This window comes from Methylomonas koyamae, from assembly GCF_001644025.1.
GTDB lineage: Bacteria > Pseudomonadota > Gammaproteobacteria > Methylococcales > Methylomonadaceae > Methylomonas > Methylomonas koyamae_A.
In genome coordinates this window covers 1-50828 of record NZ_LUUK01000016.1, presented here as the reverse complement: position 1 = coordinate 50828, position 50828 = coordinate 1, and the positions used below count along the sequence as shown (strand labels likewise).

Below are 50828 nucleotides of genomic sequence, written 5' to 3'. Positions count from 1 at the left end.
GAGTTTCGGTCGCCGCGACCGCCAAGGCCGCCAAAGCCTCGTCCAATTCGATGCATTCGCAGGTAGCGCCCCGCGCCACGTTGTTCAACCAGGAAATCCCGCGCCGCCGCATGCCGGCTACCGCACGACCGTTGACGACAAAGACCCGAATATCCGAGTAACCCTCGCCGTCGCACTCGATAAAACGTTGCAAATAATAAATGCCGCGACTGCCGGTCAACCACAACAAGTCGGTGGATTTTTCGATGCGGCGAATGCCCTCGCCTTGCGAACCGAACAAGGGCTTGCTGATCAGAAAATGGCCGTCGCGCAACTCCTGTTCCGCAACCGCCAGCGCCTGTTCGCGGTTGCGAGTCACCCAGGTGGTGGCGGTAGGCAGACCGGCCTGTTGTAGTAAAAAGCTGGTCATGCCTTTGTCGACGCTGCGTTCGACCGCCCCGGCGTCGTTGTACACCGGCACGCCGGCAATTTTCAGCGCGTGCAAGATATCCAGGTAAAACACCACTTCTTCCAGCGAACCGCCCGGCACGCCGCGCACGAACACCGCGCGCGGCAAGCGATCAGGGTAGCCGGGCAACGCGATCGGCAGACCCGAGTTGGTCAATTGGAAACTGCATGCCGTGAGTGACACGAAGTCGGCGGAATAGCCCAGACCGGCGAAAGCGTGGGTCAATTGCTTGCCATGCCAGCCGGGGTCGTCAGTGATAATCGCGATTCGATGCAAAATAATTTAAGGACGTAAAAAACGGAAACGCGGCTGGAAGCCGCGTTGTTAGAACGAAAGGAAAAAGGCTTAGAGGCCGAAAGATAGGTCCAACAGCGCGTTATCCAGTTGGCCGGCCCGGAAACTTTTGCCGGAGTCGACCGCCGTGACGATCACGCTGGCCGGACTGAACAACATCGCGTCGATTTTGAAAAAATCGTATTCGTAAGCCTTGAAAATCTCTGCAAACGGTTTGCCATAGTCTTTCGACGTGGAACTGGGCAACTCTTTAGCCAGTTTTTCGGCGGCTTCGTCACTGCCTTTCACGAACAAATGGACTTGACCGGCGAACAAAATCGCATCGTTGGTACGTCCCATCGCCTTGACGAAATTCGGATGCGGCGGGCAAATCGGCGCGCTACCGGAACCGTCGAAGATGTTTTCCAGTGGGAAGTGCAAGGCATGAGCCTTGTGCATCGCCACTTCCAAAACCCGGCCGACAACTTGCACGCCGCCGGCCAGACTACTGGTCGGCGTGACGATGATGGTCAAGGCTGACGGCGCCAGACCGCACGCGGCTGCAACCTTCTCGACGATTTCGAGCGGCGGGACCGCATCGTTTTCGATTACCAGAACCGCGCGCTCGGCGACATCCCGATATTCCAGCTCTTTGTACAGTTCTTCGACCGGTTCGACCACGCCGTCCTTGATCTTGGTGGCCAGCGCCCGCGCCGGGCCGGAGCCCAAAGCATAATATTTGCCGTGCGACAAACTCCACCCGGCATACTGGCTACCCAAACAGGACAATACCGGATTGGTTGCATGGACATTGATCGTCAGCGGCCAATGCGCGGTGTAGGAACTCTGCGAAATCGTCGCGGTACCCATGCCGCCCATGCAAATCTCGGTGATGATTCGCCCGGCTTCCAAACCGCCTGGTACATTGATTCCGGCGTCGATAATCGTGCAACCGTTTTCCAAGCGCTCGACACCCAAGCGCAGCTTGTCGGCGTTATCCAACAATGTTTGAACCAAGGGCTGGGTAAGTTTATTGACGCTTGCCTGATATTGCATGAGATTAACGACCTGTTTCCAATAATGTTCCGAGAATGTGTAACCGGCGGCGCAACTGCAGCATCGCCAGGCCCGAATTTTTACCGGCCGCAATAATACTGCATATCGGCTGGCCCGCGCCAAAAAAAGCGCCGCCTGGCGGCCTATCCACGACCCAGTCCGGCCAAGAAAAACCGTCGGCGACACGGAGATTCCGATCAGCGAACACGGTACGCACCGCCTTGGACACCGGTGCCGATGCGACATTATCCAGCGACAATCCAAGACTTCCGCGCAGATGCGATACCAGCAAATCGTCGCCGTAAAGCTGAGCGCTAGCCGACACGCGGGGATTGAGTTCCAACACCCGAAAACCGTCGGGTACCAACATAAAATCCAAACTGTTCAGGCCGCGCAAACCGTATTCAGCCGTTAATTGGACCACGACTGTTCGCAAGGCTTGCGACACCTCACTCGGTATCGGTACCGAGCCGACGGCACCGGCAAACACAAACGCGAAGTCCGGACCTAAATTCGCGCGCCATTGCCGATTCCATCCCACCACCCGCGCCGACTCGCCATTGGCAACGAACAACGCCGACATCGCGATGCCGTCGACGTAACGTTGCCAATACCCCTCGCCGCTCGCATCCCGCCGCTCCGACTCCATCGATCTGGCGATGCCCAAACCGCCCTCGCCTCGCCAAGGCTTGCGCAACCATTCGCCCGCCTCGGTCGGCGCCTGGAAAACAACCTGAGGATAAGGTATCGCCAGTCGCGTCAGCAACGCAAAAAAATCCCGTTTATCCTGCAACCGGCAAAAAGTATCGGCCTGGTTGCCGAGCAATCGCCAATCCCGCGCCAGCTTCATCAAACTATCCGGATGCGTTTCAAAGCCGCTCCCGTACAAGACGTCGGCAATCCGGAAGCGCCCGCGGGCGTTAATTACCGCGAGCTTGATGTCGTCCCAGGCCAATGAGCGCACCCGATAAGTTTGATTTGCGATTTGCCGGGTATCGTCATCGGCAAAGCAATCGACGGCGACCACCTCGAAGCCGGCCCGGACCGCCAAAGCCGCCAACATCCGCGCCGATTTTGCAATTACCAACAAACACTTAGAAAATTCCGCCACCGCGATTCGAGTCCGTATCGTCATCAAGCCGCAAAAAATACTAGATTTCAAAAAAAACTTCTGGTTAAATACGCGGCTCATGGAGAGCTGGCTGAGCGGTCGAAAGCGGCGGTCTTGAAAACCGTTGAGGGCTTATACCCCTCCTGGGGTTCGAATCCCTAGCTCTCCGCCATAATTCAATGGCTTGCGCTATACTAAACCGGCTTCACCGCCGGTTTTTTTATGCCTGAATGGGGAAATTTTTCCCTATTGATCGCCTTAGTATTCAATTTCCAGCGACTAAAAACGCCTTCCCCGCCGACCAGCGACCACGGTGCCGGCATTTCGTAACCTTTCCCGCGCGCCGCGAAAATGAGCTTGGCGCCGCGCTCACGATATAGTGTCGAATCCGTTGGATAGCAGACTGTATTTGTCAATTTGCGTTGACTACACCGGTCTAGGGGTCGGCACCCCGTCAACGATGAACTCCATTGCCCTGCTTCTCGGTGCCGGCATGGCACGGCGTTGATAAGTCAGCTCGGCACCATTCGCCATTCTCGGCCATTTCTTGGCATTGCGGAACAGACTCGTGCATCTCTGGCAATCTCAATGATGGACAACTGGTCGCGGAAAACCATCCGCCTGATTTTGGCGTAAAAGATCATGATTGCCACCCTCTAAGCACCTGTCTGATGTTTGGACAGGACAGGCTAATAGCCTGTGGCCCATTTTCAGCCGGAATTTACCGATCTACATAGTCAATTTTCAACCGGTGTCAACATATGTTTCCAATTAAAACAAACGAAGTCGAATCGCCGCTCGATAAGATTAACGAAGCGGCTGCTCGCGAGAAATCGATTCGGCATGGGCATCTTAGTAGCACTCACCGGCAGCTAAAAGTAACGCCATTGATTTGAACAGAAAATCGACGATTTAAAGTGAAACCCCGGTTATGGTTCAGACGGCTAACTAGAGTTGGCATTCCGTCGTTATATGCCTGACGCCGAATTTTTAGTTTCAGTCGGGAATGCGGCCGTTCGTCGTTGCTCTATCGATATATTCCAGAATTGAAGCGCCGACTTGGGCGACGGAATCTAGGCGTGCAGCTAAACCCGCTCGTATTTGACCGATCGTCAAAGACTGTCGCGCGGAGTCCCAGCACTCTTTGGACTCGTCAGCTGATTCCATCGACAAAATCGGCCGAACCCAAACCGTTAAGCCCGGCTCGGCCGCGCGCTGAAACCAACCAGCGGCGCTAGTAAAAATGCGGTGGTGATGCCGACCGCCAGGGTCAGGCCAAAGGCGTGGACGATGGCGGTCGAGCTGAGCGCCAGGAGTCCGTAGGCCAGCAAGGTGCTGAAGGCGGACAGGGTGACGGCGAGTCCGGTCGAGTCGCGCCGTTCGCTGCCGGCCAGATGAAAGAACACCGCGTAATCGACGCCGACTTCCAGCACCAGCATCAGCGCGAACAGATTGAACAAGGTAAACAATTCGCCGCGCCAGCCCAATATCGCCAAGGCCGCCGCCATCGCGACGGCCGGCACGGCCATGACCTGCAAACCGCTGCGCCAGCCCAATTTAAAGACCAGCGCGGCCAGCAACAAGCCGCACACGCCTAGCAACAAGCCGGTGACCATCGCGCGGTAACGGGCGAATAGCGCCGACATTTGCCCGGCCTGATCCACCCAGGCCACCCCTGGCAGGTTTTGCAGCGCGGCGAGGCCGGCCAGATCGGCAACGCCGCTCAATGCCACCACGCTACGGCAGGCACCGACATCGCAACCCAGCCACAGGCCGCGCTGACCGGGATCGGCGGCGGCCAGCCAATCAGCCAGCGGCAAGACCCTTGCCTCGGCGGCGACGAATTGGCGGGCTTCCTCGGCGGCGGCTTGGGCGCTGAAGCCCAAGCCCGTCATATAGGTTTTCAATCTCACGTTGTCGTACAGCGTGGTTTGCAGCAAGCGGTAATCGGCGCGCTGCCGCTCCGGATCGGGCCAAGCCGCGCTGATCGCGTCGTAACCCGCCAATCCGCCCTGCCCGCGAATGCCGTTTAAACCAGCCAGCAGTCGATGTTCGTTGGCGAGCCATTCTGTTTGATCGGCGCCACTGACCAGAAAAAACTGACTGTCGTAGCCAATCGCCAGCACTTGCTTGAGTTTGGCGTCGGCGGCCAGCAAACTGGTCGGAGCCGATTGCAACAGGCGCACGTCGTCCTTGGGCTGTAATTGGGTCAAGCCGCCGACCAGCAAGACCGCCAGGCTTAGTGCCAGCGCGACCCGATGGCGGTTAAGCCAACCCGGCCAGACTTGCTGCCAATAACGGGTCAACCGTAACACGGCCGGCCGATGCGGCATGCGAAAGCCGCCCAGCAAGCACGGAAACACCGCGACGACAGTCAACCACGACACAATCAAACCGATGGCCGAAAACGCGGCGATTTCTCGCAAGCCGGGAAACGGCGACCAGCCCAAACCGGCGTAGCCCAGCAAGCTGGTCAACAGGCCGAAGCCGATGCCGGGCAACACATAGGCCAAGCCCTGGCGCGGCGTCCAATCCGGCAAGCCCATGCCGTCGCAAAAAAAATGCAGCGCATAATCGACAACGACCCCGACCAGGCTGGAACCGAACACCAGCGTCAGAATATGCAGCTTGCCGAACAGTTGCAGGCTCAATACCCAAGCCGCGAACAAGCCGGCGGCGACCGCCAGACACGACAGCAGCAAGGGCCGCGGGCCGCGGAACGCCGCCCAGAGCAAGATCAGCAAGCCTAGCGTCGATCCGCCGCCGATCAGCGACATCTCTTGCTGAGCGCTATGCGAGCCATGGGCGGTAAATAGCGGCATGCCGGTCGCCAGCAACTCGCCGCCCTGCTCGGCGATTTGCCCGGTCAGCCGCTGGTTGAGGCTTAGCAGGGTGCCCAGTTTATCCAGTTTCAGGTCGCTATCCGGCCATTCGCCGATCAGCAGGGCCCAGTAGCGGCCGTCGCGCTTGATCAGCGGGACGCCTTGGTGCAGGCTGGCCGCCAACGGCTGCCGGGCCCGCAGATAGCGGTTGAACAGTAGCCAGGGATCGCGTTCCAAGCCGGCGGTCTGCAATTGGCCGACCGGACTGTACAGCCAGGCCAGATTTTCGGCGGCGATTTTGGCAGGATCTTGGCTGAGGGTTTGCCGGGTGGCGTCGTCCAATAACTGATAGCGATAGTCAAACCAACGCCGATAGGCCGGCGCCGCAACGTCCGCCGCGCGTTCCAGCGGCAAACTCGCGAACAAACCGCTGGCCGCCAGCTCGCGGTGGACTTGCCGAATCGCGGCGACGGCTTGATCGGCGCTCGCCGCGCCGGCCAGCCAAATCAGCTTGCCTTGGATTTGCCGATTCCGCGCGGCAATCGCCTCGGCCACGTCCGGGCGTTGTTCCGCGACCGGCAGCAAGGCCATGAAACCGGTTTCCAGCCAATCCCGCGACCAGTCGCGCGCCGCCTGCCAAGCCAGCGCAGTCATCGCCAGACACCAAATCAGCGCATACAGCCTAGGGCGATAAACGTTCAAATTCGGCCGCCTGTGCCGGCGTCAGTTGGGCCGGATGGCTGATGTGTTCGAAGACGGTACTGGAGCGGTTGCCGCCGCTTTCCAGTATATCGAAGCCGCGCAAGTCGCTATCGCCGGACAGTACCAGTTCGGCGACGATCTTGGCGAGTAGCGGGTCCTTGGGTAGGAACTGCAAGCGCCAACTCCGGGCCTGGACGCTGCCTTGAATCTCGAAGTCCGCCCGCAATCGAGCGAAGTCGCCGCCCAACAGTGCCGGTATCAATTGGCCGAAACTGGGCGGCAGGGCTTGCTCGCCCTGCTCGGAAATCATCCGGTCTCCGCCGATCAATACCGTCGAGGCGACCGGGCTGACGGTATTCCAGATCACGCCGCCGCTTTGGGCATAAACGAACTCGCCTTCGGACACCAAAGGTTGTTGCAGAAAGGCCAGTTGCTTGGTTTGCCGAAAATGGCCGACCGCGATCGGTTGAGGTTGCAGCATCGCTCGGACTTGGTCCAACACGTCGTCGGCCCATGCCGGCGGCACGAGCAACATCAGCATTACCAGGCTCAGTCGGAACACGGCGACACCAAGCCCAATTTGGCGAGCAGCACCGGCGGCGATTGCCAACACAGCTCGCCGCTGTTTAAATCGACGGCCACCTGCACGCTATAGCCCTTGGTCAAGCGATCACCGCTGGCCTGGTCGAGGATCAGGTAATCAATTTTCAAGCGGTGCTCCCATTCGCTCAAACGGGCTCTGACCAGCACCCTCTGACCAAAGCGGGCCGGTTTGACGTAGCGGATGCGTATATCCACCAGCGGCCAGGCGAAGCCGGAGTCCCGCATTTGCGGATAGTTGTAGGCTATCTTGTCCAACAGCGCGCAGCGCGCCACTTCGAAATATTTGCAATAGTGGCCGTGCCAGGCCACGGCCATCATGTCGACATCGTGAAACGGGATATCGATGGCGACTTCGGCTTCCAGCACGGACTTAGTCATATAAAGACCAGCGCTGGCTGCGTATCGCGTCGAGACAGGCCCGCAATTCGCCGTCCAAGGCCCGGTCCTCGGTCAGCGGCGCGACCAGACGGCGCAGATCGGCGCAGGTGTCGCTCAACGGCTCGGACAACAGCGCGCCGCCGCGCAATTCCACGGCTTGCACGCTGGCCAGCAATGCCGCCGCCGCCACCTGCTCGGTCAATTCCACGATGCGCAAGCAGTCGCGGGCGGCAATCGTGCCCATGCTGACCTTGTCCTGGTTATGGCATTCGGTGGATCGGGAGAACACGCTGGCCGGCATCGTCAATTTCAAGGCTTCGGCAGTCCAGGCCGACGCGGCGATTTGCACGGCCTTGAAACCGTGGTTGAGCGGCGCCAACTCGCCGACCTCGCCCGCCAGATTGGCCGGCAGGCCATGATTGAATTTGGGATCGACCAGTTGCGCCAATTGCCTGTCCAGCAAATCGGCGATATTGGCGACGGCGGTTTTCAAGGTGTCCATCGCCAACGCGATGTGGCCGCCGTAAAAATGCCCGCCGTGCAACACGTGCTCGTCGTCGGCGTCGATCAACGGATTGTCGTTGGCGCTGTTCAACTCGGTTTCGATCAGTTGCCGCAACCAGGGCAAGGCGTCTTCCAACACCCCAATCACATGCGGCGCACAGCGTAGCGAATAGCGATCCTGCAAGCGGCTGTCGTTGCGCGGCATGTCGGCGTGCCATTGCAAATCGGTGCGAATCCGCGCCGCGACCTTGGCCTGACCGGGATGCGGCTTGAGCTGGAACAATTTGGCGTCGAAATGGTAGGCGTTACCTTGCATTGCGGTGACCGCCAAACTGGTGATGCGCGCGGCCAGCCGGGACAGATATTCGGCGCGGCCGAAGGCCAGACAGGCCAGACCGGTCATCGCCGCCGTGCCATTCATGATCGCCAAGGCTTCCTTGGGCTGGAAGGTCAGCGGTGCAATGCCCAGTTCCGCGTAGACCTCGACGACCGAACGACGCCGGTTTTGGTACAGCACGTCGCGCTCGCCGGCCAGCACGGCGGCCAAATAGGACAGCGGCGTCAGATCGCCGCTGGCGCCGACCGAGCCTTCTCGCGGGATCAACGGCAGAATGTCGCGGCGCAGCAATAAAGTTAGATGTTGCAATAAGCGATAGCGAACGCCGGAGTAGCCGCGCGCCAAACTGGTCAGGCGGGCGACCAAAATGGCGCGGGTTTGTTCCGGATCGAAGTCCTCGCCCAAACCGCAACCGTGAAAGCGGTACAAACGCACCGGCAGTTGTCCGACCAATTCGACCGGCACCGGGACGGTACAGGAGTCGCCGTAGCCGGTGGTGACGCCGTAGACGCAACCTTCCTCGGCCAGCAAGGTATCGACGAAACCGGCGCCGCGATCGATGCGGGCGATAAATTCCGCCGCCTCGCTCAACACCGCGGCGGCCGTGCCGCGCGAGATACCGATCACGGCCTCGATACTCAGCGGCGTGCCGTCGAAAATCACCGCCGCCCGTTTAGTCATCGGCATGCTCTGCCGGATAGCGACTCTGAAAATACTTGGACGCCATTTCGAAACGCCGACAGGCTAGTCGCATCGGAGCGGCTTCCAGTGCGGTTGAAGCCGCTCCCACACCAAAGTTTTTCATGCGCGGGAGCAAGCCGCCAGCTTCATCATCGTTAGGCTTGATGTCGGTAACCATTACATCAACGGCCATATCTGATCGAGAATTTTGCCGTTCGTGGCCAATATCTGCTTGGGAAACACGCCGGGATTGCCCTGAAAATCGGTCAGCGTGCCGCCGGCTTCTAGAACGACCAATGCCCCACCAGCCACGTCGTACAAATTCAATTCCTGTTCCCAGAACGCATCGACCTGACCGTCGGCCACCGTGCATAAATCCAATGCCGCCGAACCCATTCGACGCTGGCCGGTGGTCGCCTGGGCGATGCGGCAGAAGCGAGGCAGGTTGTTGTCCGGCAAATACTGGCGCAAACAGGCGAAGCCGGTCGACACCATGCTGGCGGCCAGACTGGTCTCGTCCGACACCCGGATCGGCTTGCCGTTTTTCCAGGCACCTTGGCCTTTAGCCGCGCAGTAGTAGTCGTCCAGAGCCGGGCCGTACACCGCGCCGACCACCAATTCGCCGGCAATTTCCAAGGCCACGCTGACGCCCCAAAAATACTGGCCTTTCGAAAACGAATGGGTACCGTCGATCGGATCGACGATCCAGCGCTGGTTTTGGTTGGCGGTTTGGCCGCTCTCCTCGCCCCAGAAGCCGTATTCCGGCCATTTTTCGGTCAAGGCCTGTTTCAGATAATGTTCGACCGCGACATCGGCGTCGGTGACCAGATCGCGTGCGCTTTTTTTGCTGACGGCCAATTGGTCCAGATCGTTGAAATAAGTCATCGCAATCGCGCCGGCGGCGCGCACGATGGTTTCCAGTTCGGAAAGTGGGATAGGCATGAATTTCCACTGAGGTTGATGAAAACGGGCGGAGTCGGTCTCCGCCCGCTCGAGCCGGCAAACGCTGGCGTAGTTATAGATTGTGGTAACCGGTTTCTTCGTGCAGCGCGATGTCGAGACCTTCGACTTCTTCGTCTTCGCTGACCCGCAAACCGATGGTTTTGTCGAGCAGCTTCAAGACCAGATAGCTGAACGCGGCGCTCCAAACGATGGTCACCAACACCGCCAGCGCTTGCACGCCGACTTGCTCGGCGATGCTGACACCGTTCAGCCCCAAGCCGCCGAAACTTTCCGCCGCGAACACACCGGTCAAAATGGAGCCGACGCAGCCGCCGACGCCATGCACCGGAAACACGTCCAGCGAATCGTCGATTTTCAGGCCGCGCTTCACGTATTGCGTCGCATAAAAGCAAACGATACCGGCAACAATGCCGATGACCAGACCGCCGATCGGACCGACAAAGCCCGAAGCCGGCGTAATGGTGCCTAAACCGGCCACCATGCCGGTGACGATGCCCAACACACTGGGTTTGCCGAAGCGGCGCCATTCGATGGTCATCCAGGTCAGCGAACCGGCGGCGGCGGCGATATGAGTCACCGCGATCGCCATGCCGGCGCTACCGTCGGCCTTCAGGGCGCTGCCGCCGTTGAAGCCAAACCAGCCGAACCACAGCATGCCGGCGCCGGTGACGACCATGGTCATGTTATGCGGCGGCATGGCCACGGTCGGAAAACCTTTCCGGTTGCCGATGACCAAGGCCGAGACCAGGGACGCCACGCCGGCATTGACGTGAATCACGATCCCACCGGCGAAGTCCTTGGCACCCAGCGCGGCCAGCCAGCCGTTACCCCACATCCAATGGCAAATCGGCATATAGACGACGATCAGCCATAAAGCGCTGAACCAGAGCATCGCCGAAAACTTCATCCGTTCGGCGAACGCGCCGACGATCAAGGCCGGCGTGATAATCGCGAAGGTCATTTGAAACATGAAATACACGGTTTCCGGAATATCGCCGATCAAATTAGCGATACCCATGTCCGGCAGGAACAATTTGCCGGCGCCGCCCAGCCACGGTTGCCAGTCGCCACCGTCGGCGAATACCAGACTGTACACGCCTGCCAACCATAACAACGACACCAGACAAGTAATTGCAAAACACTGCATCAAAACCGATAGCACGTTTTTGCTACGGACCAAGCCGCCGTAAAACAGCGACAAGCCGGGTATCGTCATGAACAACACCAGAGCGGTGGATGTAAGCACCCAGGCGGTGTTAGCTTGATTGATGCCCTCCGCGCACGCGGCGGCGGGCCAGATGAACAACGGTGCTGTGAGTACGAAGACTCTTTTTGTTATTGTCATTTTTGTTGAATTTTTGCTAGGTCAATTTTTGGAGAACCAGAAACGACAAAATCGCCCTGGCCCGCGAATCGTCTTCGCGAACCAGGGCGATTGAAATGTTCGCCCAGCAATAAAACCCGCTGGGGAAATCTAAATCGCGTCTTCCCCGGTTTCTCCGGTTCTGATTCGGATAATTTGTTCGAGACTGCTGACGAAGATCTTGCCGTCGCCGATTTTTCCGGTGTTGGCGGCTTTGACGATCGCCTCGACGGCCCGGTCGACCACATTGTCGGCCACGGCTATCTCCAGCTTCACTTTGGGCAAGAAATCAACCACATATTCGGCACCCCGATAAAGCTCGGTGTGGCCTTTTTGCCGTCCAAAACCTTTGACCTCGGTGGCGGTCACGCCGGCCACGCCGATCTCGGACAAGGCTTCCCTGACGTCGTCCAGTTTGAACGGTTTGATAATCGCTGTAATGAGTTTCATGCTATCCCCAAATTCGAATGAATAATTTGCTGTGTCGGAAGGCTACCGCCAATCATAAATAATTCCAGGCTAACCTACAATTTACCGGCTCAAGCACCGGAAAGGTGCTTTTAATGATAGCAAAAACGGACCGCCCTGACCGACGGTCCGTTTTTTCCTTGTTAATCAGCAATCTCGATAGCTTAAATGTGATAAGCCGTTTCGCCGTGCTCGGTCACGTCCAAACCTTCGCGCTCGGTCGCTTCGTTGACGCGCAGACCCACCGCCACGTCGGCGATTTTGAATGCCACGAACGATGCAATGCCGGACCAGACAATCGCGACACCCACGCCCCAGGCTTGGCTGGTGACTTGCGTCAACATGTCGTATTCCGCTACCGCGTTGGCGACATAATCCCACACGCCGGTACCGCCCAGTGCCGGGCTCGCGACGATGCCGGTCCCCAAGGCGCCGACGATGCCGCCAACACCGTGTACGCCGAAGGCGTCCAACGAGTCGTCATAGTTCAGCGCATGTTTCAAGCGAGTCACCGACCAGAAGCACACCGCGCCGACAACGAAGCCCAGCGCGATCGAACCCATCGGCCCCGCCCAACCGCAAGCCGGGGTGATCGCAACCAGACCGGCCACGGCGCCGGAAGTCGCGCCCAACATGCTGGGCTTGCCGCGCACCAGCCATTCCATGACCATCCAGGACAAGGTCGCGGCTGCGGCAGCCAGTAGCGTGTTAACGAAAACCAATGCAGCCAGACCGTTGGCTTCCAAGTTGGAACCGGCGTTGAAACCGAACCAACCGATCCACAACAACGAAGCGCCGATCATGTTCATCGTTACGCTATGCGGCGCGATGAATTCCTTGCCGTAGCCGATGCGTTTGCCGATCAGCAGACAGCCGACCAAACCGGCCATGCCGGCGTTGATATGCACAACGGTGCCGCCGGCGAAGTCCAGCGCGCCTTTTTGGAACAAGAAACCGGCCGTGGCTCCCGCTGCTTCGGCCGCAGTCGCGTCTGTATATGCGTCCGGACCGGCCCAGTACCAAACCATGTGCGCCATCGGTAAATAACAAATGCTGAACCAGATTACCGTAAACAACAGCACCGCCGAGAACTTCACGCGCTCGGCGAAGGCGCCGATTATTAGCGCCGGAGTAATCGCCGAAAAGGTCAGCTGAAAAGCGACATAAATGTATTCCGGCACGTACACGCCCTTGCTAAAGGTCGCCGCCATCGAATCCGGCGTGATACCGGACAGAAAGGCCTTGCTGAAACCGCCAAAAAACGCGTTGCCTTCGGTAAACGCCACGCTATACCCGTAAACCGCCCACAAAATGGCCGATAACGAAAAGATCACGAACACTTGCATCAGAATCGACAACATGTTTTTGGCTCGCACCATGCCGCCGTAAAACAATGCCAAACCGGGAATGACCATCAACGCGACCAATACCGTGGCAACAATCATCCAGGCAGTATCGCCCTTGTTCACGGTGGCTTGAACGGCCGGTGCCGCCGCTTCTTCCGCGCCGGCGATCCCCGAGAAGCCCAACAGCGCCAACAGCGCCATGCCTGCTACATATCTCATTTGCTTAGTCCCCATGGTCTAGGTTTAAAGTGCTTCTTCGCCGGATTCGCCGGTTCTGATCCGGACGACCTGCTCCAAATTAGTCACGAAAATCTTGCCGTCGCCGATCTTTCCGGTATTGGCGACTTTTACGATGGCTTCCACCGCCTGATCCAGCAACGCGTCGGCCACTGCCACCTCGATTTTGGCCTTGGGCAGAAAATCCACGACGTATTCAGCGCCGCGATACAGTTCGGTGTGGCCTTTTTGCCTGCCGAATCCCTTAACCTCGGTTACCGTCACACCGGAAACGCCGATATCCGATAACGCTTCCCGCACGTCATCGAGCTTGAACGGTTTTACAACCGCTGTTATCAGTTTCATAGTTCAACACCTCGTTGCTTGAGTTAGTAAATTCCCAACTCAGCCAAAGCAGAATATATGCCAGTATTTATATCCATGTTTTTTAAGCATAATTTGCTTAAAACATTAAAATCCCTCAGAGAATCGCACCCAGATGGTGCGAAGGTTCATGTAGCGCACCATTTCCAAACAAATGCTCACTAAAAATGTTAAGCAAACACGCTAAGTGGCGCTAAACTAAGCATTAGCTTGCAGGACCGCTATCGCGACCACCCAAGCACCACGACAGTGCAAACAACGATTTTTGCACCAAATCCACTCAAAAATACCTGGCCAACGCCCGCTATCTCCTTGATTTCCAAAGCATGAGACTTGGCCTAAAAACTGCTTAATAAACTTTCGAGTACCAACTAGAAAAGGGGAATACCATCATGAAACACCACTTCCAATCTCGCCGAACTTACGTTGCTGGCATTTTGGCGCTATGCAGCGCTTCGGCCGGCGCCGAGAGCTGGACGGAAGCCTCCGGCCTGCTCGGAGCCGCGGGCATAGACCCGAATGAAGCTAAATTCATGAAAGATCACAATCTGAAAATCGGCGGTTGGCTGGAAACCAGTGTCGGCGCCAACATGAGCGGCAGCCATGGCGACGGCTTCAACGGTCCGGTCACGTTTAACGACCGTACCGGCGAAGTTCAACTGAATCAACTGTATCTTTATCTGCAAAAAGCAGTCACCGTAAGCGGCGACAGCTTCGATATCGGCGGCAGAGTGGACTTCATGTACGGCACCGATGCCATTTTTACGCAAGCGTACGGCACTGCCGCCGCGGACAACCGCGGCAATTGGGACCTGTATCTCACCGAACGCGGCGAGCGCTTTTATAGCATTGCCCTGCCGCAAGCCTATGCGGAATTGAACCTGCCATTCGGTAACGGCGTTGATGTAAAAATCGGTCACTTTTACACCATCATCGGTTATGAAGTGGTCACATCACCGGACAACTTTTTCGTCACCAAGCCTTACACGATGCAATATGGCGAACCGTTCACCCACACCGGCGTGTTGGCTAGCTATGCCATCAACAGTAATTGGAGCGTATCCGGTGGCGCGGTCACCGGCAGCCAGACCGGTGGCTGGGACGGTAATTTCGATAGAGGACTCGGTAACTGGGCTTGGCTGGGTGGCGTCACTTGGACCAGCGACGACGCAGGCACCTCGCTAGCAGTAACTTCAACAGCCGGCCATCAAGCGGAAAATAACAGCTCGGCGTGGTCCATGTATAGCGTCGTCGGCAAACACAACTTCACCGATAAACTGCACTACATCATCCAGCACGATCACGGCTTCGCCGACAACGTTGCCGCGGCAACCGGACCAGACGCGGAGTGGTACGGCATCAACCAGTATCTGATCTACGACGTAAATGACAAGCTTTCCGGCGGCCTGCGCGCGGAATGGTTCCGCGACCACAACGGTTTCCGGGTTAACGGACCGGGCCGCTGCTACGCCGCTTCAAGCAATTTGGGCTCAGCTAACTTTGCATGCCCGAACGGCCCTTACGCCAACGGCAATTACACCTACGAAGGCAGCGGCTACTACGCAGTTACAGCCGGCCTGAGTTACAAACCCGCCAAATGGTTGAACTTGCGTCCAAACATTCGCTACGACTTCACCGATAAAACAAAGGCCTTCGACAACGGCCAAGGCCGCAATCAGTTGCTTTTCACAGCGGACGTAGTGGTTACGTTCTAATTGCGACCGATTAGATATTAAGATCAGCTTCCGAGACCAACCCTCTCGGAAGCTTTGATTTTTATAGCTCTTACTACCATTTGATGCTATCGTAGCTAGCCTTTTACAACCCAAACAAAATAACTATCCACTAGGAGAATTTGGCCGATGTCAGTAGATCACGTACTCAAATTAATCCAAGAAAACGACGTTAAATTCGTCGATTTCCGTTTTTGCGACACTCGCGGCAAAGAGCAGCACGTCACCTTCCCTGCTCACACCATCGACGAAGACACTTTCGAAGAAGGCAATATGTTTGACGGTTCGTCAATCGCAGGCTGGAAACACATCAACGAATCGGACATGATTCTGATGCCGGACGCCAGCACTGCTAAAATCGACCCCTTCTTCGACGACAAAACCCTGATCTTGCGTTGCGACATCATCGAACCCAAAGACATGCAAGGTTACGCGCGCGATCCGCGCTCGATTGCAAAACGCGCCGAAGCCTATATGCAGTCCACCGGCATCGCAGACACCGCGCTGTTTGGTCCTGAAAACGAATTCTTCATTTTCGACGACGTACGTTGGAGCACCGGCATGGGTGGCTGCTCTTATCAAATCGACTCCGAGGAAGCCGGCTGGAACTCGGCGAAAGTCTACGAAAACGGCAACATTGGCCATCGCCCTGGTATCAAAGGCGGCTACTTCCCGGTTCCGCCGGTCGACTCTTTCCAAGACATGCGTTCGGCTATGTGTTTGGTTCTGGAAGAAATGGGCCAAACCGTCGAAGTCCACCACCACGAAGTAGCGACTGCGGGTCAGTGCGAAATCGGCGCTAAATTCAACACGCTGGTTAAAAAAGCCGACGAAGTGTTGGAACTGAAATACGTGGTCGCCAATATCGCCCACGCTTACGGCAAAACCGCGACCTTCATGCCGAAACCGCTGGTCGGGGACAACGGTAGCGGCATGCACGTTCACCAATCGCTGGCGAAAGGCGGCGTCAACCTGTTCACCGGCAATCTGTACGGCGGCCTGTCCGAAACCGCGCTGTATTATATCGGCGGCATCATCAAACACGCTAAAGCCTTGAACGCGATCACCAACGCTTCAACCAACAGTTACAAACGTCTGGTTCCAGGATTCGAAGCGCCGGTTATGTTGGCTTATTCCGCTCGCAACCGTTCGGCTTCGATCCGTATTCCGTACGTTAACAACCCTAAAGGTCGTCGTATCGAAGTACGTTTCCCGGACTCAACCGCTAACCCTTACTTGGCATTCTCCGCCATGTTGATGGCCGGTCTTGACGGTATCCAAAACAAAATTCACCCAGGTGAAGCGATGGATAAAGACTTGTACGACTTGCCGCCGGAAGAGGAAAAAGCCATTCCGCAAGTCTCGTTCTCTCTGGACGAAGCATTAGCCGCACTGGATGCCGACCGCGAGTTCCTGACCCGGGGCGGCGTTTTCACCGACGACGTCATCGACGGCTACATCGAGCTGAAAAAACAAGACGTTACCCGTCTGCGCATGAGCACTCACCCTGTTGAGCTGGACATGTACTACAGCTTGTAAGAGGTAGGACTGTTTCTGACAGTCCCGCACCTTTCCAGAACCCCGCAAGTTGCAAAGCTTCGCGGGGTTTTTTGTTTCGACAGACCCTTCAACTATTTGAACGTCTTATGCGGATCATTTCGATCAACCTTAACGGCATTCGCTCCGCCGACCGCAAAGGCTTTTATGATTGGCTATGCGCGCAAAATGCCGACTTTGTATGCTTGCAGGAGTTAAAGGCTCAAGCCGCCGACCTAACAGCAACCATGGCGAATCCGACCGGATATCACGGTTATTTTCATTACGCGGAGAAAAAAGGTTACAGCGGCGTTGGCATCTACAGCAAACTTCCCGCTGAAACGATCATCACCGGCCTTGGCTACGCCGATATTGACAGCGAAGGCCGTTATCTGGAAATCCGAGTCAAAAACCTGTCCGTGATTTCACTCTATTTGCCCTCGGGATCGAGCGGCGAACAACGCCAAGCGATCAAATTCAGCGTTATGGACCGCTTATACCCCCATTTGGCGCAGCTTCGGGCCAGCGGGCGACACGTTATCGTCTGTGGCGACTGGAATATCGCTCATCAGGCCATCGATTTGAAAAACTGGAGAGGCAATAAAAAGAACTCCGGCTTCCTTCCCGAAGAAAGGGCCTGGATCGGAAAGATTCTTGGCGAGCAGGGTTGGGTCGACGTCCACCGATACTTGGAACCCGACGCTACCGAGTCCTGCTATACATGGTGGAGCAATCGCGGCCAAGCTTGGACTAAAAACGTAGGTTGGCGCATCGATTACCAGATTGCCACTCCAACGCTGGCAAATACCGCCAGTAAGGTCTCGGTCTACAAACTCGAACGCTTCAGCGATCACGCACCCCTGATTGTCGATTACGCACTCACGCTTTGAAGCCGCGCGGACATCCGGCTGACACCTGCTTTGTTAGACCGGGCGGCCCACAATTAAAACGATCGCCAGAACGAACCACATTGGTGCATTGCTCAACCTATTACGCACTAAACAAGCTCGGCCGATACCAGGCGTTCGTCTCTAAAGGTAGCTAGTGGGACAACTGTTTGTTTAACTTTAGTAGGGAGATACCCGGACCGATAGTGGCTTACCGCATTTTCGCGTCGACCGCGGCCATTTAGTGTTATAACCCAAACCAACGCACCAAAATTGTGCTTTTTTGCTAATTCGGAATTTCCGTTCGCGCTTCGCCACGACGAAGCTCGGCAACATTAGCATTGCCTTTGAGCTTCAGCACCACTGTCACTAGACTCGTTGAATCTAGCGGGTCCTAATCAAGACCGGCGAAGACAGCAGTTGTTAAGGATTCACCCTAATTTCAAGCCATCGAAGATCCCGCGATTTGCAAAAAAACAGCGCTAAATTGCATATCGTCCCTGAGTTTTGGTTAGCAAATCACCGCAACAAATGGTTGGGTACAAGTTATTTAGGGATTTGACCTTGAACTTCTCAACTGCTCGAGCTTAGCGGTCTTTGCCTATCCGTTGCAAAGTCGATTTCGATCCCAGACACCCGAGAGCAAAAAACGCTGGTATTTGGTGCGCAAGCGACGCCGGTTTTTAAAGAAAACCGACCACATTAACGGACCGATAAACTCCTCAAACGCAATACTTGGAACCCATGCACCACTTGGCCACTCACCTGATCATTACCCTCACATTCTTGATCCGGATATGGCTCGTATATTGCTGTATAAACGTAGCCGACAGGAGAATCCAATAACACCGTGTACAAAAAAATCCTCGATCACCTGAACGAAGCCATCCTGATGTTCGACAGGGATTTACTGCTGACCTACATTAATCCGGCCGGCGAAATGCTGTTCGCCGACAGCGCCAAGCATTTGCTCGGCAATCCGGCCCAGAAGCTTTTTAAAATCGGACATCACGGCTTGTTTACCGATTTGATGCAGCGCCTACATCAGCACGAACCGTTGGTAGACAGAGAATTGATACTGGAGCGGATGAGCCAATCGATCACCGTCAATCTTAGCGCCACGCCGTTACTGGAAGACGGTCAGTTGAACGAAATCCTGATCGAGCTTCAGCAGGTCGATAGGCATTTGCGTATTACCAAAGAGGAGCAACTGCTGGCGCAGCAAAATACCAGCCGGATGTTGGTGCGCGGACTGGCGCACGAAATCAAGAACCCGCTGGGCGGACTTCGCGGCGCGGCTCAACTGCTGGATTTGGAATTGCACGACCCGGAACTGAAGGAATATACCCAGATCATCATTGCCGAATCGGACCGTTTGCAAGAGCTTATGGACAAGATGCTGGGACCCAATAAACCGGCCCATAAAAGTTTGTTGAACATCCACGAAATATTGGAGCGTGTTCGTCAACTGGTCGCCGTGGAAGCAGGTAATAACATCAGCCTGGAAACCGATTACGACCCCAGCATTCCCGAACTGTTCGCCGACAAAAACCAGTTGATCCAGGCCCTGCTGAACATCGTCCGTAACGCCATTCAAGCGATTCAGACCTCGGGCCGAATCACATTGAAAACCCGAATTCGCCGCCACATGACGATAGGCCGTAAACGTTACCGGCTGGCGGTGAAGATCGACGTCATTGATAACGGCCCGGGCATCAAACCCGAGTTAATGGGACAGATTTTTTACCCGATGATTACCGGACGGGCCGAAGGTACCGGCTTGGGCCTGTCCATCGCTCAATCGTTGATTAACCAACACAGCGGCTTAATCGAATGCGAAAGCGAGCCGGGCAATACCGTATTCTCTATTTATTTACCGTTAGCCGATAATCTTGGCAAAAAAGCATCGAATCGATAATTGATGCCATCATCTTAATATTGAGTTTTGGAGAAATCTCATGCCACTGCCAGATAAGGTCTGGATTGTCGATGACGACAAATCGATACGCTGGGTGTTGGAAAAAGCCCTGCAAAAGGCCAGCATCGTCACGCGCTGCTTCGCCAACGCCGCCGATTTGTTGAAAGAACTATCCAAGGAATTGCCGCATGTTTTGATTACCGATATCCGCATGCCGGGCATGGACGGCTTCGAACTGTTGCGCAAGGTACAGCACGACCATCCTAATCTGCCGGTCATCATCATGACGGCGCATTCTGATTTGGAAAGCGCGGTATCGGCCTTTCACGGCGGTGCATTCGAGTATTTACCCAAGCCGTTCGATGTCAACGAAGTGGTCGAGACGGTACAACGCGCTTGCATTCACAGCAAGCAGTTGCAAAACGACGTCGCTCAAGAGCCTCCAGTCAACGAAGAGACCCCTGAGATCATCGGTGAAGCGCCTGCGATGCAGGAAGTGTTCCGAGCCATAGGCAGACTCGCGCGCTCGCACATCACCGTCTTGATCAACGGCGAATCCGGCACGGGCAAGGAACTGGTCGCTCGGGCTTTACACCGGCACAGTCCACGCGCCGAGCAGCCTTTCATCGCGCTGAATATGGCGGCGATTCCGAAAGACCTGATGGAATCGGAACTCTTCGGCCACGAAAAAGGCGCGTTTACCGGAGCCCAGGCCCGGCGCATCGGCCGTTTCGAGCAAGCCAATCACGGCACGTTGTTTCTCGATGAAATCGGCGACATGCCCGCCGACATGCAAACCCGTTTGCTGCGGGTATTGGCGGACAACGAGTTTTATCCGGTCGGCGCGCATTCGCCGGTTAAGGTCAACGTCCGCATCATTGCCGCCACCCACCAGAATTTGGAGTTATTGGTTGCCCAGGGCCGGTTCCGCGAAGACTTATTCCACCGGCTGAACGTTATCCGCATCCACATACCGCCACTGCGAGAACGTCGGCAGGATATCGGTTTGTTAATGCGGCATTTTTTGTATCAAAGCGCCAAGGAACTGGGCACCGAGGTCAAGTCCTTGAAGCCCGAAGCAGAGGCCTTCCTGAGTAATTTGAAGTGGCCCGGCAACGTCCGTCAACTGGAAAACACCTGCCGCTGGTTGACGGTCATGGCATCGGGCCGCGAAATTCATATCGAAGATTTGCCGCCAGAACTGATGCAAACCGCTACCGAGACCGCCGGCGAAGTCGAGCGAGGTGACTGGGAAAGCCAGTTTCGTTCCTGGGTGAAGCAACAACTCAACGCCGGCAAGGTCGACATCGCCAAGCAAGCCATTCCTTCGGTGGAAACCCTGCTGATCGAATCGGCGCTGACTCACACCCACGGCCGCAAACACGAAGCGGCTCAATTGCTAGGATACGGCCGCAATACGCTGACCCGAAAAATCAAGGAATTGGACATCAAGGAATAATTCGCTTCCCGCGTCCGGGCGCCCCATTTACAGGGTCGCCCACCCTTCCCTACCAGGAATTTTTATCCGTTTAAATGTCGTCGGTGTATACTCCGCCCGATCGATCAACCTCTAGCCACTTATAAAAAAGGTTCACAGCACATGGCGGACAAAACGGCAAGTAAATACCTGATAAACCTAGAAAAACAATTCGCGGCAGCCGATCCGGTCCTGCAAAAAACCGCAAGATTGTTCCAGGAATTGGACCAAATCGAATTCGACATGGGGCTGATCGACTCCGAGGAAAGCACCGCCCGCAAAACCACTTGGTGGCCGGTTATCAGTACGCTGGGCGGTTACTCACCAGCCAAATCCGACTTCCTGGCCCGATACCTCAACTCGCCGCTGCACACCGTTCGCCACAAATTCACAGTCTTGCAATACACGCCGCAAGCCGCCGGCGCCACGCTGCCCGGTACCGCGCTGGACGCCGATCACCGCCTGCCCTTTTACAGAATCGGCCAAGCCATGGAACAAGTCTTGCCCGGCGAGGGCGGCAAACTCAATGGCCATCTGGAGCTGGTGACGGTCAACAGCCCTAAATTGAAAGGCAAGCTGGTTATCGACACGCCGGTGCTGAGCAATACCACCGAAAATGCCGTCACCGCGATGCTGCGCAAATACGTACTGGATATTTCCGATCTGGTACTGGTGTTCACCGATTTGTTCGAAGCCGATGCCGAACTGAACAAGGCCGCTCTGACCGAAATCGTTGCCCAGCAAGACTCCAATAAATTCGTATTCGTGATCGATCACTCCGAAATCGGCCTGGACCCCGCCAAAAGCCAGGATATCGCCAATGCTTGGCAACGCCGCTTGGCCGAACTGGGCATACACACCGGCCAGTTCGTGGTGTTGAGCCAAAACAGCGACGGCGCCGCGCTCGACCAGCGTATCGCCAACTTGGCAAGCGACCGTTCCTACCGGGTATTGGCCACCCTGCAGGATAGCATCCGAGCCATCGACGATGTGATTCTGCCGGAAGTCGAAGCCTCGCTGACCACTTGGAAAGAACGCTGCAACGCGACGACGCTGATCGTGCTCGGCTTCATCATCATGCTGGCGCTGTTCGCCGAAATCGCCGTCGGCATTCTGGAACTGATCTTCGACCCCATTATCGGCCCGGCTATCGCCATCGCGCTGATCGCGCTGCTGACTCCGATGCATCTGATCGTCAGCCGAGTACACGCCAAGTTCATCGTTAAACAACTGCACAAACGCCAAAAACAATTGAATTTGACCGAAGATCTGGCGGCACTATTCGAAAAAAGCCAAAGCTTCTGGCGCATGCTGTTACCGATCACCGATCCGGTCGGCAAAAACAAAAAAAACCGCAAGAAGCTGGCCGGTTTGATCGAGCAAAGCAAGGATCTGGTACAGGCGCTGAACGACCAATTTAGCCATACCCAGCAGGAGTATCGGCACGACTTGGACGCCTACGCCTTCGAGGAACGCTAAACCCGCCACGGTCCCGCCGCCATGGAACTGATCAGATACTATCTCCCGCTGTGCTGGCTCAATGTTTCCGCGCTGGAACTGCCCAGTTCGACACGCTTTTTCAAGTACAACATTTATTTCTATTTCGGCATGGTGTTTTTCATCAAATTCAACATGTCGGACGACTTGGAAACTGTCTTCGAAGTCCTGATCGAAACCGGGCTGACCTTGGGATTTATCGCGTTAGTCCTGGGTTTGAACGGTACTTTTCGCACTTACGTTCAGGTAGCCAGCGCCATCTTGTTCTGCGAAAACCTGGTAGGCATTTTTCTGGTACCCATCGTATTTTGGGTCACTGTCGCCGAGGACGCGCTGAGCTATTCGGCGTTGGCGGTATTTTTCCTCTGGGATATGCTGATGATCGCCCAAATCTTTAAGGACGTGTTGCTGATCAACCGGCCGGCGTCGCTAGTGATGTCACTGTTCTATTTTCTGTCCAGTTACGGCGGCGCTTACGGGATTTACAGTCTTATAGCCGGCTGACTCAAGGCTTCACGCCGTAATAATTGGAAAGCACATCGTAAGCCCCCTGGGCGGCGGCTACCGCCGTCGCTTTCAACGGCTGACAAGGACTGTTCCACTGTTTGATCTTGCCATCGAAATAAAACGCCCACTCGCCCTGCCAGCATTCGCCTTTTTCGACGATGCGCCCCGCCATGACCGATGTCACTTCATAACGAGCCGAAACCGCCAACAAACCGCGCGAGTCGGCGCTCAACACTTGGCTGACCGTGATTCTTTGTTGTTCCTCCAGGTCCAGCATCGGAAAAATCATCGGAATGCCTTTGACCTTCGCCGCGAACGCCAGCGCACTCTCCAGCTCCGGCATGGTATCCGCATTGTAAAACTGACGATTGCCGCCCTGATCGACGACTAGCCACACCAACGTTTCCGGGCGGATCTCGCTCCAGATGCCGACATGGCTATCGCGCATCACTTGCATCACCTGATCCTCATCGAACTCGATCCGCGCCAAACGGGCCTCGGTATCGGGCGATTCGTCCGCGGAAATCAGCGAAAATTGGAATTGCTTGACATAGTTTTGCGCCCCAGTCAGCGCCTGTTGCACCGCCGGAATATTGGAAATGTCTTCGGACACCAGCACTCGGCTCAACACGGCGTACAAGCCTTGCTTGATCACCTGTGTCCTATCCTCGGCGGATTGGCCCCTCGCCACCAACTCGATCTCGTACAAGCCCTTAACCTCGACCGCATCGGCACACGGCGCCGCCAATAAACTCGCTAAAACCATGGCCACCGCGGCCCGTCCGGCCTTCTTAAATGCTTCGCTCACTAGCCCACCCTGACAATGTCACATTTCGAATATAGTACAATATCGGTCGATTCCATCTTAACTTTAAAGAGGCCAACCTTGAGCGAACAACCCACTGACCGCCTGGATTACAAAAGCGCCGGCGTCGATATCGAAGCCGGAAACGCCTTGGTCGATCGCATCAAACCCATCGCCGCCAAAACCCGCAACGCCGGCGTGATGGCGGGACTGGGCGGCTTCGGTTCGCTGTTCGAACTGCCGCTGGACCGCTATCAACAGCCGGTGCTGGTTTCCGGCACCGACGGCGTCGGCACCAAATTGAAATTGGCGCTGGACACCGGCATTCACGACACGGTCGGCATCGATCTGGTCGCGATGTGCGTCAACGATATTATCGTGCAAGGCGCCGAACCGCTGTTTTTCCTGGATTATTTCGCGACCGGCAAACTCGACGTCGATACCGCCGCCAGTGTGATCGAAGGCATAGGCCTGGGTTGCGAACAGGCTGGCGCGGCGCTGGTCGGCGGCGAAACCGCCGAAATGCCCGGCATGTACGCTGACGGCGATTACGATTTAGCCGGCTTCTGCGTCGGCATCGTCGAAAAGTCCCGCATCATCGACGGTAGCCAAGTCCAAGCCGGCGACAAATTGATCGCGCTGGCCTCGTCCGGCCCACATTCCAACGGCTATTCGCTGATCCGCAAAATCGTCGCGCGTAGCGGCTTGACCTGGACCGACACCGTCAACGGCAAACCGCTGGGCGAAACGCTGCTGACGCCGACCCGCATCTACGTCAAACCCTTGCTCGAATTACTGAAGTCCGTCCCTGTACATGCGATGGCGCATATTACCGGCGGCGGCATTACCGAAAACCTGCCTAGAGTTTTGCCGAACGGTCTGAATGCCTCAATCGACCTGGCTAGCTGGCATTTCCCGGCGATTTTTCAATGGTTACAACAACAGGGTAATGTGGCGCGAGACGATATGCTGGTCACCTTCAACTGCGGCGTCGGCATGATCGTTTGCGTGGCGGCGGCCGACGAAGCCGCAACCTTGGAAATTCTCGGCCGGCAAGGCGAAACCGCGTTTACGATCGGTGAAATCGTCGCCGGCGACGGCAAGCCCAGCGTCGTTTACCGTTAACCTCGCCATCGGCCGGCGCGCTTATCACCGGCCGATTTAAATGCTAACCCCGATCCGTTTCGCGCCCCAATCGCCGGGCGCCGCTTCGAACAAACCGGCGCAAGCAGTGCCGCAGAATCGGCAGCCTCCGGCTGCATTCAGATTCCAATCCGACAACACATACCAGTCCCGGCCTATCAGCATTTCGCCGCACTGGTGGCAGTACGTGCTTTCGGCGGCCTTATCGTGCACGTTGCCGACATAGGCGTAACGAACGCCATTTTTGGTCGCGATCTGCCTGGCCCGTAACAAGGTAGATAACGGCGTACGCGGCTTGTCGGTCATTTTCCAATCGGGATGGAAGGCGGTGAAATGCATCGGCACCTCCGGCCCCAAATGTTCGACCACCCATTGGGTCATCGCCTCCAATTCGGCTTCGCTATCGTTTTCGTCGGGAATCAGCAAGGTCGTCAATTCCAGCCAAACCTGGGTTTCGTGCTGCAAATACAATAAGGTATCCAAGACTGCTTGCAAATGACCGCCGGTGACTTTGCGGTAGAACCTTTCGCTGAAGGCTTTCAGGTCAACATTAGCGGCATCCATGTATCGGTAAAACTCAACGCGCGGCTCCGGGCATACATAGCCCGCCGTTACCGCGACCGATTTCAGACCGAGGTCGCGGCAAGCTTGCGCGGTATCGATCGCGTACTCGTGGAAAATCACCGGGTCGTTATAGGTGTAAGCCACGCTCCGGCAGCCATGGGCCAAAGCAGCGTTGGCTATAGCCTCCGGCGCGGCGCGGCGCGTCAAGGTATCCATCTCACGGGATTTACTGATGTCCCAATTCTGACAAAACTTGCAAGCCAGATTGCAACCGGCGGTACCGAACGACAGTACCGGCGAGCCCGGCAAAAAGTGATTCAGCGGTTTTTTTTCGATGGGATCAACCGCGAAGCCGCTGGAGCGGCCGTAGCTGGTCATCACGATGCGGCTATCCAGATTTTGCCGCACAAAGCACAAGCCACGCTGGCTTTCATGCAATTTGCAAAAACGCGGGCATAGATCGCACTGGACGCGACCGTCGTCGAGCGCGTGCCAATAGCGGGTGGCGACGGTATCGCCGCCGAGGAATGTCGTCATCGCCGTTCTCCTTGAACCCCAATCGAAAACCACTGTCTCCCGTCGGCTATACTCAATAATGCAAGCCCCGGCAAGCGATCCACTCCGCTTTGACCGTTTGCCCCGTCTGATCGTACCAATAACTAGTGATAAGGATCAGCCATGAACAGAAAACCCGCGGTGGCCGGCCGCTTTTACCCGGCCGATCCCTTACAATTGCATAATGCGGTCGACAGCTATCTGCGCGCGGCCGATTCCAGCGGCAACGTACCCAAGGCCATAATCGTCCCCCACGCCGGTTACATCTATTCCGCTCCGGTCGCCGCCACCGCTTACGCGCGCTTGGCAACCGCCGCCGAGCGGGTCCGCAGGGTCGTGTTGATCGGCCCGTCGCACCAAGTCGCTTTTCGCGGTTTGGCGGTCAGTCGCGCTCACGCCTATAGTACACCGCTGGGCGATGTCGAAGTCGATCGCGATGCGATAGCCAAATTACTGCAATTGCCGTTCGTGGAGTACGTCGAACAGGCCCATACCCTCGAACACAGCCTAGAAGTGCATCTACCCTTTTTGCAAGAAGTATTTCGCGACTTCAAGCTGATTCCGATCGTCGCCGGCGAAGCGGAACCCTCCCAGGTCGCCAGCCTGCTTGAATTACTCTGGGGTGGCGACGAAACCTTGTTGGTGATCAGTTCCGACTTGAGCCATTACCACGATTACGCGACCGCTCAACGCCTAGACCGCGACACCAGCCGCCTGATCGAAGCGCTACGCTACGAGGAAATCGTCGGCGACGCCGCTTGCGGCCGGGTCGGCGTCAACGGCTTGTTAAAACTCCTGCGCGACACGGGACGGTCGATCAAGACCATCGATTTGCGTAACTCCGGCGATACCGCCGGCGACAAAGCCAGAGTCGTGGGTTACGGTGCCTATGTCGTTGAATGACGTCGAACGCGGCTGCTTGCTGACCCTGGCGAGGGCATCCATTGCCCACGGCCTCGCGCATGGCCGGCCGTTGCCGGTCAATCTGGCGGATTATCCCGCCAAATTGACCGGGCCGGCGGCGACTTTCGTGACACTGGAACTGGCCGGTCAACTGCGCGGTTGCATTGGCCGGCTGGAAGCCGCGCGGCCGTTGGCCGAGGATGTCGCCGAGAACGCCTATGCCGCCGCTTTCCGCGATTCGCGTTTTCCACCGGTCACCGCAGCGGAATCGGCGCGACTTAGCCTGCATATTTCGGTATTGAGTCCATCCGAACCGCTCTATTTCGCATCCGAAACGGACCTGCTCGGCCAACTTCGGCCCGGCATCGACGGTCTGATTCTGAGCGAAGGCGGCAGGCGCGGTACTTTTCTACCCTCGGTTTGGGAGGATCTGCCGGACCCAGCCGAATTTTTGCGACATCTAAAACGCAAAGCAGGCCTGCCGGCCGATTACTGGTCGAGCACAGTGAAAATCCAGCGCTATTCCACCGAAATGTTCGGCTGAAACGCCCCGGCCGACGCCCCGATAAACCCAGAGAAATCGGCACCTCCAGCCGAAAGCCTTGTTTGGCGCCGGCCTGAGCCATTATAATGGGTGCATTTTCGCCACGATGCGCGGCCGGCTGATTCAGATCGACAAGCCGAGTCGAACGCTGGGTCGGTCGGCGGCCACATTCTCTTGGTTTTCGGTACCCTCAATGAAAAACAATTCCTATAAACCCTGCGACTTGGTGATCTACGGCGCGCTGGGCGATTTGTCGAAACGCAAATTGCTGATCTCGTTATACCGTCTAGAGAAATCCAATCTATTGGAACCCGACACCCGCATCATCGGCGTCGACAGACTGGAAGAAACCAGCGCCGGCTTCGTCGAAATTGCCCACAAAAGCCTGGTCGCTTTTTTGCATAACACGATCAACGAAGAAATCTGGCAGCGTTTTTCACAACGCCTGTCGTATCTGAAAATCGACCTGACCCAACCCGACCAATACCGCCAATTGAACAATGCGGTCGACGCCGAAAAGCGGGTGATGGTCAATTATTTCGCGGTCGCGCCGTTTCTGTTCAAGAACATCTGCCAGGGCCTGCATAGTTGCGGCGTGCTGACGCCCGAATCCCGGATGGTGATGGAAAAACCGATAGGCCACGATTTGAAATCTTCCAAGGAAATCAATGACGTAGTCGCCGATGTCTTCCACGAGGATCAGGTCTATCGCATCGACCATTACCTGGGCAAGGAAACCGTGCTCAATCTGCTGGCGTTGCGTTTCGCCAATTCGATCTTCACGACCAACTGGAATCACAACACGATAGACCACATTCAAATCACGGTCGGCGAAGACATCGGTATCGAAGGCCGCTGGGAATACTTCGACAAGACCGGTCAGCTCCGCGACATGCTGCAGAACCATTTACTGCAAATCCTGACCTTCGTGGCGATGGAGCCGCCGGCCGACTTGTCGGCGGAAAGCATACATATGGAAAAGATCAAGGTATTGAAATCGTTGCGGCCGATCACGGTCCGCAATGTCGAGGAAAAAACCGTGCGCGGCCAATACACTGCCGGCTTCATCAAAGGCTCGGCGGTACCGGGTTATCTCGAAGAAGAAGGTGCCAACAAGGAAAGTACCACCGAAAGCTTCGTGGCAATTCGGGTCGACATCGATAACTGGCGTTGGGCCGGCGTGCCGTTTTACATGCGGACCGGCAAGCGCATGCCCAACAAACGCACCGAAATCGTAGTCAATTTCAAGCAGTTGCCGCACAACATCTTCAAGGACAGCTTCCGCGAACTGCCGGCCAACAAGCTGGTCATCCACTTGCAGCCCAACGAAGGCGTGGACGTGGTGATGCTGAACAAAGTGCCCGGTATCGACGGCAACATCAAATTACAGCAAACCAAGCTGGACTTAAGCTTTTCGGAAACCTTCAAGAAGAACAGCATCTTCGGCGGTTACGAAAAGCTGATTCTGGAAGCCCTGCGCGGCAATCCGACGCTGTTTTTAAGCCGCGAGGAAATCGAACAGGCCTGGACCTGGGTCGACTCGATCCAGGACGCCTGGGCCCATAGCCATAGCGCGCCGAAATCCTATCCGGCCGGCAGTTGGGGGCCGATCGCTTCGGTCGCGCTGCTGGCCCGCGACGGCCGCGCCTGGGAAGAATAATTACACGCACCGCACCCATCGAGAGTTTTAAGATCATGGTTAGAGAATTCTTTTTTGAAAACCGCACCCACCTGCTGACCGCGCTGTCGGCCGAATGTCAGGACGTTCTGGCCGAGGGTATTAGCAAACACGGTCTGGCCACGTTGTTGGTTTCCGGCGGCACGACACCGGCGCCGCTTTACGAAGCCTTGTCCAAAGCCGACATGAACTGGAAAAAAATCCGGATCGGCCTCGTCGACGAGCGCTGGGTCGACGACCAACACGCCGCCAGCAATGAAGCGCTGATTCGCCGCAGCCTGTTAATCAATAACGCCAAAAACGTCGAGTTCGTCGGTATGAAAAACGCGGCCGCGACCGCCGCCGCCGGCCAAGCCGAAACCGAAACCCGTTATCGCGGCCTGCCCAATCCGTTCACGCTGGCGATCGTCGGCATGGGCGCGGACGGCCACACCGCGTCGCTGTTTCCCCATGCCGAAGGCCTGGCCGATGCGCTACGCGAGGATAACGACCAACTGACGGCGGCGATCACGGCGACAGCCAGCGACATTACCGGTCCCAACACCGAACGCATGACGCTGACCCGCAATGCCTTACTGAACACCGACCGCATCATTATCCTGTTTACCGGCGAGGACAAATTGGCGATCTTCGGCAAGGCTCAACAGAACGGCCCGGTCGAAGACATGCCGATCCGAGCGTTGTTACACCAAGATAAGGTGCCAGTGGAGTTGTATTGGGCGCCGTAACCTGAAAAACTGCAATCCGAGAAACCAGCCAAGGGGCGACCGGTGTATAGTAAAAATCTGAAAAACGATGCGTTTTTGATTTTGAAGGCCGTCATGACCAAGCCGATTACTTTTTCGCCCGCGTCGCCGACGACGGATTGTCGGGAAAAACCGCCCGCTACGATGTCATTATTTCGCGCGCGGTATTGGAACACGTCGATCAGCTGGACGCGACGCTTCTGAATATTCGGCAAGCGCTACGCGCCGACGGGGGTTCGCTACGCAAAGTCGACTTAAAAAGCCATGGGCTGGAGCCCTATCCGCCGTTTGATTTTTTAAGTTGGCCGACTGGGCTGTATCGGATGACGTATTCCCGTAAAGGCTTGCCGAATCGCCGGCGAGTGGATAAGTGCCGGCGAGCCGCCGGTTTGGCTACCAAAAAACTGCGCCTGGTAGAGGTTCTGGATTTGGAAGCGGTCAACGCGATCAGACCCCACCCTGCCTCCGAATTTCGCGATTTAGAACCGAGCTTGCTCGGCTGGCAACGTTTTTGGATAGAACCGACCAACAGCGCTTGAACCGGAGGCCGTGGCCACCCGTCGTGCTGACTTCTGTTTAGACCCAGCCATTTCCGCTGCTCGCTCGGTACCAATTCCAAAGCGAAAGCAGTCGGGCCTCATATGTGGCTGACCTTGAGATTCCGTTAAACGTTTATTTTCCGACCAGGACACCACGATGCATCCCACACTCGAAAAAGTCACGCAAACCATCATCGAACGCAGTCGCGACAGCCGCGGCGCCTATTTGTCCCGTCTGGAAGCCGCCGTCGACCAAGGCCCACACCGCGCCAAACTGGCGTGCGGCAATCTGGCTCACGGCTTCGCGGCCTGCGCCGGCGGCGAAAAGGAAGACTTGGCCGGTTCGCAAAAACCCAATGTCGGCATCATTTCGGCGTACAACGACATGCTGTCCGCCCACGAACCCTATAAGGACTTTCCGGCATTGATCAAACAAGCCGTGCGCGATGCCGGCGGCGTCGCCCAATTCGCCGGCGGCGTGCCGGCGATGTGCGACGGCGTCACCCAAGGCCAACCCGGCATGGAGTTGTCGCTGTTCAGCCGGGACGTGATTGCAATGAGCACCGCGATCGGCCTTAGCCACAACATGTTCGACGCCGCGTTGTACCTGGGCGTCTGCGACAAGATCGTCCCCGGCCTGTTGATCGGCGCCCTGAGTTTCGGCCATCTGCCGGCGGTATTCGTCCCGGCCGGTCCGATGCCCAGCGGCCTGCCCAACAAGGAAAAGGTCCGTATTCGCCAACTCTATGCCGAAGGCAAGGTCGGCCGCAAGGAGCTACTGGAATCCGAGTCGCAGTCCTACCACAGCCCCGGCACCTGCACCTTTTACGGCACCGCCAACAGCAATCAGATGATGGTCGAGATCATGGGCCTGCACTTGCCCGGCAGCTCCTTCATCAATCCTTACACGCCGCTACGCGACGAGTTGACCAAGGCCGCCGCCAAGCAAGTCTTGAAATTCACCGCGGCCGGCAACGACTTCAGACCGATAGGCCGCGCCATCGATGAAAAGGCCATCGTCAACGCGCTGATCGGCCTGTTGGCCACCGGCGGATCGACCAATCACACGATACATTTGATCGCGATCGCCCGCGCCGCCGGTGTGATTATCAACTGGGACGACTTCGACAAGCTGTCGAAAATCATCCCACTGCTAGCCAAGATCTATCCCAACGGCTCGGCCGACGTCAACCACTTCCAAGCGGCCGGCGGCATGGGCGTTTTGATCGCCGAACTGCTGCGCAACGGCCTGCTGCACGGCGACATCCTGACGATAGGCGACGAACGCGGCATGGCGCAATACAGCCGGGAACCGAAGCTGACCGAGGCCGGACTGCGCTGGGAAGCAGGGCCGGCGAGCTCGCAGGACGATGCGGTCATTTCCACGGTCGGCCAGCCCTTCCAACCGACCGGCGGCCTGAACGTGATGCACGGCAACCTCGGCCGCGGCGTCTCGAAGATCTCGGCTGTCGCCGAGCAACATCAAGTCGTGACCGCCCCTGCCGTGGTCTTCGACGATCAAGATGACGTGGTCGCGGCCTTCAAACGCGGCGAGTTGGAGAAAGACTGCATCGTGGTGTTACGCTTCCAAGGACCGAAAGCCAACGGCATGCCTGAATTGCACAAACTGACGCCGCCGCTGGGCGTATTGCAGGACAAAGGCTTCAAAGTGGCCCTGATCACGGACGGCCGCATGTCCGGTGCCTCCGGAAAAGTGCCATCGGCGATTCACATGTGCCCGGAATGCCTGGACGGCGGTCCGCTGGCCAAGGTCCGCGACGGCGACGTCATCGTTTTGAACACGCAGACCGGCGAAGTCAACGTCCAGGTCGATCCGGCGGAATTCGAGGCCAGGGTCGCCGCCGCCAATTCGGCGAAGGGCCACCACTTCGGCATGGGCCGGGAATTGTTCGGCGGCTTCCGCGCCCACGCCTCGTCCGCCGAAACCGGCGCGACCAACTTGTTTTACGTCGATTAACACAATAACAACAAACCAACCTACAGGATTAAAACCATGACCGTAAGCATCCAAGAAGTCATGACCACCTCGCCGGTAATGCCGGTCATGGTCATCAACCATCTCGAAAGCGCCGTTCCGCTGGCAAAAGCGCTGGTCGACGGCGGACTGAAAGTACTGGAAATCACGTTGCGCACCCCGGTGGCGCTGGATGCGATTCGCCGCATCAAGGCCGAAGTCCCCGGCGCGATCGTCGGCGCCGGCACCATCATCAATGTGCAAACCCTGCATGCCGCGATCGAAGCCGGCGCCGAATTCATCGTCAGCCCCGGCGTCACCGAAACCTTGTTGGACGCCGCGTTGGAAACCAGCGTGCCGCTGTTGCCCGGCGTCATCACGCCCAGCGAAGTGATGCGCTTGTTGGACCGAGGCATTACCGCGATGAAATTCTTTCCGGCCGAAGCCGCCGGCGGCATTCCGATGTTGAAATCGATCGGCGGTCCGCTGCCGCAAGTAACCTTCTGCCCAACCGGTGGGGTCAATCCGAAAAACGCCCCGGAATATTTGGCCTTGAGCAATGTCGCCTGCGTCGGCGGCTCATGGATGGCGCCGGCCGATCTGGTCGATGCCGGCGACTGGGCGGAAATCACCCGCCGTGCCGCCGTTGCCGCCCAATTGAAAAACTAAGACATTTTCTCCGCCAGGGACGGCGGAAAACAGCGCTTGGCAGCGCCAACGGTATTTTCCCAAAAATGTCCATCGTGTTGAAAACCGCCCTGCTTTGTCTACTCGCCGTTTGGCCGTCGCTCGGCCGCGCCGACGATCCCAGCTTGGCGGCTTTATTCGCGGAACGTCAGCTAAGCGGTACGCTGATCATAGTCACCGCGGACGGCAGCCAACGCTTCGTCCACAACGACGCCCGCGCCGGCCAACGCTATGCAAGCGCATCGACGTTCAAGATTCTCAATACCCTGATCGCCCTGGAACAAGGCGCCATCGACAGCGATGAGGTGCTGAAATGGGACGGCGTCGCGCGGTCGTTGCCGGACTGGAACCGCGACCACACCCTGGCCAGCGCGTTCAAGACCTCCTGCGTCTGGTGCTATCAGGTTTTAGCGCGTCGGATCGGCGGACAGGCCTACCGCAGCTATCTCGACGACATCGATTACGGCCGTTTGGCGTCGGATTTTAATCCCACCGAATTCTGGTTGAACGGCGATCTGCAAATCAGCGCGGCGGAACAAATCGAATTCCTGAAGAAATTGCAAAACCGCGCACTACCGTTCGCCGACGAGCACTTTGAAACCTTGCGGAACATCATGCTGGTGGAACGCACGCCGACCTACGCATTGCGCGCCAAAACCGGCTGGGCGGCGCGCGGCCAGCCGCAGATCGGTTGGTATGTCGGCAGCCTCGAAACCGCTGCGGCGACTTGGTTGTTTGCGTTGAATATCGACCTACGCTCCGAACAAGACCTGCCGTTGCGAGCCCAACTGCTCCGCGCCGCGTTGCGAGCCAAGGGTATCGCCGATTTGCCGCCATGACGATGCAAGCCTTGCTGCTGGACCGGGAGTTGAGTTACCGGACCGACCAACCTATCCCAAAACCGGAAGCCGGCGAAGCATTGATTGAAATGCGTCTGGCCGGCATCTGCGCAACCGACCTGGAATTAGCCCACGGTTACGCCGGTTTTACCGGCATTCTAGGCCACGAATTCGTCGGACAAGTGGTCGAGGTCGCCGATGCGAACGACCGCCATTGGCTGGGCAGTCGGGTGGTGGGATCGATCAACATCGGCTGCCGCCAATGTCCGACCTGTCTGACGACGGGACCTGCGCATTGTCCAACCCGGCGGGTGCTGGGCATCCGCGCTAAAGACGGCGCCTTCGCGGACTTCTTCACGTTGCCGGTCGCGAATTTATTGCGACTGCCGGACCACGTCGCCGACGAGACCGCCGTGTTCGCCGAACCGTTGGCCGCAGCCTTGCGGGTCGTCGAACAATTGCAAGACCTGCCGCGCGGCGAGATCGGCGTGCTCGGACCAGGCCGGCTCGGCCTGCTGATCGGCCGAGTATTGGCACTGGCCGGCCATCGCGTCACGATGCTCGGCCGTAGCGAAACCTCGCTAACGCAGCCCAGGCGCTGGGGCTTGCAGGCCGGATTGGCCGCCGATTTTCCAGAGAGCGGTTTTTCCTGCATCGTCGATGCCAGCGGTACCGCCAGCGGCTTCACGGCAGCGTTGCGCCTATTGCGCGCGCAAGGCTGTTTAGTCCTTAAATCCACCTTCGTCGCCGATCACCCCATCGATCTCAGCCCGCTGGTCGTCAAGGAAATCCGTTTGCTGGGATCGCGATGCGGCCGTTTCGAGCCCGCCCTGGACAGACTAAGCGCCGGCGACATCGCCGTCGAGACGTTGATAGACGGCGTTTTTCCGCTCAGTGCCGGCCCGGCGGCGTTCGCCACGGCGGCTCGACCGGGGGTACGGAAGATTCTCCTGAAACGTTAATCGGTCGACGGTAAACGCCGGCAACTCCGCTAGACTTACCGACTTTTTCAGGACAACCTCGAGGTTGAACGATGACCGGGACTTTATTTTCGCCGCTGGCCTTGGGCGAGTTGCCGTTGCCCAACCGTATCGTGATGGCACCGCTGACGCGCTGCCGGGCCGACGCGGATAACGCGCCGCATCAACTGCACGCGCTGTATTACGCCCAACGCGCCAGTGCCGGACTCATCGTCAGCGAAGCCAGTCAAATCGTTCCCGAAGGTCAGGGTTATCCGGCCACGCCGGGTATTCATAGTTCGGAACAAATTCGAGGTTGGCGGCAAGTGACCGCCTGCGTCCACGCCGCCGGCGGCCGGATGTTTCTACAGCTTTGGCACGTCGGCCGGGTCTCCCATCCCTGTTATCAACCGGACGGTAAACTGCCGGTCGCGCCGTCGGCCCTCGCACCGTCCGGCATGGTCGGCACGCCAAGCGGCCCGCAACCGTTTGTTATTCCGCGCGCGCTGGAAATCGGCGAGTTGCCCGCTATCGCCGCCGCTTACGCTCAAGCCACCCGCAATGCGATGCAGGCCGGTTTCGATGGGGTTGAAATTCACGCCGCCAACGGTTATTTGCTCGATCAATTTCTGCGCGACGCTAGCAACCAGCGCCAGGACGGCTACGGCGGCAGCGTCGATAATCGGATGCGTCTTTTGAACGAAGTCGTCGATGCCGTAACCGCCGTGGTCGGTAAAGACAAAGTCGGCGTGCGCATTTCCCCGGAAAACAGTTTTAACGACATGCGCGACAGCGATCCGCAATTTTTGTTCGACGCCGTTGCCGCCGAGCTGGCCGGCAGAATTGGCTATCTGCATGTCGTCGAAGGCGAAGACCGACTCAATCGCTCGTCGAACTTCGACTACTCGGCGCTGAGGCGTCTGTTTGGCGGCGTGTACGTTGCCGCTTGCCACTACACCGCCACCCGAGCGGCCAGCGCGGTCGCGGACGGCCGCGCCGATCTGGTCGCCTTCGGCCGCGCCTACATCGCCAACCCCGATCTGGTGACCCGCCTACAACTAGGTCTGGCGCTGAACGCGCCGGATTCCGAGCATTTTTACGGCGGCGATTGGCGCGGTTACACCGACTATCCGCTCGCCAGCCGATGATTGCGCGCTAGTCGCGTTGCCGCATCGCCGCCGACGGCAAGGCTCGGCTGACCGCGTCGTACAATACGTCGGCGACGATGGGCTTTTGCAAAAGCGGGAATCCCGCAACACGTACCGGCGCCAAGGCCTCGAGCCCAGTCTCGCCGGTCACCACCAAAACCGGAAACTCGCCGTGACGGCCGCGTAAACGCCGAGCCAGCGCCAAGCCTTGCTCGCCTTCGGCCAAGCGTAAATCCACAATCAATAAATCCGGCCGGCCAACATCGGAAAACAACGCGTCGGCCACGCGCGCCGATGCCGCCGTTTCGACTCGGCAACCCCAGCCTTGCAGCAAAATGCGCATCGCTTCCAAAATGTCCGCCTCGTCGTCCACCACGTAAATCCGTTTGCCGCTTACTCCCGATACATCGGCGTCCGCGTTGACCGGCCTTGGTTCATTGCCGGTCGCCAAGGTCCGAAAGCGCAGGGTGACCCGGGTGCCGACACCCGACTCGGAAGCCAGGGCAATGTCGGCACCGATCAATTCGCACAAACGCTGGACGATCGTCAAACCCAAGCCGACACCGTGTTGCTGATCGCGGCCTGGATTGTCCAATTGGTAAAATTCCTCGAAAACCCGGGTCAATTCGCCGGGCGGAATGCCGCGCCCGGTATCGGCGATCTCCAACACCGCCCACTCGTCTCGCCGCGCGGTCGACACCACCACTTCGCCCCGCTCGGTGTATTTGATGGCGTTATCGAGCAAATTGCGGACGATGCGGGCAATCGCCACCGGATCGTCGAACAGCCTGACCTGCCCCAAACACCGCACCAAGCGCAACGACTTATCGCCGGCTAAGGCGTCGAATTCGGAGCAGACCTCGGCCGCCAATCGATCCAGCGAAATTCGTCGCAGTTCCGGCACGTATTGATCCGCCGACAAGCGCGACAAATCCAGCAAGCCGTGCAGCAACCCGCCCAAATTGCGTACCAGACGATCGATATTGCCCGCCACCTCCGGCAAGGCCTCCGCGGCGGGGTTGGCCACCAAGACCGCGCTATACACCGACAGTGCGTGCAAAGGCTGACGCAAGTCGTGACTGGCGGCGGCCAGCACCCGCGCCCTGGCTCGCGACGATGCCTCGGCCCGCGTCACGGCTGCCCTGACTTCGGCATTCAGTTGTTGCAAATCCGCCAACGTGCGATCCCGCTCGCGCCGAATCGCCACCGAACGACGCAACAACTGTTCGCCGTCACCGGCCACGCTGACGATGAAAGACCAGTACAGCGTAGTCAAACCGGCGACTACTAGGCTTTGCTCGGGATATTGAACGGCCCAGCAGACTGCGGTCGGCACCATGATCAGTAGCGAATACGCGGCCAAAATCCGCGGTGACGACACCGCCACCGACACGCCGGCGGCCGGCATCGCAAACAGCACGATCACTAGCAAGGCTCGATCCGGCAACGGCATATTCGGTATGAACAGCCACGCGCTCAAGCCCACCGTCGCACCGACGCCGGCCGCCAAACCGATCAAAACCCGGTGGATAGTCACCGGGTCGGCGCTCGGCGCCATCCGCAGCACCCTGACGGCGTAAAGGGCTCGGCCGCACTCCGCGCCGACCGTCAACAGACTCCAGCCCACCAGCCAGCTCCACGATGTCGAGCGGTACGCCAACAACGCCACTCCTAAGGCCAATAAAGCCTGGACCCAGGGCAAGCGCAACAACATCCTGGCGTGCAAGCCTATCAACTCGCGCAACACCTCGCATTCGAAATCCGCGCGGTCGGCATCTTCCAAACCGATCGCGGCCTCGCGCCCGAACCGGCGTCGCCAATCAGTTTTCACTGGGCAGCAACCGCAGCCGGCCGGTCTTGATCACGGCTTCGGTGCGATTATGCACGTCCAGCGCCTTGAACAATGCGGCGATATAGTCCTTGACGGTATGCTCGGACAGACCCAGATCGCGAGCGATGGATTTGGTCGGCAAACCACGGCACAGACCTCGCAAAACATCGCGTTGGCGCGGCGACAAATTAATCGGCGCCCAATCGCCATCGCTCACCGCCATCGCCGCCGGCAAATACACCGCGCCAGCCATCACGTACTTAAGCGCTTCGGCCAACACATCCGGCGCCGAACTTTTCGGAATAAAACTCATCGCGCCGGCATTGATACACGCCCTGACCGTCGCCGGTTCGTCGCTGGCGGTCACCACGACCACCGCGATGTCCGTGGCGACCGCTTTGATGTCGGCGACCGCCGCCAACCCGTCCTCGCCGCGCAAACTTAAATCCAACAAACATAAACGAAGGTCGGCGTGCTCGGCAGCGACGGCCAAGGCCTCGGCGATCGTCCCCGCTTCGAAGACTGTTACCGAACGATCCAAGGCTTGCAACAACAAACGCAGGCCGGCTCGAAATAACGCATGGTCGTCAAGTAACAGAATTTTCATCGGTAGCCTTCCAAGGAAAATAACGGCTTTTATACTGAGCCAATTTTTAGCGATCGACAATATCCCCCCATTTGGCGGAATTGCGGTCGGGTATTCAGGCTGATTAAACTGCCAACCGGCCCTAACGCCCCTCTGCTAAAGCGCTAACCGCACTCGGAGTGGAACGAGCCAAGACCGGGAAATCCGCCCAGCCGCTTCATCGTCCGCTGGCCTGGGACAAACGAATTTCCGACACCGACCCACAACGTCCTCGAGTCCCGCAAGGCAGGGCCTTGTCCGGTTAACGAGGCCGTCCCCAACCTGGAGAAAACCGATGTTCCAAGCTCGTTACTCAGCCCAGATCAGTCTGGCCCTATGGGTGCTTAGCAGTACCCCAAGTTTCGCCGCGCCGTTGAATCCTAACGACTTTGCTTCGTTGGGCAGTTTGTCGCTGACCCAGACCGTTGGCGATTATCTTTTCGATACCGGCAACGGCACACCGGTTCTGAAAGCACCGGACGGCTCGGTGTTGTACAACGGCGTCGTCAGCGGCGATATCGCCGTGTTCAATTTCGATTCGGTGTCTATCGCCAGTCAGGTGACGGTCAAGGCCACCGGTACATTGTCGTTGGGCTTGCTGTCGCTGAGCAGCATTCAACTGAACGGCAATTTGAACGCCAACGGCTTCAACGCGAATAACGGCACGCCCGGCGAGGGCGGAGCCGGCGGCGGGCGCGGCGGCGCGGCGCCTTTCGGGGCCGGCGAGGGTAGCGGCGGCGGCATCGGCAAGGGCGGCTTGCCCGGCTTCGGCGACGGTGGCGGCTTCGGCGGTCACGGCGGCAACGGCTTCGGCGATGTCGGCGGCATTGCCTACGGCGATCTGCATCTGAAACTGGAAGGCGGTAGCGGCGGCGGTGCGTCCGCCAATTTGTTCGGCAGCGTTGCCGGCGGCGGCGGCGGCGGCGCGATCGAATTGGGCGCGTTGTCGTCGATCGACTTCAGCGCCGGTCTGTTGACCGCCACAGGCGGCGACGGTAGCGGCGGTACCGCGCTGCTGGGCGGCGGCGGCTCGGGCGGCGGTTTGTTGTTACACGCGCCGACGATTTCGTTTACCGGCAACACCACGGTCAGCGCCGACGGCGGCGGCGCTTTCGGCGGCGGCGGCCGGATATTGTTTCTGACCGACAGCGGCGGTTTAAGCGGCGAAATCACCCATCTGTCGGTCAATCCGGCACCAACCGGCGGCGCCGTCGCCGGCGTCATCGAATACGGCAAACTGTCCGCGGTGCCGGTACCGGCCTCGGCTTGGCTGATGCTCAGCGCGCTGACCGGATACTTGGGCCTGCGGCGCAAGGCCGCATAAACCGCGTTCGACCGCCGCCGAGTCGAACGGCCTCGGTGGCGCTGCTAGCGCCCCAAACGTTGCTCCAGCGCCAACACCCTTTGCGTCGTCGCCAGCACGGTATCCGGATTCAAGCTCATCGAGTCGATGCCGATTTCAACCAAATATTCGGCCATCTCCGGATAATCCGACGGTGCCTGACCGCACAAACCGGAATGGCGACCGTTGCGGCGGGCGCCTTCGACGGCCAAGCGGATCATGGTTTTGACGCCGGGATCGCGCTCGTCGAAGTCGTTGGCCACGATCTCGGAGTCTCGATCCACGCCGAGCGTGAGTTGGGTCAAGTCGTTGGAGCCGATCGAAAACCCGTCGAACAGTTTGGCGAATTCGTCGATCAGAATCACGTTGTTGGGAATCTCGCACATCACGTAGATTTCCAAGCCATTTTCGCCGCGCTTGAGGCCGTGCCGCGCCATGCTCTCCAACACCCGCTCCGCTTCGCCGATGCGCCGACAAAACGGAATCATCAGGACAACATTGGTCAATCCCATGCCGTCGCGCACCCGTTTCATCGCCGCGCATTCCAATGCAAAGCCTTCCGCGTAAGCCGGATGCACGTAGCGCGCGGCACCGCGAAAGCCTATCATCGGATTCGCCTCGTCGCCCTCGAACCAGCGCCCCCCCAGCAACGTCGCGTATTCGTTGGTCTTGAAATCCGACATCCGCACGACGACCGGCTTCGGATAGAATGCCGCGCCTATCGTGCCCACCCCTTCCGCCAGCCGCTCGACAAAAAAGTCTTCCGGCTTGGCGTAAGCTTCGGTCAGCGCTTGCAATTTGACCAACTCCTCGGCGTCCCGAACCTTATCGGGATGGATCAAAGCCAAGGGATGGGCCTTGATGTATTCGGTAATGATGAATTCCATCCGCGCCAAACCAACCCCGTCGTTCGGCAAAAAGCTGTGCTTGAAGGCCAGTTCCGGATTGCCGAGATTCAACATGATCTTGGTTTTCGGCCGCCGCAGCTGGGCCAGATCGGTATGGCTGACCTCGAAACCGACTTTTCCGCGATACACCTTGCCGGCATCGCCTTCGGCGCAACTGACCGTGACCTCGCTGCCGCTGGAAATTGCGCTGGTCGCGTTTTCGCAGCCGATCACCGCCGGCACGCCCAACTCGCGGGCAATGATCGCCGCGTGACAGGTCCGCCCGCCCCGGTTGGTAACGATGGCGGCGGCGGTTTTCATCACCGGCTCCCAATCCGGCGTGGTCATGTCGGCCACCAACACTTCGCCGGGCTTGAAGGTCGACAACTTAGCCACATGGTCTATCACTCGCGCGGTGCCGGCCGCGATCTTGCCGCCGACCGCGTGGCCGCGCGCGATCACCTCCCCCGCTTCGGTGAGACGATACTGCTCCAACACATGACCGGCTTTTTGCGAGGCCACGGTTTCCGGGCGGGCCTGGACGATGTACAAGCAGCCGTCCAAACCGTCCTTGGCCCATTCCATATCCATCGGCCGGCCATAGTGGTTTTCGATTTTGATCGCGTAATCGGCCAGTTCCAGCACTTCGGCGTCGGCGATGCAATAGCGGCGCCGCTCGTCGTTAGCGGTCGCGATATTGCGGACCGGCTCGCGGGTACGGCCGTCGCTATACACCATCTTGATTTTCTTCGCGCCCAGATTGCGCCGCAGCACCGCCCGATAACCTTGCGCGAATGTCGGTTTGTGCACGTAGAACTCGTCAGGATCGACGGCGCCCTGCACCACGTTTTCGCCCAAACCGTAAGCGCCGGTGATAAATACCGCCTCCTGGAAACCGGACTCGGTATCCAGCGAAAACATCACGCCGCTGGCCGCCAAATCGGAGCGCACCATTTTCATCACGCCGATCGACAAGCTGATCTTAAAATGATCGAAGCCCTGATCGATGCGGTAATGAATGGCCCGGTCAGTGAACAAACTGGCAAAGCAGCGCTGGCAGGCATCCAGCAAGGCCTGACCGCCGCGAATGTTCAAATAGGTATCCTGCTGGCCGGCAAAGCTGGCGGTCGGCAAGTCTTCGGCGGTCGCCGAACTGCGCACCGCGACGCTCAAGTCCGCGCCGTACTCCTGTTGCAATCGGGCGAAAGCGCGGTGTATTTCGGCCTGCAAATCGGCCGGCAGCGGCGCCGCGTAAACCAGGTCGCGCGCCAACTGGGCGCGGCGAGCCAAGTCGGCGACATCGTCGGCGTCCACGTCGTCCAGCAGTTCGTGCAAACGCGGCCAGATCCCGGCTTGATCCAGTACGTAGCGATAAGCCTCGGCGGTAATCGCGAAGCCGTTGGGGACGCGGATACCCTGGCCGGCGAGTTCGCGATACATTTCCCCCAACGACGCGTTTTTGCCGCCGACCAGCGGGATGTCGCGGATGGTCAACTCGTTAAACCAGCGGATGTATTGATAAGCTTCCGACATGAGACGCTCCTTGACTGTGGTTATCGTGATTACGCCGACTGTCCGGCCGGCCGTCTTGGTTTGGGCTCTGAAATACTGGGATTCGGCGCTCGAACCCGAAGCCGCTCAACCCGACCGAACTTCCGGCCGTTTCCGAGTCCGCGCCGCTGGCTAAGCAAGCGACTATCGGCATACGCCGTTCACAAGCTTCGACAGTTCGCGAAGCGGATCGGTCCCTACTTGAATATAGTCTAAATGCGGTCCCGGCGACGATCAGACGGACCCGCCGGCGCGCGCCGGTTAGCGCTTGATTTTGAACACGCGCTCGCGATAACGCACGACGATGCCATCCTCCTGGATTTCCCGTAATTCGACCTGATCTTTTATGGTCTGGCCGGGCACGTATTTGACCATGTCTATCATCACGAAGCGCTCGGCCGGCGTGGCCGAGTAACTGTAGACATTGATCGGCAGGCTGGGTAGCGATTGGCGCAGCTCCGGCGGTAAATCGTCCAGTGTGTCCAACCCGCTTTTCGGCCGCGGCGGCGCGGCGGCCGGCGCAATCGCGGCGACGGCGGCTACCGCCGGAACGGCCGGTTTCGGCGCGGGGACGGCCGACTTCTCCGGTTCCAGCGCCGAATCGTCGCGTGCCGGCTCGGCCACTACCACCGGCTTCGGCGCGGCGGTTACTTTTGGAGGTTCGGGGGCCATTTTCTTGGCCGCGCCGGCCTTATCCGCCACGCTGCTTGCCGCGACCGTCCGTGGCGGCGGATCGACTTTCGGCGCCGACGGCCGTTTCCGTTCCGGCTTGCCGGTCTGGCCGGCCGACACCGGTTCGGATTCCGCGTCGGGCCGCGGCGCCCGGTTTGCCGCGATGGGTTGAACGGCCTCCGGCTTGCCCGGTGCAAAGCCCAGGAAATACGTCAAAATAGCCGCGTTCAGCAATACCAATGCGACAACGATTTTGGCGATGCCCTGTCGCGCGGGGGCGGGTTGTACCGCAATCCTGGCCGCGACCGTATCCGGCTGTAGCGCTTGCCGCTCCTGCTCGGATTTACGCAATGCGTTTAAGATGTAAGACATATCGATAAGACTAGCGGGGGTTGATGTCCAAATGGGGCGAATCCTCCGCCCCACTCCGGTTCTGCAACTGAATCAGGGTACGCGCGCCGGCGATGCCGTCCGGCGTCAATTGCTGCTGGCGTTGAAATGCCACTAGCTGGGTTTTTAACGCGTCGTCGAAAAGCTGCGGATCGCCGCCTGCGGGAACCTCGGCGACTTTGCCGATCTGTCGGCGCAACCATACGACATCGGCGGATTTTTGCGGCGGCGCGATTTCGGTCAAGCCCGGCCGTGGCGGTCGCCACAGCAGCAGATAATTTCCGTCCCACAGCGTTAGCAGCTCGACCAGCGGGAAGGACTTGTCGCCGTTAATCCGGACCTCCGCGCGGCTCGGGTCCGCGCCGGTCAAAAGTACGTAGCGCTTTTGGCCCCGCGTATCGTTCAGTACCAACAGCGCCGGACGGTCGAGGCGTATCAATTCCCGCCAGCTCGCCTTGCCCGATAAGCAACTCAAACCCAACGTAGCGATCGAGTCGCAATTAACCGGTGTATCGGTCGTCGGCTTTTGCCGCCAAATCCGCAGTAGTTCGGCTAACGCGACATCCGGAGACGCCGGCGCCTCATCGAGCCATTCCTGGAAAGCCGGCGCGAGCGGCTTGGCCTCGACCGGCGGCGGCGCCACGGCGACGGCGGCCTCCGATACTGCAAGCGGCTTGGCGGTTTGGACGATCGGCCGATCCGTCCACCAAACGTAGCCCCCCGCCGCGACACTGAGTGCCAACGTCGCGGCGGCCGCCACGTAGCGCTGCTTTACCGCTGCTCGCCGGGGCCCCAAGGTTTCGCTGGCGGCGCGGACGATGATCGCCGGACCGATCTGGCGGGCATTGGTCGCGTAAGCGCCGAGCAAGGCTCGGTCGCACAAGATGTTGATCAAGCGCGGCACCCCGGCGGAATACCGGTAAATTTTGCGAATGGCCGCGGCCTGAAACAAACGATGGCTACCGTGGCAAACCCGCAAACGGTGCAAGATGTAGGCACGGGTTTCGTCCAGCGACAGCGGACCCAAATGATAACGCGCGGTTATCCGTTGATTGAGCTGGCGCAGTTCTTGGCGAGCCAACATTTGGTTCAACTCGGGCTGGCCGACCAGAATAATCTGCAGCAATTTGGCTTTGCTGGTTTCCAGATTGGTCAGCAGCCGAATCTGCTCCAGTACCTCCAGACTCAAATTCTGAGCTTCGTCGATCAGCAGCACGCTGCGCCGACCTTCGGCGTACGCAGCCAATAGATAAGTATTGATGGCATCGATTAAACTCTTCGCACTCAGACTTGCATGGGCGATACCCAATTCGTCGCATATCGTCGCCAATAATTCGACGGCGGTCAGTTTGGGATTCAGGATCAACGCGATATCGACGTTATCGGGTAGCTGTTGCAACAAGCAGTGGCACAAGGTGGTTTTGCCGGTGCCGACTTCGCCGGTCAAGGCCACGAAACCGCCGCCCTGATTGATGCCGTACAGCAGATGCGCCAAGCCTTCCTGATGGCGCTCGCTCATGTACATGAACCGCGGATCGGGCGAGATCGAGAACGGTAGTTCGCTGAAATTGAAATAGGACTGGTACAAGGTTTTGACGGCTCGACGATAGGTTGGCCGGATGCTAATGCAAAGCCCGGCAAATTGCACTCAAATTGCGCTCCAGCGGACGACCGGCCTACATCCCCGTACCCGACCGAAAGCTAAAGCGCGCCACCAGCGGTGCCCAGTGCCTCAATTCTCGCAAGTTTGTCGGCTGCGTCGTTCGGTAGGCGGTCAATGCGCCAAGCACGTATTTAGCCTCGTTAGCGTAAATCAGGCTGCGCAGGTAGTCGTCGAACAACTGGAAAGCATCCTCGTCGCGATGTTCGTCCAAAAAGCGCAGCATGTCCAGCGAACTGCGCGGCGCGCCGGTGACCAAGGCCAACAGCGTCATCGCGGTCCGGTATTCGCCGCTGGCGCCGTGTTCTAAAACAAAGGTTTCCCGTTCCAAGGCATCGATCGAGGCCTTCAAGATTCGGTAGGTATTGACAAAGCGCTTCAGCCGGCGCGGCGACTTGCCGACCGCGCCCGCCAGGCGCAGCATGTAATTGCGTTCCTCGGCGGCGATGTCCAACAATTCCGCCCCTTTCGGCGTTGGTGAGGGCTGGGCCTTGGCCGCGTCGAGGTGAGCCGCTGGCGCCGTGGCGGCCTGTTGATCGGCGGCCGGCAAGTCCGCGGGCTTCTGCTCCCCGATGTTGTGCCCGGATTCGACACCGGCTTGGCCGACCGGCGCCGGCAACAATTCGAAAATCAGATTGCGGCTGGCTTGTTCTTCCATCGGCGGCAACCAAAACGGAATCTGAAAAATTTTTTCCAAATAATCGAGCGCGGTCGCGCCGTCAATGTCGGCCCGGCTAAGCGCCGTCGGCGTGGTTTGGCATTGTTCGTCGCCCGGCGTCAAATGGTTGGGGTATTTTTCGGCCAACGATCGGGCCGCCCAACGAATGTCCACGCCGACCACGACCACGAACAACTCGAAGGCCAGCATCAGGTGAATCGCTTCCAGCACCGCCACGACGCGATCGCTGGGACAACGGTCCAGGTCGTCGATATACAACACGATCCGATCGATGGGTTCCGGCGTGGTCGGTGCTGACTCGGACTCCCGGCGCATTTGCTTCATCAGATCGCTCAAGGTTTGGAAGTCGGCGCGGATGGCCGCGACAATACCAAGATATTGCTCGTAGTTCCTGCCGCTGAGGCGTTGCTCCACCAACCGGGCGATGCGTTGCGCCGACCGGCTTTCCGCGACGGCTTGCTCGGCTTGTTCGACGTTTTGTATTGCCATCAGCAGCGAGGCTTCCGCATCGGCCAGCTTGGCCTGAGATTGCCGAAAGGCTTCCTCGGCAGACAGGAGATCGGCTTGATTTTCCAAGTGTTTGGCGGCCAGCCGGCGGTCTAACTCACCGCTCAAATTATCGAATTGATTCAAGCCCTCGGACACTGTTTTCAAATGGCGTTTCGCCCAAGCGATTGCCATCCCGCCGACCGCGCCCAGTTCGGCAAGCAAGGTCGATAGCATGGCCCAAGCATTGCCTATCCAGTCTCGAAAAACCGTAGCGAACAATGAGACGACGACGAGTACCAGAATCGCCACGACCGTCAGTTTACGAAATTCATTTTTGGAAATCGGCGCGCGCGACAACCAGCTCAAAGCCGACCGCACTTTGCCGGTTGCCGAGCGACTGTCGCGCACGATGTCCATCAAAGCGCTCACGGTTTGGCGGCCTTCCAGAATGTCTTGGCGAATGCCGCGATACCCCAGGTAATCTTCAGCCAAGACCAGCAAACGCTCCAGGTTTTGGTCCGCGATCACTTCGGCGTTGACCGCCGCGACGACATCGACAGCGCTTAGCGCCCGCACTTTTTCGGCTTCCAGTCTGGCCTGCTGCCGAACCGCTTGCAGCGCATTATTGCGATCGTCTTGTTCGTCACGTGCTCGGTTAAGCTGATTCTCTGCCTCCGCTCTGGCCTCTTTAGCCAAGTTTAAATCCTGTTGCACCGAGGCCAAAACATCGGACGCGTCACTCGGGCCAAGCAGCGCTTTATTTAACTCCTGGAAAATGGTCTGAACCAGACTGGCCCATAAGTCTTGCTCCGCGTAATGCCAGGCATTGAAACGGATCGACAGGATTCGCCGGCAAAACAGACGCTTGCCGTCCGGCCCGAGCGTGGAATTGGCGCACAGCCGCTCGGTTTGCTCGCTGATTAAGCGCATGAAAAAGCTCTTGCCGGCACCCCAATCGCCGAAAATGCCGATCGACAACGGCGGTCTGACCTGTTCGGCGGCCACGACCACCGCGAACGCGGTCGCATAACGCGCGACATCCAGCTTGTCGATGCCGGTATCGGCCGAATCCGAGCTATAGCCGGCGATGGTCGGCGGCGTGGTACCGATCAAGTGAAAGCGCCATTGCAAGCCGTCGTCATTGACCCAGCGCCGGGTAAAGTCGCCCAAGACTCGATTACGCAGCAACGGTAGGCTGACACCTACCCGCTTCAGTGTTTTATTGGCTGTCGAATCCGGCGAGACCAACAGCGAGGCGATAATATGGCGGACACCGATGATTTCGGTTCCACTAATCGCCCGGGCTAGCGTCCGCGCTCGATCCAAAATATTCTTGAAGCCGTGCGTCGCCGAAAAAGAGCTGCCGCTACCGGCGAACGGGGAATCGAGGGTCGTCAGCGTTCGAGGCTCGCCGATTTTTAGCGGGATAGCGACCAGTTCGGCGAAGGTCGCGCAATCGGGCACTTCGCGCAGGGACACCAGCAGATCGAGCAAACTTGCCGAGGAAAATAGCGGCGGCGAGTGGCTCGCTATCGTTTGTTCCAAGGTACGCAGCAATTGCACGGTTTGGGTATCGAATGCATAGCCACCCAAGAATTGTCCCGATGGTTGTAAATCGTCGGCATCCAGATACCCGCTCAACACCTGCGCCCAACCGCCAAACTCCGCCGGATAATGATCGCGTATGTATTCGGCGAACCGGCTTCGCCACACCTTGGCTTCGAAGCCCCATTCTTGGTGCAGCTGATGATTGTGGCCCGGCGGATTCCGAAAAAAATACGCGGCCAGCACGTGGCGGGTCGCCAGCGGCGCGTCGCCGGCGCAACCGGTTTCCAAAGCCAGGGTGTGCGCCTCTTGCAGCACGGTCCGCGCCGAAATACTGATCGCGACTTGCCGCGACGCGGCCGGCCGGCCGTTACGAACGTTTTCCAGAATCGGCTCGCGTTGCGCCTCGGTCAGGCGCCGCTGCCGGTAGAGGTTTTCGACCGCAACGCCGCCGCGCTGAATTTGGGCTTGCAACCAGACCGATAGCGCATCGCCGTTCCATAGCAAGCCGATCAGTAACGAGGTGTAGCTGATGTTGGCATCGTCTTCGGAAACGTCGCCGATATGGGCGGCAATTTCCAAGGCCTTCTGCAATTCCGAATCGGCGGCGAAACCCAATTCGGCCATCCAGTTTTCGCCGCTGTTTGCGCTCATGACGGACTCTGGTTTTGAGGAAGATGTAGGCCAGCTTACCTCCGGTTAGCGAGGACTTTGGGTCTCGGTCGCCTCGCGACGCTCGCGCTGATAGCGGTCGTAATCGGGGCGTTTTTCGCAATCGTCAGCCATCGCCTTTTGGCACTGCATCTGCTTGGCATTGCTGAGCGCATGGTAACCCATCCGCTGCGCCCAATCGCTCGAACAGCCGCCGGCCGCGACCGCCGCGACGGTCAATAGCCCGGCTCTCATTCCATTCGTCATCGTTATTTTCCTTCGGCATGGCGCCGTGACGCGTTGCGGTAATAATCGGCAGCCAGACTCAGTGGAAAATCGCTACAATGCCGGCCACACGGCTTTAGTTTACGGCACCGACGATGGACATGGAAATCGCAAATCGACCCGAAAAATACGCGGCTTTTCTGAGCCTGCTCAAACACCACGGCAAACTGTCCGACAGCGACTTGAGCAAGGTTCGGCGCATGCAGAAAACCTCGCTGGACGACTCGCTGCCCCAGCTGTTGATCAAGCTCGGCATGTGCTCGGACGCCGATGTCGCCAATTGCTTCGCTCAGACCAGCGGCCTGCCCAAGGTCGCCGGCGAACAATACCCGCCTCAATCGCCGCTGCCCGAGCTCATTTCCCGGCGCTTTCTCAAGCAATACCACGTGGCAGGCCTGGAAGCCGGCGAGGACGCCGTCACCGTCGCGGTGCTGGATCCGGAAGACGACTACGTCGCTCAAGCCCTGCAACTGGCGACCGGCAAGCCGGTTGCGCTGAAAATAGGCCAAATGTCCGACATCGACGCCGCGTTGGAACTGCAATACGGCGAAGGCAAATCGCAAATGGACCAACTGCTGGACGGCCTGACCAGCGAAGAAGAAAACAGCGAAGACCTGGAACATCTAAAAGATCTGGCCAGCGAAGCGCCCATCATCAAAATGGTCAACTTCATCCTGCAAAAAGCCGTCGAAAGTCGGGCCTCGGACGTACACATCGAACCGTTCGAGCAAAGCCTGAAAGTGCGTTTGCGCATCGATGGCGTGTTGCAGGACATCGACTCGCCGCCGGTCGCTTCCACCGCCGCGGTGCTGTCGCGGATCAAGATCATGGCGAAACTGAACATCGCCGAGCGCCGCCTGCCCCAGGACGGCCGGATCAAATTGCAAATGATCGGCAAGGAACTGGATTTGCGGGTTTCGACGATTCCGACGCTGTACGGCGAAAGCGTGGTGATCCGTTTGCTGGACAAGGAAAATGCGGTACTGGATTTTAAAACCCTGGGTTTCGTCGGCAAGCAGGCCGAGCGTTTCATGGAAGTGCTGGCGCAACCGCACGGCATTATTTTGATTACCGGTCCAACCGGTAGCGGTAAATCCACATCCTTGTACGCCGCGCTGAAAACCCTGAATACCTCAGAGCGCAAGATCATCACCGTCGAGGACCCGGTCGAGTACCAACTGGAAGGCATCAACCAGATTCAAGCCAAACCGCAGATTGGTTTAACCTTCGCCTCGGCATTGCGCTCCATCGTCCGCCAGGACCCGGATGTGATCATGATCGGCGAGATGCGCGACCTGGAAACCGCCAAGATCGCGGTGCAATCCGCGCTGACCGGCCACTTGGTACTGTCCACGCTGCATACCAACGATGCCGCCGCCGGCGTCACCCGCTTGCAGGACATGGGTCTGGAGGAATATCTGCTCAGTTCGACGATCAACGGCATCCTGGCTCAACGCCTAGTGCGCCGATTGTGCCCGCATTGCAAGCAAGCTCATCCGGCCTCGGACACGCTGATCGAAGAAATGAAACTGCGTCAGTGGCAGCCCACCGGCGAAATCTTGCTGCACAAACCGGTCGGCTGCCCGGCCTGCAACGGCATCGGCTACAAGGGCCGCTTGGCGATCATCGAGTTCTTGACGATGACCGACACGATCCGCAAGCAAATCATGAAACACGAGGAAGCTTTCGTCATCCAGCAAACCGCGATCGCCGAAGGCATGCAAACCATGTACGAAGACGGCGTCGGCAAAGCCTTACAGGGCACGACCACGCTGGAGGAAGTGCTGAGGGTGACGACCGAGGCGTAATTAGATTACATAAAGTCGTTATGTGGATTTATTGAAAATAATCAATTGTGGATTGGCGAAATCCGATCCAAGGCGGAAGTTCGTGTATTTATCTTGAATGTCGGTTTAAAATTTAAAT

43 protein-coding genes and 1 tRNA gene are annotated in these 50828 nt (G+C 58.2%); 22 read left to right on the top strand and 22 right to left on the bottom strand.

Translation table 11 applies throughout. The features are described 5' to 3' along the window. The 3 genes from A1355_RS01705 to A1355_RS01695 all read right to left on the bottom strand — a co-directional run. The coding region (locus tag A1355_RS01705; protein WP_064024349.1) for an ATP-grasp domain-containing protein at positions 1-724 on the bottom strand (724 nt) is incomplete at its 3' end. A 69-nt stretch (positions 725-793) separates the two neighbouring features. Beyond that, positions 794-1777, bottom strand: coding sequence for a methenyltetrahydromethanopterin cyclohydrolase (gene mch / locus A1355_RS01700; protein WP_064024347.1), 984 nt, complete (start codon positions 1775-1777; stop codon positions 794-796). A gap of 4 nt (positions 1778-1781) precedes the next feature. Further along, positions 1782-2939, bottom strand: coding sequence for an ATP-grasp domain-containing protein (locus A1355_RS01695; RefSeq protein ID WP_197471686.1), 1158 nt, complete (start codon positions 2937-2939; stop codon positions 1782-1784). 30 nt (positions 2940-2969) lie between these two features. Here A1355_RS01695 and A1355_RS01690 point away from each other — a divergent pair. Together A1355_RS01690 and A1355_RS26540 are read left to right on the top strand one after the other, a co-directional pair. After that, positions 2970-3060: transfer RNA gene (locus A1355_RS01690), tRNA-Ser, on the top strand. Positions 3061-3649: 589 nt separating this feature from the next. Then, positions 3650-3784: a DUF1156 domain-containing protein gene (locus A1355_RS26540; RefSeq protein ID WP_082885294.1), complete on the top strand. Its 135-nt coding sequence runs from the start codon at positions 3650-3652 to the stop codon at positions 3782-3784. A gap of 297 nt (positions 3785-4081) precedes the next feature. Here A1355_RS26540 and A1355_RS01685 read toward each other — a convergent pair whose 3' ends face one another. The 10 genes from A1355_RS01685 to A1355_RS01640 all read right to left on the bottom strand — a co-directional run bounded on the left by A1355_RS01685 (position 4082) and on the right by A1355_RS01640 (position 13637). After that, a complete protein-coding gene (locus A1355_RS01685; RefSeq protein WP_064024343.1) occupies positions 4082-6412 on the bottom strand; it encodes an MMPL family transporter in 2331 nt (776 codons plus the stop codon). After that, complete coding sequence (locus A1355_RS01680; protein WP_197471685.1) at positions 6393-6974, bottom strand: outer membrane lipoprotein carrier protein LolA; 582 nt, start codon at positions 6972-6974, stop codon at positions 6393-6395. Before A1355_RS01680 ends, A1355_RS01685 begins: the two co-directional genes overlap by 20 nt. Then, entirely contained in the window at positions 6962-7393 is a 432-nt protein-coding gene (locus tag A1355_RS01675) for an acyl-CoA thioesterase (protein ID WP_064024339.1), read from the bottom strand. Before A1355_RS01675 ends, A1355_RS01680 begins: the two co-directional genes overlap by 13 nt. Then, entirely contained in the window at positions 7386-8915 is a 1530-nt protein-coding gene (locus tag A1355_RS01670) for an HAL/PAL/TAL family ammonia-lyase (RefSeq protein WP_064024355.1), read from the bottom strand. The genes A1355_RS01675 and A1355_RS01670 overlap by 8 nt, the downstream gene beginning before the upstream one ends. Beyond that, a complete protein-coding gene (locus A1355_RS01665; protein ID WP_157197694.1) occupies positions 8908-9108 on the bottom strand; it encodes a hypothetical protein in 201 nt (66 codons plus the stop codon). The genes A1355_RS01670 and A1355_RS01665 overlap by 8 nt, the downstream gene beginning before the upstream one ends. Next, positions 9093-9857 carry an inositol monophosphatase family protein gene (locus tag A1355_RS01660; protein ID WP_064024335.1) on the bottom strand — a complete coding sequence of 255 codons (765 nt, stop codon included), beginning with the start codon at positions 9855-9857 and terminating at the stop codon, positions 9093-9095. The genes A1355_RS01665 and A1355_RS01660 overlap by 16 nt, the downstream gene beginning before the upstream one ends. 73 nt (positions 9858-9930) lie before the next feature. Further along, positions 9931-11223, bottom strand: a complete 1293-nt coding sequence (locus A1355_RS01655; RefSeq protein ID WP_064024333.1) for an ammonium transporter — start codon at positions 11221-11223, stop codon at positions 9931-9933. Between the two features lie 129 nt (positions 11224-11352). Then, positions 11353-11691 carry a P-II family nitrogen regulator gene (locus A1355_RS01650; protein ID WP_064024330.1) on the bottom strand — a complete coding sequence of 113 codons (339 nt, stop codon included), beginning with the start codon at positions 11689-11691 and terminating at the stop codon, positions 11353-11355. A gap of 182 nt (positions 11692-11873) precedes the next feature. Continuing rightward, positions 11874-13274, bottom strand: a complete 1401-nt coding sequence (locus A1355_RS01645; RefSeq protein WP_064024328.1) for an ammonium transporter — start codon at positions 13272-13274, stop codon at positions 11874-11876. A gap of 24 nt (positions 13275-13298) precedes the next feature. Beyond that, positions 13299-13637 (bottom strand): P-II family nitrogen regulator, encoded by a 339-nt coding sequence (locus tag A1355_RS01640; RefSeq protein WP_064024325.1) that lies wholly within the window; start codon positions 13635-13637, stop codon positions 13299-13301. Between the two features lie 410 nt (positions 13638-14047). Here A1355_RS01640 and A1355_RS01635 point away from each other — a divergent pair, with 410 nt between their 5' ends. The 7 genes from A1355_RS01635 (at position 14048) to A1355_RS01605 (ending at position 23207) form a co-directional block, all read left to right on the top strand. Further along, on the top strand, positions 14048-15370 hold the full coding sequence (locus tag A1355_RS01635; RefSeq protein WP_064024323.1) for a porin: 1323 nt from the start codon (positions 14048-14050) through the stop codon (positions 15368-15370). Between the two features lie 147 nt (positions 15371-15517). Beyond that, positions 15518-16927, top strand: coding sequence for a glutamate--ammonia ligase (gene glnA, locus A1355_RS01630; protein ID WP_064024321.1), 1410 nt, complete (start codon positions 15518-15520; stop codon positions 16925-16927). Between the two features lie 107 nt (positions 16928-17034). Then, on the top strand, positions 17035-17814 hold the full coding sequence (locus A1355_RS01625) for an exodeoxyribonuclease III (protein WP_064024319.1): 780 nt from the start codon (positions 17035-17037) through the stop codon (positions 17812-17814). Between the two features lie 847 nt (positions 17815-18661). Next, the gene (gene glnL / locus A1355_RS01620) at positions 18662-19729 is read left to right on the top strand and encodes a nitrogen regulation protein NR(II) (RefSeq protein WP_064024317.1); all 1068 of its coding nucleotides are present in this window, start codon (positions 18662-18664) and stop codon (positions 19727-19729) included. Positions 19730-19769: 40 nt separating this feature from the next. Continuing rightward, positions 19770-21188, top strand: a complete 1419-nt coding sequence (gene ntrC / locus A1355_RS01615; RefSeq protein ID WP_064024315.1) for a nitrogen regulation protein NR(I) — start codon at positions 19770-19772, stop codon at positions 21186-21188. A gap of 141 nt (positions 21189-21329) precedes the next feature. Further along, positions 21330-22685: a hypothetical protein gene (locus A1355_RS01610; protein WP_064024313.1), complete on the top strand. Its 1356-nt coding sequence runs from the start codon at positions 21330-21332 to the stop codon at positions 22683-22685. Between the two features lie 21 nt (positions 22686-22706). After that, on the top strand, positions 22707-23207 hold the full coding sequence (locus A1355_RS01605; RefSeq protein WP_064024311.1) for a hypothetical protein: 501 nt from the start codon (positions 22707-22709) through the stop codon (positions 23205-23207). A 1-nt stretch (position 23208) separates the two neighbouring features. Here the strand turns inward: A1355_RS01605 and A1355_RS01600 are convergent, their stop codons facing one another. Next, positions 23209-24018: a DUF2066 domain-containing protein gene (locus tag A1355_RS01600; protein ID WP_064024309.1), complete on the bottom strand. Its 810-nt coding sequence runs from the start codon at positions 24016-24018 to the stop codon at positions 23209-23211. 78 nt (positions 24019-24096) lie between these two features. On the opposite strand from A1355_RS01600, the gene purM reads away from it, so the two are divergent. After that, positions 24097-25140 carry a phosphoribosylformylglycinamidine cyclo-ligase gene (gene purM, locus A1355_RS01595; protein WP_064024307.1) on the top strand — a complete coding sequence of 348 codons (1044 nt, stop codon included), beginning with the start codon at positions 24097-24099 and terminating at the stop codon, positions 25138-25140. Positions 25141-25176: 36 nt separating this feature from the next. Here purM and amrS read toward each other — a convergent pair whose 3' ends face one another. Next, the gene (amrS, locus tag A1355_RS01590) at positions 25177-26259 is read right to left on the bottom strand and encodes an AmmeMemoRadiSam system radical SAM enzyme (RefSeq protein WP_064024305.1); all 1083 of its coding nucleotides are present in this window, start codon (positions 26257-26259) and stop codon (positions 25177-25179) included. Positions 26260-26400: 141 nt separating this feature from the next. Between amrS and amrB the strand changes: the two genes are divergently transcribed. The 10 genes from amrB (at position 26401) to A1355_RS01540 (ending at position 36295) form a co-directional block, all read left to right on the top strand. Next, complete coding sequence (amrB, locus tag A1355_RS01585) at positions 26401-27180, top strand: AmmeMemoRadiSam system protein B (RefSeq protein WP_064024303.1); 780 nt, start codon at positions 26401-26403, stop codon at positions 27178-27180. Beyond that, the gene (gene amrA / locus A1355_RS01580) at positions 27167-27724 is read left to right on the top strand and encodes an AmmeMemoRadiSam system protein A (protein ID WP_064024301.1); all 558 of its coding nucleotides are present in this window, start codon (positions 27167-27169) and stop codon (positions 27722-27724) included. Before amrB ends, amrA begins: the two co-directional genes overlap by 14 nt. 193 nt (positions 27725-27917) lie before the next feature. After that, entirely contained in the window at positions 27918-29384 is a 1467-nt protein-coding gene (zwf, locus tag A1355_RS01575) for a glucose-6-phosphate dehydrogenase (RefSeq protein WP_064024353.1), read from the top strand. 35 nt (positions 29385-29419) lie between these two features. Further along, entirely contained in the window at positions 29420-30130 is a 711-nt protein-coding gene (gene pgl, locus A1355_RS01570; RefSeq protein WP_064024299.1) for a 6-phosphogluconolactonase, read from the top strand. 137 nt (positions 30131-30267) lie between these two features. Then, complete coding sequence (locus A1355_RS01565) at positions 30268-30687, top strand: class I SAM-dependent methyltransferase (protein ID WP_064024297.1); 420 nt, start codon at positions 30268-30270, stop codon at positions 30685-30687. 157 nt (positions 30688-30844) lie between these two features. Then, positions 30845-32665, top strand: coding sequence for a phosphogluconate dehydratase (edd, locus tag A1355_RS01560; protein ID WP_064024295.1), 1821 nt, complete (start codon positions 30845-30847; stop codon positions 32663-32665). A 36-nt stretch (positions 32666-32701) separates the two neighbouring features. Next, on the top strand, positions 32702-33331 hold the full coding sequence (locus tag A1355_RS01555; protein WP_064024293.1) for a bifunctional 4-hydroxy-2-oxoglutarate aldolase/2-dehydro-3-deoxy-phosphogluconate aldolase: 630 nt from the start codon (positions 32702-32704) through the stop codon (positions 33329-33331). A gap of 65 nt (positions 33332-33396) precedes the next feature. Next, on the top strand, positions 33397-34188 hold the full coding sequence (blaOXA, locus tag A1355_RS01550) for a class D beta-lactamase (protein ID WP_064024291.1): 792 nt from the start codon (positions 33397-33399) through the stop codon (positions 34186-34188). Continuing rightward, positions 34185-35150, top strand: a complete 966-nt coding sequence (locus tag A1355_RS01545; protein ID WP_231883516.1) for an alcohol dehydrogenase catalytic domain-containing protein — start codon at positions 34185-34187, stop codon at positions 35148-35150. The genes blaOXA and A1355_RS01545 overlap by 4 nt, the downstream gene beginning before the upstream one ends. Positions 35151-35221: 71 nt before the next feature. Continuing rightward, positions 35222-36295, top strand: a complete 1074-nt coding sequence (locus A1355_RS01540; RefSeq protein WP_064024287.1) for an alkene reductase — start codon at positions 35222-35224, stop codon at positions 36293-36295. 7 nt (positions 36296-36302) lie between these two features. On the opposite strand, the gene A1355_RS01535 is transcribed toward A1355_RS01540, so the two are convergent. Both A1355_RS01535 and A1355_RS01530 read right to left on the bottom strand, forming a co-directional pair. Next, a complete protein-coding gene (locus tag A1355_RS01535; protein WP_064024285.1) occupies positions 36303-38126 on the bottom strand; it encodes a hybrid sensor histidine kinase/response regulator in 1824 nt (607 codons plus the stop codon). After that, positions 38116-38733, bottom strand: a complete 618-nt coding sequence (locus A1355_RS01530) for a response regulator (protein WP_064024283.1) — start codon at positions 38731-38733, stop codon at positions 38116-38118. Before A1355_RS01530 ends, A1355_RS01535 begins: the two co-directional genes overlap by 11 nt. Before the next feature lie 313 nt (positions 38734-39046). Here A1355_RS01530 and A1355_RS01525 point away from each other — a divergent pair, with 313 nt between their 5' ends. Continuing rightward, on the top strand, positions 39047-40075 hold the full coding sequence (locus A1355_RS01525; RefSeq protein WP_064024281.1) for a hypothetical protein: 1029 nt from the start codon (positions 39047-39049) through the stop codon (positions 40073-40075). Positions 40076-40119: 44 nt separating this feature from the next. On the opposite strand, the gene ppsA is transcribed toward A1355_RS01525, so the two are convergent. The 5 genes from ppsA to A1355_RS01500 all read right to left on the bottom strand — a co-directional run bounded on the left by ppsA (position 40120) and on the right by A1355_RS01500 (position 48884). After that, a complete protein-coding gene (gene ppsA, locus A1355_RS01520) occupies positions 40120-42513 on the bottom strand; it encodes a phosphoenolpyruvate synthase (RefSeq protein ID WP_064024278.1) in 2394 nt (797 codons plus the stop codon). Between the two features lie 279 nt (positions 42514-42792). Further along, a complete protein-coding gene (locus tag A1355_RS01515) occupies positions 42793-43575 on the bottom strand; it encodes a general secretion pathway protein GspB (RefSeq protein WP_064024276.1) in 783 nt (260 codons plus the stop codon). Between the two features lie 10 nt (positions 43576-43585). Further along, complete coding sequence (locus A1355_RS01510; protein WP_231883515.1) at positions 43586-45241, bottom strand: ExeA family protein; 1656 nt, start codon at positions 45239-45241, stop codon at positions 43586-43588. A gap of 28 nt (positions 45242-45269) precedes the next feature. Further along, the gene (locus A1355_RS01505) at positions 45270-48620 is read right to left on the bottom strand and encodes a P-loop NTPase fold protein (RefSeq protein ID WP_064024274.1); all 3351 of its coding nucleotides are present in this window, start codon (positions 48618-48620) and stop codon (positions 45270-45272) included. A 45-nt stretch (positions 48621-48665) separates the two neighbouring features. Continuing rightward, positions 48666-48884: a hypothetical protein gene (locus A1355_RS01500; RefSeq protein ID WP_157197693.1), complete on the bottom strand. Its 219-nt coding sequence runs from the start codon at positions 48882-48884 to the stop codon at positions 48666-48668. Between the two features lie 113 nt (positions 48885-48997). Between A1355_RS01500 and gspE the strand changes: the two genes are divergently transcribed. Then, the gene (gene gspE, locus A1355_RS01495; protein WP_064024271.1) at positions 48998-50710 is read left to right on the top strand and encodes a type II secretion system ATPase GspE; all 1713 of its coding nucleotides are present in this window, start codon (positions 48998-49000) and stop codon (positions 50708-50710) included. Positions 50711-50828: the final 118 nt, after the last annotated feature.

What these genes read in the sequence shown, in the direction of transcription:
- mch (WP_064024347.1), bottom strand. Translation starts at nt 1,777, where the DNA reads ATGCAATATCAGGCAAGCGTCAATAAACTTACCCAGCCCTTGGTTCAA.
- A1355_RS26540 (WP_082885294.1), top strand. Translation starts at nt 3,650, where the DNA reads ATGTTTCCAATTAAAACAAACGAAGTCGAATCGCCGCTCGATAAGATT.
- A1355_RS01675 (WP_064024339.1), bottom strand. Translation starts at nt 7,393, where the DNA reads ATGACTAAGTCCGTGCTGGAAGCCGAAGTCGCCATCGATATCCCGTTT.
- A1355_RS01670 (WP_064024355.1), bottom strand. Translation starts at nt 8,915, where the DNA reads ATGACTAAACGGGCGGCGGTGATTTTCGACGGCACGCCGCTGAGTATC.
- A1355_RS01665 (WP_157197694.1), bottom strand. Translation starts at nt 9,108, where the DNA reads ATGGCCGTTGATGTAATGGTTACCGACATCAAGCCTAACGATGATGAA.
- A1355_RS01660 (WP_064024335.1), bottom strand. Translation starts at nt 9,857, where the DNA reads ATGCCTATCCCACTTTCCGAACTGGAAACCATCGTGCGCGCCGCCGGC.
- A1355_RS01655 (WP_064024333.1), bottom strand. Translation starts at nt 11,223, where the DNA reads ATGACAATAACAAAAAGAGTCTTCGTACTCACAGCACCGTTGTTCATC.
- A1355_RS01650 (WP_064024330.1), bottom strand. Translation starts at nt 11,691, where the DNA reads ATGAAACTCATTACAGCGATTATCAAACCGTTCAAACTGGACGACGTC.
- A1355_RS01645 (WP_064024328.1), bottom strand. Translation starts at nt 13,274, where the DNA reads ATGAGATATGTAGCAGGCATGGCGCTGTTGGCGCTGTTGGGCTTCTCG.
- A1355_RS01640 (WP_064024325.1), bottom strand. Translation starts at nt 13,637, where the DNA reads ATGAAACTGATAACAGCGGTTGTAAAACCGTTCAAGCTCGATGACGTG.
- A1355_RS01635 (WP_064024323.1), top strand. Translation starts at nt 14,048, where the DNA reads ATGAAACACCACTTCCAATCTCGCCGAACTTACGTTGCTGGCATTTTG.
- glnA (WP_064024321.1), top strand. Translation starts at nt 15,518, where the DNA reads ATGTCAGTAGATCACGTACTCAAATTAATCCAAGAAAACGACGTTAAA.
- A1355_RS01625 (WP_064024319.1), top strand. Translation starts at nt 17,035, where the DNA reads ATGCGGATCATTTCGATCAACCTTAACGGCATTCGCTCCGCCGACCGC.
- ntrC (WP_064024315.1), top strand. Translation starts at nt 19,770, where the DNA reads ATGCCACTGCCAGATAAGGTCTGGATTGTCGATGACGACAAATCGATA.
- A1355_RS01610 (WP_064024313.1), top strand. Translation starts at nt 21,330, where the DNA reads ATGGCGGACAAAACGGCAAGTAAATACCTGATAAACCTAGAAAAACAA.
- A1355_RS01605 (WP_064024311.1), top strand. Translation starts at nt 22,707, where the DNA reads ATGGAACTGATCAGATACTATCTCCCGCTGTGCTGGCTCAATGTTTCC.
- amrS (WP_064024305.1), bottom strand. Translation starts at nt 26,259, where the DNA reads ATGACGACATTCCTCGGCGGCGATACCGTCGCCACCCGCTATTGGCAC.
- amrB (WP_064024303.1), top strand. Translation starts at nt 26,401, where the DNA reads ATGAACAGAAAACCCGCGGTGGCCGGCCGCTTTTACCCGGCCGATCCC.
- amrA (WP_064024301.1), top strand. Translation starts at nt 27,167, where the DNA reads ATGTCGTTGAATGACGTCGAACGCGGCTGCTTGCTGACCCTGGCGAGG.
- zwf (WP_064024353.1), top strand. Translation starts at nt 27,918, where the DNA reads ATGAAAAACAATTCCTATAAACCCTGCGACTTGGTGATCTACGGCGCG.
- pgl (WP_064024299.1), top strand. Translation starts at nt 29,420, where the DNA reads ATGGTTAGAGAATTCTTTTTTGAAAACCGCACCCACCTGCTGACCGCG.
- edd (WP_064024295.1), top strand. Translation starts at nt 30,845, where the DNA reads ATGCATCCCACACTCGAAAAAGTCACGCAAACCATCATCGAACGCAGT.
- A1355_RS01555 (WP_064024293.1), top strand. Translation starts at nt 32,702, where the DNA reads ATGACCGTAAGCATCCAAGAAGTCATGACCACCTCGCCGGTAATGCCG.
- blaOXA (WP_064024291.1), top strand. Translation starts at nt 33,397, where the DNA reads ATGTCCATCGTGTTGAAAACCGCCCTGCTTTGTCTACTCGCCGTTTGG.
- A1355_RS01545 (WP_231883516.1), top strand. Translation starts at nt 34,185, where the DNA reads ATGACGATGCAAGCCTTGCTGCTGGACCGGGAGTTGAGTTACCGGACC.
- A1355_RS01540 (WP_064024287.1), top strand. Translation starts at nt 35,222, where the DNA reads ATGACCGGGACTTTATTTTCGCCGCTGGCCTTGGGCGAGTTGCCGTTG.
- A1355_RS01530 (WP_064024283.1), bottom strand. Translation starts at nt 38,733, where the DNA reads ATGAAAATTCTGTTACTTGACGACCATGCGTTATTTCGAGCCGGCCTG.
- A1355_RS01525 (WP_064024281.1), top strand. Translation starts at nt 39,047, where the DNA reads ATGTTCCAAGCTCGTTACTCAGCCCAGATCAGTCTGGCCCTATGGGTG.
- ppsA (WP_064024278.1), bottom strand. Translation starts at nt 42,513, where the DNA reads ATGTCGGAAGCTTATCAATACATCCGCTGGTTTAACGAGTTGACCATC.
- A1355_RS01515 (WP_064024276.1), bottom strand. Translation starts at nt 43,575, where the DNA reads ATGTCTTACATCTTAAACGCATTGCGTAAATCCGAGCAGGAGCGGCAA.
- A1355_RS01505 (WP_064024274.1), bottom strand. Translation starts at nt 48,620, where the DNA reads ATGAGCGCAAACAGCGGCGAAAACTGGATGGCCGAATTGGGTTTCGCC.
- A1355_RS01500 (WP_157197693.1), bottom strand. Translation starts at nt 48,884, where the DNA reads ATGACGAATGGAATGAGAGCCGGGCTATTGACCGTCGCGGCGGTCGCG.
- gspE (WP_064024271.1), top strand. Translation starts at nt 48,998, where the DNA reads ATGGACATGGAAATCGCAAATCGACCCGAAAAATACGCGGCTTTTCTG.